This is a genomic window from Maribacter arcticus, from assembly GCF_900167935.1.
GTDB classification, from domain to species: Bacteria; Bacteroidota; Bacteroidia; order Flavobacteriales; family Flavobacteriaceae; genus Maribacter; species Maribacter arcticus.
Genome location: NZ_FUYL01000002.1, coordinates 533,999 through 591,669, shown reverse-complemented (window position 1 = coordinate 591,669; position 57,671 = coordinate 533,999). Strand labels below are relative to the sequence as shown.

The 57,671-nt window shown below is 34.6% G+C and carries 39 protein-coding genes (2 of these 39 running past the window's edge); 16 read left to right on the top strand and 23 right to left on the bottom strand.

The features are described 5' to 3' along the window. The 3 genes from B5X55_RS05440 to B5X55_RS05430 form a co-directional block, all read right to left on the bottom strand. On the bottom strand, positions 1-5,543 hold part of the coding region annotated (locus B5X55_RS05440) for a SprB repeat-containing protein (RefSeq protein WP_200811583.1) (this coding region is incomplete at its 3' end). Its footprint begins 25 nt before the window's first position; 5,543 of 5,568 annotated nt are visible. A gap of 1,696 nt (positions 5,544-7,239) precedes the next feature. Beyond that, entirely contained in the window at positions 7,240-9,408 is a 2,169-nt protein-coding gene (locus B5X55_RS05435) for a PorP/SprF family type IX secretion system membrane protein (protein ID WP_079511581.1), read from the bottom strand. Between the two features lie 13 nt (positions 9,409-9,421). Continuing rightward, on the bottom strand, positions 9,422-11,668 hold the full coding sequence (locus B5X55_RS05430) for a T9SS type B sorting domain-containing protein (RefSeq protein ID WP_079511580.1): 2,247 nt from the start codon (positions 11,666-11,668) through the stop codon (positions 9,422-9,424). Positions 11,669-11,893: 225 nt separating this feature from the next. Between B5X55_RS05430 and B5X55_RS05425 the strand changes: the two genes are divergently transcribed. After that, positions 11,894-13,576 (top strand): glutamine--tRNA ligase/YqeY domain fusion protein, encoded by a 1,683-nt coding sequence (locus B5X55_RS05425; protein ID WP_079511579.1) that lies wholly within the window; start codon positions 11,894-11,896, stop codon positions 13,574-13,576. A 282-nt stretch (positions 13,577-13,858) separates the two neighbouring features. Here B5X55_RS05425 and B5X55_RS05420 read toward each other — a convergent pair whose 3' ends face one another. Continuing rightward, on the bottom strand, positions 13,859-14,788 hold the full coding sequence (locus B5X55_RS05420) for an SPFH domain-containing protein (protein WP_079511578.1): 930 nt from the start codon (positions 14,786-14,788) through the stop codon (positions 13,859-13,861). 223 nt (positions 14,789-15,011) lie between these two features. On the opposite strand from B5X55_RS05420, the gene B5X55_RS05415 reads away from it, so the two are divergent. Continuing rightward, positions 15,012-15,371, top strand: a complete 360-nt coding sequence (locus B5X55_RS05415; RefSeq protein ID WP_079511577.1) for a bleomycin resistance protein — start codon at positions 15,012-15,014, stop codon at positions 15,369-15,371. A gap of 85 nt (positions 15,372-15,456) precedes the next feature. Here B5X55_RS05415 and katG read toward each other — a convergent pair whose 3' ends face one another. Then, the gene (gene katG, locus B5X55_RS05410) at positions 15,457-17,697 is read right to left on the bottom strand and encodes a catalase/peroxidase HPI (protein WP_079511576.1); all 2,241 of its coding nucleotides are present in this window, start codon (positions 17,695-17,697) and stop codon (positions 15,457-15,459) included. A gap of 350 nt (positions 17,698-18,047) precedes the next feature. On the opposite strand from katG, the gene B5X55_RS05405 reads away from it, so the two are divergent. From B5X55_RS05405 to B5X55_RS05395, 3 genes are all read left to right on the top strand, one after another. After that, the gene (locus B5X55_RS05405) at positions 18,048-18,626 is read left to right on the top strand and encodes a PepSY domain-containing protein (protein WP_079511575.1); all 579 of its coding nucleotides are present in this window, start codon (positions 18,048-18,050) and stop codon (positions 18,624-18,626) included. Positions 18,627-18,670: 44 nt separating this feature from the next. Further along, positions 18,671-19,642: a 23S rRNA (adenine(1618)-N(6))-methyltransferase RlmF gene (rlmF, locus tag B5X55_RS05400; protein ID WP_079511574.1), complete on the top strand. Its 972-nt coding sequence runs from the start codon at positions 18,671-18,673 to the stop codon at positions 19,640-19,642. 113 nt (positions 19,643-19,755) lie between these two features. After that, positions 19,756-20,151 (top strand): ACT domain-containing protein, encoded by a 396-nt coding sequence (locus B5X55_RS05395; protein WP_079511573.1) that lies wholly within the window; start codon positions 19,756-19,758, stop codon positions 20,149-20,151. A gap of 30 nt (positions 20,152-20,181) precedes the next feature. On the opposite strand, the gene gltX is transcribed toward B5X55_RS05395, so the two are convergent. Next, a complete protein-coding gene (gene gltX / locus B5X55_RS05390) occupies positions 20,182-21,690 on the bottom strand; it encodes a glutamate--tRNA ligase (RefSeq protein WP_079511572.1) in 1,509 nt (502 codons plus the stop codon). A gap of 192 nt (positions 21,691-21,882) precedes the next feature. Between gltX and B5X55_RS05385 the strand changes: the two genes are divergently transcribed. From B5X55_RS05385 to B5X55_RS05365, 5 genes are all read left to right on the top strand, one after another. Then, positions 21,883-25,350 (top strand): DUF4175 family protein, encoded by a 3,468-nt coding sequence (locus B5X55_RS05385; RefSeq protein ID WP_079511571.1) that lies wholly within the window; start codon positions 21,883-21,885, stop codon positions 25,348-25,350. After that, the gene (gene ybeY / locus B5X55_RS05380) at positions 25,343-25,762 is read left to right on the top strand and encodes an rRNA maturation RNase YbeY (protein WP_079511570.1); all 420 of its coding nucleotides are present in this window, start codon (positions 25,343-25,345) and stop codon (positions 25,760-25,762) included. Before B5X55_RS05385 ends, ybeY begins: the two co-directional genes overlap by 8 nt. Before the next feature lie 5 nt (positions 25,763-25,767). Then, entirely contained in the window at positions 25,768-27,636 is a 1,869-nt protein-coding gene (gene mnmG / locus B5X55_RS05375; RefSeq protein ID WP_079511569.1) for a tRNA uridine-5-carboxymethylaminomethyl(34) synthesis enzyme MnmG, read from the top strand. A 54-nt stretch (positions 27,637-27,690) separates the two neighbouring features. Next, entirely contained in the window at positions 27,691-28,545 is an 855-nt protein-coding gene (locus B5X55_RS05370; protein WP_079511568.1) for a class I SAM-dependent methyltransferase, read from the top strand. Positions 28,546-28,764: 219 nt separating this feature from the next. Beyond that, a complete protein-coding gene (locus B5X55_RS05365; RefSeq protein ID WP_079511567.1) occupies positions 28,765-29,271 on the top strand; it encodes an OmpH/Skp family outer membrane protein in 507 nt (168 codons plus the stop codon). A gap of 45 nt (positions 29,272-29,316) precedes the next feature. Here B5X55_RS05365 and B5X55_RS05360 read toward each other — a convergent pair whose 3' ends face one another. The 3 genes from B5X55_RS05360 to rnr form a co-directional block, all read right to left on the bottom strand. Then, the gene (locus B5X55_RS05360; protein WP_079511566.1) at positions 29,317-29,997 is read right to left on the bottom strand and encodes a LysE family translocator; all 681 of its coding nucleotides are present in this window, start codon (positions 29,995-29,997) and stop codon (positions 29,317-29,319) included. Positions 29,998-30,003: 6 nt separating this feature from the next. Next, the gene (locus B5X55_RS05355; protein WP_079511565.1) at positions 30,004-30,681 is read right to left on the bottom strand and encodes a head GIN domain-containing protein; all 678 of its coding nucleotides are present in this window, start codon (positions 30,679-30,681) and stop codon (positions 30,004-30,006) included. Positions 30,682-30,770: 89 nt separating this feature from the next. Beyond that, positions 30,771-32,963 (bottom strand): ribonuclease R, encoded by a 2,193-nt coding sequence (gene rnr / locus B5X55_RS05350; protein ID WP_079511564.1) that lies wholly within the window; start codon positions 32,961-32,963, stop codon positions 30,771-30,773. A 646-nt stretch (positions 32,964-33,609) separates the two neighbouring features. Here rnr and rpiB point away from each other — a divergent pair. Together rpiB and B5X55_RS05340 are read left to right on the top strand one after the other, a co-directional pair. Then, positions 33,610-34,041, top strand: coding sequence for a ribose 5-phosphate isomerase B (rpiB, locus tag B5X55_RS05345; protein WP_079511563.1), 432 nt, complete (start codon positions 33,610-33,612; stop codon positions 34,039-34,041). Between the two features lie 110 nt (positions 34,042-34,151). Further along, positions 34,152-34,595 (top strand): GNAT family N-acetyltransferase, encoded by a 444-nt coding sequence (locus tag B5X55_RS05340; RefSeq protein WP_079511562.1) that lies wholly within the window; start codon positions 34,152-34,154, stop codon positions 34,593-34,595. 51 nt (positions 34,596-34,646) lie between these two features. Here the strand turns inward: B5X55_RS05340 and B5X55_RS05335 are convergent, their stop codons facing one another. From B5X55_RS05335 to dcm, 4 genes are all read right to left on the bottom strand, one after another. Further along, a complete protein-coding gene (locus B5X55_RS05335; protein ID WP_079511561.1) occupies positions 34,647-35,021 on the bottom strand; it encodes a hypothetical protein in 375 nt (124 codons plus the stop codon). A gap of 104 nt (positions 35,022-35,125) precedes the next feature. Beyond that, complete coding sequence (locus B5X55_RS05330) at positions 35,126-36,550, bottom strand: PQQ-dependent sugar dehydrogenase (RefSeq protein ID WP_079511560.1); 1,425 nt, start codon at positions 36,548-36,550, stop codon at positions 35,126-35,128. Positions 36,551-36,604: 54 nt separating this feature from the next. Next, positions 36,605-37,213 (bottom strand): hypothetical protein, encoded by a 609-nt coding sequence (locus B5X55_RS05325; RefSeq protein WP_079511559.1) that lies wholly within the window; start codon positions 37,211-37,213, stop codon positions 36,605-36,607. Further along, complete coding sequence (dcm, locus tag B5X55_RS05320; protein WP_079511558.1) at positions 37,210-38,439, bottom strand: DNA (cytosine-5-)-methyltransferase; 1,230 nt, start codon at positions 38,437-38,439, stop codon at positions 37,210-37,212. The genes B5X55_RS05325 and dcm overlap by 4 nt, the downstream gene beginning before the upstream one ends. 56 nt (positions 38,440-38,495) lie before the next feature. Between dcm and B5X55_RS05315 the strand changes: the two genes are divergently transcribed. Beyond that, positions 38,496-39,689, top strand: coding sequence for a C40 family peptidase (locus B5X55_RS05315; protein ID WP_079511557.1), 1,194 nt, complete (start codon positions 38,496-38,498; stop codon positions 39,687-39,689). Here B5X55_RS05315 and B5X55_RS05310 read toward each other — a convergent pair. After that, positions 39,679-41,814 carry an outer membrane protein assembly factor BamB family protein gene (locus tag B5X55_RS05310; RefSeq protein WP_079511556.1) on the bottom strand — a complete coding sequence of 712 codons (2,136 nt, stop codon included), beginning with the start codon at positions 41,812-41,814 and terminating at the stop codon, positions 39,679-39,681. The two genes, B5X55_RS05315 and B5X55_RS05310, sit on opposite strands and share 11 nt — an antisense overlap. A gap of 19 nt (positions 41,815-41,833) precedes the next feature. After that, positions 41,834-43,339 carry a S10 family peptidase gene (locus B5X55_RS05305; RefSeq protein ID WP_079511555.1) on the bottom strand — a complete coding sequence of 502 codons (1,506 nt, stop codon included), beginning with the start codon at positions 43,337-43,339 and terminating at the stop codon, positions 41,834-41,836. Positions 43,340-43,465: 126 nt separating this feature from the next. On the opposite strand from B5X55_RS05305, the gene B5X55_RS05300 reads away from it, so the two are divergent. The 3 genes from B5X55_RS05300 (at position 43,466) to B5X55_RS05290 (ending at position 46,519) form a co-directional block, all read left to right on the top strand. After that, the gene (locus B5X55_RS05300; RefSeq protein ID WP_234999672.1) at positions 43,466-44,572 is read left to right on the top strand and encodes an acyltransferase family protein; all 1,107 of its coding nucleotides are present in this window, start codon (positions 43,466-43,468) and stop codon (positions 44,570-44,572) included. Positions 44,573-44,753: 181 nt separating this feature from the next. Continuing rightward, the gene (locus B5X55_RS05295; RefSeq protein WP_079511554.1) at positions 44,754-45,593 is read left to right on the top strand and encodes a PIG-L deacetylase family protein; all 840 of its coding nucleotides are present in this window, start codon (positions 44,754-44,756) and stop codon (positions 45,591-45,593) included. A gap of 50 nt (positions 45,594-45,643) precedes the next feature. Beyond that, on the top strand, positions 45,644-46,519 hold the full coding sequence (locus B5X55_RS05290; protein ID WP_079511553.1) for a 3-keto-disaccharide hydrolase: 876 nt from the start codon (positions 45,644-45,646) through the stop codon (positions 46,517-46,519). Positions 46,520-46,526: 7 nt separating this feature from the next. Here B5X55_RS05290 and B5X55_RS05285 read toward each other — a convergent pair whose 3' ends face one another. The 8 genes from B5X55_RS05285 to B5X55_RS05250 form a co-directional block, all read right to left on the bottom strand. After that, positions 46,527-48,155 carry a S41 family peptidase gene (locus B5X55_RS05285; protein WP_079511552.1) on the bottom strand — a complete coding sequence of 543 codons (1,629 nt, stop codon included), beginning with the start codon at positions 48,153-48,155 and terminating at the stop codon, positions 46,527-46,529. Then, entirely contained in the window at positions 48,136-48,519 is a 384-nt protein-coding gene (rnpA, locus tag B5X55_RS05280) for a ribonuclease P protein component (protein ID WP_079511551.1), read from the bottom strand. Before rnpA ends, B5X55_RS05285 begins: the two co-directional genes overlap by 20 nt. A gap of 74 nt (positions 48,520-48,593) precedes the next feature. After that, positions 48,594-50,447, bottom strand: coding sequence for a M1 family metallopeptidase (locus B5X55_RS05275; RefSeq protein WP_079511550.1), 1,854 nt, complete (start codon positions 50,445-50,447; stop codon positions 48,594-48,596). Between the two features lie 16 nt (positions 50,448-50,463). After that, on the bottom strand, positions 50,464-52,116 hold the full coding sequence (locus tag B5X55_RS05270) for a S8 family peptidase (protein WP_079511549.1): 1,653 nt from the start codon (positions 52,114-52,116) through the stop codon (positions 50,464-50,466). A 53-nt stretch (positions 52,117-52,169) separates the two neighbouring features. Next, positions 52,170-53,030, bottom strand: coding sequence for an MBL fold metallo-hydrolase (locus tag B5X55_RS05265; protein WP_079511548.1), 861 nt, complete (start codon positions 53,028-53,030; stop codon positions 52,170-52,172). A 136-nt stretch (positions 53,031-53,166) separates the two neighbouring features. After that, complete coding sequence (locus B5X55_RS05260) at positions 53,167-53,589, bottom strand: response regulator (RefSeq protein WP_079511547.1); 423 nt, start codon at positions 53,587-53,589, stop codon at positions 53,167-53,169. Then, positions 53,573-56,017, bottom strand: a complete 2,445-nt coding sequence (locus B5X55_RS05255) for a PAS domain-containing sensor histidine kinase (RefSeq protein WP_079511546.1) — start codon at positions 56,015-56,017, stop codon at positions 53,573-53,575. The genes B5X55_RS05260 and B5X55_RS05255 overlap by 17 nt, the downstream gene beginning before the upstream one ends. A gap of 41 nt (positions 56,018-56,058) precedes the next feature. Further along, positions 56,059-57,671, bottom strand: the 3' portion of a protein-coding gene (locus B5X55_RS05250) for a PAS domain S-box protein (protein WP_079511545.1). The gene runs 61 nt beyond the window's last position; 1,613 of the gene's 1,674 nt are visible here — the last part of the coding sequence; its start codon lies off the right edge, out of view — the gene reads right to left on this strand; its stop codon occupies positions 56,059-56,061.

Genomic DNA, 57,671 nt, shown 5'->3' with positions numbered 1-57,671 from the left:
TTACCATCGATACTATACGTATACGATGGGTCGTTCGGAAGTATCGTAATATTTCCAGAGCCATCACAATTGTAAGCAACACTGCTGCTCACAGCAGGTTCTATAGGTAAAGGCGCGATTATAATATTCGGGAGACTTATCGTACACCCAATATTATTAGCATCCCTTACTTGTACGGTATAGGTGCCGTCGGTCAAATTGGCGAAAACTGCTCCTGCGGCAGTCGCTGCAGTCCAAGTTCCTCCATTTAAACTATACTGATAACTATTTGAACCTCCTGTTGTAGGGGTTACGCCACCAACAGTGATTTCTCCTAGTTGATTACACGTATAATCTTCTGTTTGAACGCTCTCAGCGATTATTTGCGGTAATTCGTCAACAGGAACTGATAATATAAGTTCACAATTATTAACGTCCCGTACCCTAACATCATAAGTGCCAGCTGTCAGATTGTTGAACGTACTTACAGACCCAAAGGTTGTTCCTCCATCAATACTAAAAGTATATGGAGCTTCACCACCAGAAGGTGCTAAAGAAATACTACCGTTGGTGCCGCCGAAACAAGTTACATCTAAAACTGTAGATGTTGCCGCTACTGGAGCATCCTGTACAATTGTAATATCATACATTGCAGGACACGCATTAGCTCCTCCGTTGTTATCAAGCACATATACGTCATAGTCTCCTGCGCCTGTAACGCTTACCGGATTGGTCGTAGCATAATCGCCTGCCGTAGGTGTAGCACCATCGGCCACAACTGCATATACATAATTGCCGTCTCCACCAGCTGCCGTTATATCAATATCGGTATCCGTACCACAAGCCGTAATATTGCTTGCGCTTGCACTAACTGTTACTGCAGAGTTAATGGTAATACTTTCAGAATCTGTACAATCTTTACCATCTCTTACATCTATGGTATAAGTACCTGCTAAAAGTCCAGAAAAAACATTAGTTGTACTGAAAGGACCTCCATTTAAACTATATTCAAAATTACCGTCACCACCTGATGTGACATTGGCTGTCAACGTTAATAAAACAGCGTCATCAAAACAGTTTTGATTTGGAGTTATTTCTAAAACAGGAGCAGTTGCCAGATTTAAACTAAACGAAAACGGTATACTACAATTGTTAGCGTCAGTAATGGTACCATTATACGTTCCAGATTGTATTAATCCACTGAACGAACCTGTGGCATTATTGCCAAATGGAGATGCGTCTGGATTGTTCAATACATATGTATAGCTTCCCCATCCACCAGTTGCACTAATAGTAACACTACCATCTGTTAAACAACTTGGTTGTGTTTCTGTTAAATTTGAAATGGTCAAGGCAGAAGGTGGTCCTTCTAATTCATGTGATACTGTGTATGTACAATTTGTATCGGTATCTACAATATCCAACGTATAGTCACCCGCTACTAAACCATTAATATTGTCAATAACTGCTTCTGTACCACCTGTTCTAACAACTCCTGTTGGGCCTGTAACCGTGTAAGTGAAATTTTGACCTACTTGGAAGTTTACATTAAAACGAATGACCCCATCAGCAGCACCAAAACAGCTAATTGGCTGTGTAGTTGTACCGCTTGCTGACATAGGGTTGATAGCATTAATCGTATAGTTTTCATCATAAAAACAACCATCAACATCTGTAACCCTAACCCTATAAGTGTCAGGAGCAAGACCATTAAAAGCAGCTTCGTTTCCTGTAATACTTGTTGGAGCAATTATAGATGGCGCAATAATAGAATACGTATAAGGTGCTGTACCGTTAATTGCGTTTACGGTTAAATTTACTGTTTGTGCTGGACATGTAATTTGAGACTCCACAATTGTTAAATCCGTTGGTGGATTTGGTCTGTCAATTACAATTTGATTTGTTACAAAATTACAGTCGTTAGCATCTCTAATGGTAACGGTATATGTACCATCCGTTAAGTTTTCAAAACGATGTGCATTTGCAGTCGTATCAGGTATAAAGTTAATTCCATCAATACTATATTCATATGGTGCAGTACCGCCAGAAACATTTTGAGCTTCTATAATACCTTCTTGCAAGCAAGTATAGTCTTGAATTAAAATAGCCTCTGCCGATAGTCCAGAAGTTGGTGCTGTAATGGTATATTCTTCATTATAATCACAAGATGAACTGCCCTTACGTTGGTTTATACTTACTATATAGTCACCAGTTGGAAGATTTGGAAAGTTACCCGAAGTATTGGTTGCGATTTCAATATTATTTGAATCGTAAAGGGTAAAGGTTAAACTATACCCATTATTGTTAACTAAGTTATATTGAATTCGTCCACTAGATTCTCCAAAGCAAAGCACGTCTACCACCGTAGTGGCATTAAAATCGGCTGCCGGTTGAAATTCTATTGTAACGGTATTAGAAACGGAATAACAACCGTTTCTATCTAAAACCACAAAGGTATAATCACCTGGGTCAAATATGTCGAAAATTGCGCTCGTTTGAAAATTTGAGGCAGGTATATCTGCATACGTTGGATAAGAAGTGATTGAATTACCGCTAGCATCTGTTTGTTTCCAAACGGCATAAGTATGTGGTGTTCTTCCACCTCCAGAATCCATTAAAATATTTCCTTCCTTACATGTAATATGTTGAGATACCCTTGCAGATAGAAACAAATCATTTTCATCTAAAATTGTAACATTTTTACTTACCGAACATCCATCGGCAGTACGCCCTATGGCTATATAATCGCCAGCTATTAATCCGCTAAACGTGAAATTATTATCGGTTTGACCATTTTCGCTGTCAACTAATGTACCTAGACCGCCATTTGTACCGTCATCTCTTCTTATCTCATATTCATAAGCAGGATCTGCGTTATTAATTTGAATATTTATAGCGCCTTGAGAAAAACACGATTCTGCTGTTACCGTAACCGTAGTAGTAAGAACCCGGTCTAGAACACCTATTACCGGCGTCGTAAATACACACGCATTATCAATTTGATCTCCGTTGATATCCAATTGCGTTACCTCAACTCGATATGAACCATTTTCACCTGTAGTAAAATCAAAGCTAGGTCCGTTATTTGCGCTAAACGGGATAATAATATTATTGGTAAGGTCGTCTACCAATTGATAACCATATCCATTACCAAGATTGGTAATCGAAATATTACCAGGGGTTTCACAAACTATATCTCTATTAGTATATTGTAAATCTAAATCATTTTGAAATCCATTGAAATAGAATCTACTTGTACAACCATTTTGATAGGTAACTGAAATTCTGTACTGTCCCTCAGAATTCAATCTATAGCTACTACCTGTTCCAACCTCGGCCCAAGTACATGTCAGCGCTTTATTGGCACAATCATCCCCAGACGCAGAACAACTTGCTTCATCTAATTTTTCCCAAGTAACATTTTGAGCATCAACCAAATAAACTTGTAATAAGTGAGAGTCATTTATACCACATAAAAATATTTTAGGCAATAAGGAGCTATCTACACTACAGGAAACAATTTCTCCTGGTATATCGTTAGATGGGTCTGTATCACTATTTACTTCATTAAAATATTCTATAATTGGGTTAGGAATAGAACCAGAACCAAAAGGCACCACAGTTATTATTTCTTTAAAGCCTTTACAGGGATCCGCTACTATTTTATCTACAATATATGTGCCTACAACTGTAACAACTAGTGTGCTTGGATCATTATCTGGGTCACCATCGTTAACTTCAATATCGGTAACATCTATTTCTCCATTATTGTTCGTATCAAGATACCATATATAAGAATCAAAACCATCACCAGCATTTAATACCGCGCTTGATCCACAAAGCTCTACGGTTCTTGCAAAAGTACAGTCGGCCAAATCATCCAGCAAAAAATTAGTAGCACCTGGCACTGTAAAGCCACACGCATTAAAATCGGTCACAGAAGGATCATCCGTTACCAAGGCGCTATTATCTTTACCACGATAGGTGCTATAAGCAAGATTTTCAATTAAATCGGAGCACGCATTTATGAAATCAAAACAATTTTCAGCAACCTGTACTCTCATTCTAATAGAATAAGAATCTCTTATCGTTTCAACCAAAATATCTGGAATAGTAAAAACTACCTCCCTTGAAGAAGGGTCATAGATATATGAAACACCAGGTGGTAATATAAAGTCGGTATCGTTAAAAAAGCTACGGCCATCTGGTGGCGACACATTTACAGGTAACACATCTCTAATAGTATATGCTGAACCATCATCATTTCCAATATTATCGAACGTTAAGACATAATCTAAAACTTGACCTAGATTTACTCCCTGACTTGTAATATCTATTCCACCAGGTGTATTCACGCGTTTTTCTAAGACAATGTTCGGCGCAATGATATCAACATCAAATGAAGCAAAGAATATATCATATTTATCTTGAGAAGAGCTTGCTCTTAATATAGCACTAGTGGCATCATTAGGGATTATACTATTGCTAACACCACCATTAGGTATTTCAAACAAATCGACATCCCAGCCCAATGTATTAATACTATTAGGGTTGCGCGCAGTAAACTGGGTGTCATAGATAGAAATGCTGGAGTTGAAAAAGTTGTTAGCTGGGTTTTCACCGTTTGATAATGTATTAAATGTTCCGTTCGCATTAATCTGTAATGCATCTCCACTAATTATATTATCCCCCTCTAAGGCAGCTACGCCCATGTTCGCATAAACAGGAAAAGGAGCTGGTAAGGTAGTAAAGCCATTAATTGGAATATCAACGCTCTGACCAGATTTAATACCTGCATACCCGTCAAAAGTGGTAATAAATTTATCGCCTGGTAAGTTCGGGTCTTCGTAAACAACAACCATTTGCCAACCACCGGAAATTCCACCAGAAACATTACTACCTGAACTAGCTCTAACGTTGGCAACAAAATAATCTCCATTCGGGTTTGTCATACCCGCCACTATAGCGGTTACATCCTTGTACGCAGCATAAGGACTGTAATAACCAAAGTCCGCATCGCCATTTCCATCAAAAATAATCTCATCAGCAGTAATATCTTGATATGCCCCGCCAGGAGTCCTAAATTTAATGTCGTCTATATTACTTCTATCGTTATTTACATAAACAGCAGACCAATATAGCCCCGCATATCGTACCAATGCGCAATCGATGTCGGGTATGTTCAAAGTGGCGCTACTAGAACTAAAGGTTGAACTGTCTCCGTCAATATCAATGTATTGCATATCAAGATTATCATTGTAATCTGATGCAGTACCGGTAAAGTTATATGGATCGTTCGGAGTTCGGTCAGGATAACAGATCCTGTTCTTACCCTTTCCTTCACAATAAGCATCAATACTTGGTGCCACAATGCTATTTGCGATGAAGGTTAATTCACCACGAATATCGGCCTCGTAACGTACTTGAAAAGGCTCTTTAACCTGTGACAAGACAGTTTTTGAACCTAAAACGATGAAGAGTATGAATAATAAAAATTTAGCGTAGGGTTTTCCCATTTGAGAAATGTATTTGGTAAAATCTAAAAAACTAGTCAGTTTGGTCATGTTCTTTACTTATTGAAGAAAATCATTCAATCGATTAAAAATTCAAATCGTTCTAGACGTATCTCTCCTATAACAAATATTCACTATAGTGGCAAAGTGAAGAATTTATTGTTGTGGTATGATCAGTTTCTGTTGTGAAACAGCAATTCGAATGGGTTTGATTTCTTATAAAATGCCTTTTTTAAAGCCTTCAACCACTTTTCAGAGGAATTATAATTTCTTCTTTTGGGCTAAAATCGTTCCATTAATATAAACAGGCCGTAGTTGATTTAAGAGGTGAAAACACAATTTTAACAACGAAAATATTAATAAAAATGAAACCAAAACCTTCCAAGAAAAGGATGGAAATTTCATTAAAATTTTAAAAAATACCCGTCAAAAAATGCTAAAATTCTAACAGGCTATTCTCAAATTAATATTCAAAATACTAACTGAATTTTATATATTTAAAAGAAGGGGGTTTAGCTACTAATTTAATATTTCACCCATAGGTATTATTCATAAAAAACGCCTGCTTTTGGAGTGCTTTTCTAAAAATAAAACATCAAAATCAATAGGTTTATTTAACCTTAAAAGGAGCACTATTTATTGATTTGTCATCTTTTAACTTACTTGATTTAAACAATGTCTATTAAGTTTTCATTTTATAAAAAACTTGTCGTATCATTTCTATAGAAAATTTATTTGGGTTAAATAATAGACTTTTTTCACGTCAAGATTCATTTAATTTATTAGAATTAATACGTTGAATAGAAGGTTGTTTTTAATTACTTGTTAAGAGAAAAGATGTAACAAAAGAGCATTGCGAAACTTGACACTCTGTATAAAAAGGCACTGGTTAAATTTGAATCTTCTGAATTAACGATTTAAAAATGTCATAAGGTTTGGAGTTAGCAATTTTAAAAGTAGAACCCTTATTATCATTACTGTATTTAGCTTTTTGCCTCTAATTACAGAACTCAAAATTGATTCTGTCCATATAGGAAAAGATAAATCATCTTGTAAATCTTAATTTGTCAAAGTCAGCGTTTATAATGGTTATTTGAAAAAATGATATCCGAAAAAACATCCTAAAAATGAGCTTCTACAAGGTGCTCTAAGCGCAATTAAACGCTTTTAAGAACTCCCCAAACAGGTATTATTGAATTAGGCACCACCGCTCTGTTTCAAAGCTTGAGACATTAAAAGAAAACGGTCCTTGCCTATTACTCTACCTCGATTAACAATCAGGTTATAACGAACCTTAAGTAAGTGATATGCGAGCACAATAAACCCGAATTAAACATCTAATAACAAGTTTGGTTGTTTTCGGTTGTATGAAGTTTAAGAAGCTCAAACACCCTCCTAATTTCATACTATTTATAGCATGATTAGTCTTTAAGAATATTTCAATTAGAATTAATAATTAAGCATCAGAATAATGAAGGCCTATAAAAATCAATCAACCTGAAGTAAGTCATTTCATCCACACTAATTAATAGCGACTCTAAAATGCTAATATGAAGAAATTGGAAACGGTATTCTCGAAATCTACTTTAGAAATAAAGTATTAGGTTTTTTAAAGAAAGCAAAATAGAAGAACAAGATGTATTCAACTTCAAGTATAGATTAATACCCTTTTACTTTATAAAACACTTGCCTTAATGTCCGATTAAAACTACATGGTAAGTATTGCCTTAGTTGGTTTTAAGCTCCTCTAAGCCATCTGTTCTTGGTTCACACGCATTATCCACATCTTGTCATTATACGCGTCATTTAGTTTTGAATAATACGATATAAGAGCGTTTGTCCAAGAGTCATGCTTTTTAAGATATACATACCTATAGTTATTCTTTGGGTTGATAAAATAACTAGCGCTTAAGCCAAAAGAATTTAGAAGTTTTACAAATTTCTTTGCGTTATTAGGGTTTGCAAATACATTAGCAATTAAATAATATCCAGATCCGGTGCCTTCAATAACATATGATTTGGGATCAGCATCTTTAGACCCTACATTGTCTTTCACAACCACATTTGTGGTAAGTACATCAGAATCATATTTAGAAGATTTATTTTTTATTTTATTTACATTACTTGCGTAGGCTTCATTGGTATATTTATTGTCAACATTCATAATCCACATAGCACCATCGTACTTACCATTTAATTTAGAATCATACGCAGCTACTGCATCATTAAAGGTTTCATATCGTTGTAGGTAAACATATTTAAGTCCGTTATCTGGATTATCAATGTAATCTGCTTTTATGCCTTTGTTATTTAATGTGGTCAAAAATTTGTCCATGTACTTACCCCCTTTATATACATTCGCAACTACATAATAGCCATCAGTTACATTGGGTAAGTTCTTGAATTTTCTACTTTTTACTCCGTCTTGAACAACTTCGGATTTAGCAACAGGCTTAACTACTTTTCTTGGTCTATTTGCCACAACCGCATCTTTTGGTTGTACGAGGTCATTTGCTTTTGTATCGATTATTTGATTACGCGTAGTGTTCGACTCGGCTACATTTTTCCTTCCAACTGCAGTATTACTACTATTATCTGTAACGGCTACCCTATCTTGTTGCTTCTGATTATTTAAAATGTCTACCGTTGAAGGTTCTTCTATTTTACTTAGGTTTTGAGCCGAGGCAACTCCGGTTTTAGTGTCATCATCCATAAAAAGCTCTTTCGCTCTTTTTTCTAAATCTGGTCTATCGCCGTTTGTTTCATTTCTCACCATTCGCATAACCATTTCAAAACGACGTTCTAAATCAGTTTGGCGAGTGGCTTCCAATGAATCTTGGCGAAACATCAACTCTTCTATAATGGCATCATTTTCCGCCAATTTTTGTTTTAGCTCTTCTATTACTTCATTTGTTGCCATATTTTCAGGCTCTAAATCATTCTGTACTAAATCGTCTTCGTAATCATCTTCTAACATGACCCTATCTTCAGTAAGATTAGGTGAGAAAGAATATGCAAAAGAGATTTCATGAGTAAGTCCGAAATTGTCAAAATTATTAGACAACCCTTTTTCCATGGTATACCCCAAAGATATTCTACGGTTAAGGTTGAACCCTACACCAGCTGCAGCACCATAAAAGCTATCATACCCTGCTTGAATCCACCCTAATTTTGGAAGGTCTAATATTAAACTCCCACCTAAGGTTACATCCTCTACTCCAACTTTTCTAACTCTTGCCAATGGCATAAGTCGTCCTTCCTCAAATATGCCGGCTTGATTTTCAAACTGATGGGTATATTGTAAATGTCCTGAAAAGGTTTTATCCTTAAATTCAGTTAAAGACGCACTAGTTTTAAGATTATAGTCAAATAAGTTTTCTGCGAAAACACCAACATCAAACTTACCGTAAGAAAGGTTTAGCCCAGGTTGAAATGATAATAAGTTTTGATCTTGTAGTCCCGCTAAAAAAGGATCAATTTCTACTGTTGAGGCTCTGCTTTGGTCGAACCCACTATTATAGTAAGATACATTTGCGCCAAAAGTTAAATTACTTTTATCATTAAGCTTTACTCCATAGGCATAATTTGCCAACACCCCAAAGTTACTAAGCGTTCCTGATTGTTGAGAATATAAACTTAATCCAAGACCCGTTCTATCACTAATACGACCACTATAACTTAAGAAATAGTTTTGATTGTTATCGTCAAATTGTACCGATTGGTTTCGGTGAAGCAAGTTGATATACGATTTATCTTCCCTAACCGTTGAAAAGGTAGGATTTATTAAAAATCGGTTATACTTTAAAAGGTTTTGGGCAGGAACATCATACGCAACAAACGGATTCTCCTGTTGCCCGCTAACCTTCATGATAGCAAACACAAATAACAATAGATATAAAACACTTTTCTTTAGCATGGTGAGCTTTAGCTTATCGTATTACGGTGATAGTACCCTGTTTGAGTACCTCACTGGCGTTCCTTATTTTGTAATAGAACACCATATTTTGTTTAGTGAAAGCAGTCGTAGACTGCGGCCAATTATTTTTATAATTGAATTCATTTATAATTTCTTGACCTTGTTCATTGTAGATAATCACATTAACTTCTACTTTGTTTGAATATGAATTTGGAATTACCCATTGGTCATTAATGCCATCTCCATTTACGGTAATTACATTAGGAACTTTAAACGTGTCTAAAAAGGTTACATCTAATTGCTTAATAATCTCACAATTATCTATAGAAGCAATTAACGTATACGTACCTGCTTCAGAGAAAGTAATACTATCAGAGTTACTAATTTCTGATGAATTAGAATCTACCCATCGGTATGCTGTACCTCCAGTCGCAGTTACTATTTTAGTAGTTCCTTCTGGAATAACGATTTCATTACCTGCATCTAGTGTTATCAGGTTCTGGTCTAAAGGTGTAATTGTAATCTCATTTGAAATTAAAGAACAACCATCTCTATCTAACACTAATGTATAGGTGCCAGGAGTTGATACGGTCACTATAGCATCCGTTGTGTTTATTGACGAACCATTTAATTGCCAATCGAAAGATGATGAGCTTAAATCGGTTAATGTGCTTATTGTTATTGTTTCCCCTCCACTACAAAAAACAGTTCCAGAACCTGTAATATTTACAGTTTCACTAGTTAGTAATTGAGCAGATAAGGTATTTGAGTTGATATCAAAAGTTTCAATAGTTGCATTTAAAAGGTAATTACCATTTTCTAAATTTGATGCCAGACTAATATTTTTACTAGTAGCCCCAGTAACATCTGCACCATCTTTTTGCCATTGATATGTAAAAGCATCAATTAATGAACTAGTTACATCTGTTTTAGCACCGTTGTCAGCAACAGCGTTAATTAATTCAATACCTATTGTAATACTTGTAGTTTCACATGCAGTATACGAGCCAGTATAGTTTGTAGTAATCTCGAATGACGCTGGGGATACTACTGTAGTAATCTCTGAATTTTTAGAAGAAACAGAACAAGCGCCACCCGTTTGGGTAACCTCTGCATAATATTCCCCATCTTCAGAAATAGTTAAAGAACTATTCGTTTCACCAATTACTTCGATAGTATTTCTAAACCATTTATAACTTGGTGTATTTGCAGTTGTACTAACGGTTAACACATGATTTTGTGTAGGCAAAAGAACCAAGTTCAATTCATTGTCAACAGTTACGGTATACAACTCGGCATTCGTTATAGTGACAACTTCTGATAGTTCGTTACATATTCCTGTACCAGCAATTTCAACAGCATAATCAGCTTCAAATCCTGCAATTGCAGCATTTACCGTATAACTTGTTCCTGTAGCGCCCAAAATTTCAGTTCCATTCTTATACCATTGATAGTTCCAAGAAGTATTTGTTTGATTTATACTTAATACTTCTGTGTCGGTACTACAAAGAGATGTTTTCGTTGGGGTATTAATAGCAATTCCTGCTCCAGTGCCCCCAATGTTAACATCAACAATATTTGAATCGGTATTTCCTGAACCGGTACATATTGGGCCATAATCAACATACACATTATACATACCCGTTTGGGTTACATTCAATGTATGTCCTTTTTCTCCAGTAAGTTCAGTACCACTTCTAAACCAAATATACTGATAGGTTTCAGGATTTGCGATATTGTCAACTTGAAGAGTTATGGCACTAGTACTACAAACACTCCCAGGAGGAACACCATCACCTAATTCGCTAATATTTAAATTAGACGTCACATCCATATAATACATATTATATGCCGATGATGCTGAACCAATCTTTACAGGATCAGTGCTTCGTACACGCATTTTATATCCTTGACCACGAGTATCGGTAGGGACAGGAAAGCTTGTGTCGAAATCTTTTACCGTATTCTTATCAGTAATTGTCTTGAGTGTTTGTGCGTTAGCGAAACTTCCATTAGCATCAGACAGTTCAAGAATAAACTCGTTACCGACATTTGCGGTTCCTATCCAACTGATGTTAACATAGTATTCATTGAATCCACCGTTACCAGCACAAATGGCGGACCAAGGAGTGCTTCCTGACAAATTTGGATTGTCAGCCGGTTCGGGTGCATTGATTACTATTGCTTGTGCCGATAATTGAATGACACTGAAAAGCACTACTAATGCGCTAAAAATTGATTTTTTGGTCAAGGTTTTCATAAGTATTTGTAGTTATGGGGCCACTACGGTTGAAAAGATGGTTAATAAAAAATTTCACTATTCCATCAATCCATAGACAAATATGTTATTTAATCCGACAAACTGGAATTTAATGTTGTCGGAAGGAAGATTTCTGTTGTGAAACTCATTTTATATAAGGTGTGTTTAATTTAAACCCTTCATTTAAGGCAATTTTGCTACTTTTGTAGACTGAAATATAATGACATGAGCGAGACACCAAAGTCTTTAAATTTTATTGAGCAAATTGTGGAGGAAGACTTGGTAAATGGGTATACCAAAGAAGAACTTCGTTTTCGATTTCCCCCTGAACCTAATGGCTATTTACACATTGGTCATGCCAGTTCTATATGCCTAAACTTCGGATTAGGTCTACGATATAATGCCCCTGTTAATCTTAGATTTGATGACACCAACCCTGCAAAAGAGGAGCAAGAATTCGTAGACGCCATCAAAAAAGATGTGGAATGGCTAGGGTTTAAGTGGAATACCGAACGGTATGCTTCTGATTACTTCCAACAACTTTACGATTGGGCAGTACTTTTAATTAAAGCTGATAAGGCTTATGTAGATAATCAGTCTTCTGAAGAAATGGCTTCCCAAAAAGGGTCACCTACAGAACCAGGAGTGAATGGCCCAAACAGAAATAGGTCGATAAAAGAAAATCTTGAGCTTTTTGAAAAGATGAAAAACGGAGAGTTTCAAGAAGGAACTCATGTTTTAAGAGCAAAGATAGACATGGCCTCTTCCAATATGTTAATGCGAGATCCTATAATGTATCGTATACTACATAAAGCCCATCATCGAACAAATACCGATTGGTGTATTTATCCAATGTATGATTGGACACATGGTGAAAGCGATTATATTGAGCAAGTTTCTCATTCATTCTGTACATTAGAATTTGCAATGCACCGTGAATTGTACAATTGGTTTTTAGACCAAGTATATGACCCTAAAAGAATGCGACCGAAGCAAAGAGAGTTTGCTCGTCGTAACCTAAGTCATACTGTAGTCAGTAAACGTAAACTGTTACAATTAGTTGAACAAGGCTTGGTTACCGGATGGGATGATCCTAGAATGCCAACCATATCTGGTTTGCGCAGGAGAGGGTATACGCCAGAGTCAATTCGTAATTTTGTTGATACTATAGGTATTGCAAAACGAGATAACCTTATCGATGTTTCGCTACTTGAATTTAATATTAGAGAGCATTTAAATAAAACTACTCATAGAGTAATGGGTGTTTTAAATCCTTTAAAACTCGTAATCACTAATTATCCTGAAGGTGAGATCGAATGGTTAGAAGCTGAAAATTCGCCTGAAGATGATACTGCCGGAACACGCCAAGTGCCATTTTCTAGAGAAATATATATAGAACAAGAAGATTTTAAAGAAGCGGCAAATAAAAAATTCTTCCGCCTAAAATTAGGCAGTGAGGTTCGATTAAAGAATGGGTATATCATTAAAGCAGAGAGTTGCACAAAAGATACCGATGGGAATGTTACTGAAGTACAATGTACTTATGATACTAAAAGTAAGAGTGGTAGCGGTACAGAAGAAAGTTTACGTAAGGTAAAAGGAACATTGCATTGGGTTTCAATAGCTCATGCTGTACCAACAGAGATTCGATTATACGATCGTCTTTTTACAGATGAAAGTCCTGATACGCATAAAGACAAAGATTTTCTAGATTTTATTAATCCAGATTCTTTGAGTGTAATTACCGGATATGTAGAGCCTGCTCTTAAAAATGCACAACCAGGCGAGCGTTTTCAATTTCAACGAATTGGATATTTCTGTGTAGATCCAGATACTACCAGTGAAAATCTAGTGTTTAATAGAACTGTAGGTTTACGTGATTCTTGGGCAAAAATTCAAGATAAATAAATAGTATAGGTATTGCTTATCATATAAGTCAAATACTATTGAAGATGGTGATATAAAAAAGCCCTTAGACATGCTGTCTAAGGGCTTTTTTTATGCATTAGACCTTTGGGTGTAATTAATTTGACAGGATTGACTTATAGCCATAAATGTGCGTTTTTCGGCTGTTAAAAAAGAAAGTGATGGTTATTGAGTTTAGTTTTTTAGAACTCCATATAAATCCATTAAAAAACCCAAAAACATCTAGGTTTTTGGGTTTTATCAACTTTTATAATTTTGTAAATATTACTTTTTAATAGTTGGTTTGTTGGTTTTTTTCATGCTTTCGCCAATCATATTACTCGCGGTAAAACTAGCCACCATATTATTCAACATATCACTACCCGCTTGTGGTGAATTAGGTAATAGAATTAGATTTGTATTTGTCGCCTCACCAATACTTTGTAACGTATCATAATGTTGGGTTACAACTATTAAAGCTGAAGCTTCTTGAGAATTTATACCAACTTTATTCAACACTTCAACAGACTCTTCTAATCCACGTGCTATCTCTCTTCTCTGATCTGCGATACCTTGCCCCTGTAGTCTTTTGCTCTCTGCCTCAGCTTTGGCCTTCTCTACTATTAAAATACGAGCAGCATCTCCCTCAAATTGGGCAGCAGTTTTTTGTCGTTCAGACGCATTAATACGGTTCATGGCTTCTTTAACCTGAGCGTCTGGGTCAATATCAGTAACCAATGTCTTTATGATATCAAATCCATAATCTAACATGGCCTCTTGCAATTCTGATTTTACCGCTATTGCAATATCATCTTTCTTAACAAAAACGTCGTCCAATTTCATTTTAGGCACTTCAGCCCTAACAACATCAAATACATAAGAAGTAATCTGCTCATGTGGATATTCCAATTTGTAAAATGCATCATACACTTTCTCTTTAATCACTACATATTGCACCGATACTTTTAGCTTAACAAAAACATCGTCAAGGGTTTTTGTTTCAATAATTACATCAAGCTGCTGAATTCTTAAACCGATTCGAGCAGAAATACGTTGTACGAATGGAATTTTAAATTGTATACCAGATTGTCTTACACTGGTAAATCTTCCAAAGGTTTCAATTAAAACTGCCGTCTGTTGTTTCACAATAAATACGCCCGATAGAATAGTGAAAATCGTCAAAATCACAATCGGAATCCAAATAAATGAGCCCATAATTTTTAAGTTTATAGTTAATACTGATAAGATACTAAATACCTTCTTGTTATTAGTAGTATTTCATAGGCAATTGTTACACTAATACTCGTAAATAATATCATAAAAACAACCATAGTCAACTATTAAAAATTGTTCAAAAGTGCTAATTGTGATATTAGCTTCATAATTCTAGTATAAAGGCTATCTTTAAATCAGAGTATTAATAAAATTAATCAAAGTAATGTTAGTTTCTATACAGCCAAAATTACCCATGCGAAACAAGGCGAAAACAAAGAAATACTACATCGATTTCTTAGGATTCACAGCATATGGAAGTAATGAATATCCAGAGTATTTAATGCTAGAAAAAGATAAAATACAAATACATTTTTTTCTTTTTGAAGCCCTTAATCCAAAAGAAAATTATGGTCAAGTTTATATTCGAACTAACGATATTGATACAATATACCAAGTGTTATTAAATAATAACGTGCCTATTCATCCCAACGGTAAGTTAGGGGTGCGGCCATGGGGGCAAAGGGAATTTTCTTTACTAGATCCTGACCACAACTTATTGACATTTGGTCAACCTACTAATTAAGTAGCTGTAATTTCTAAACTATTTTAAACAAAAAGGCAGCTCTAAAGAGCTGCCTTTTATATTCGGGGTTAAGTTTACTTTAAAATTAAATATCAAAACGATCTAGATTCATAACCTTGGTCCACGTCTTCACAAAGTCACGTACAAATTTTTGTTTTGCGTCTTCAGTTGCGTAAACCTCTGCTAATGCACGCAATTCAGAATTAGAACCAAATATTAAATCTACTCGTGTACCTCTCCATTTTACATTACCTGTTTTACGGTTGCTGCCTTCAAATACAGTATCGTCTGCAGAACTAGCTTTCCACGTTGTTGACATATCTAATAGATTAACAAAGAAATCGTTGGTTAACATCCCAGGTTTATCGGTAAATACACCATTAGCAGATCCATCATAATTTGCGCCCAATACACGTAGGCCTCCAACCAAAACAGTCATTTCAGGAGCGGTTAATGTTAATAGGTTTGCTCTATCAACTAAAAGTTCTTCCGCATTAACTGAAAATTTTTGTTTTGTAAAGTTTCTGAATCCATCTGCTACAGGTTCTAAAGCGTCAAAAGCTCCGATATCAGTCATTTTTTGAGTTGCATCGGTACGACCTGCATTAAAACCAACTTTTGCCGAATAACCTGCAACTTTCGCTGCATTTTCAACAGCGGCAGAACCAGCCAAAACTATCAAATCTGCAAAAGAAACTTTCTTATTGCCAGTTTGCTTATCGTTGAACTCTTTCTGAATTTTTTCCAATGTAGCAGTAACCTTAGCTAATTGAACAGGATTATTGACCTTCCAATCTTTCTGAGGCGCTAAACGAACACGACCACCATTTGCGCCGCCACGTTTATCAGAACCTCTAAATGTTGAAGCAGATGCCCATGCAGCAGATACTAATTCTGAAGTTGATAATCCAGAAGATAAAATGCTTTTCTTTAATTCTTGAATATCGCTATCGTTGACCAATTCAAAATCTACACTAGGTACAGGATCTTGCCATAATAATTCTTCTTTTGGCACTTCTGGCCCTAAGTAACGATCTACAGGTCCCATATCACGGTGTGTTAACTTAAACCAAGCACGTGCATATGCATCCTTAAACTCATCAGGATTTTCTAAAAACTTTCTAGAAATTTTTTCATAAGCTGGATCCATACGTAAAGAAAGGTCTGTCACCAACATAAAAGGCTGATGGGTCTTTCCTTTAATATGTGCATCGGGTACAGTACCTGACCCGGCATCCCCAACTGGTTTAAATTGCCAAGCTCCAGCAGGGCTCTTTGTCAACTCCCATTCAAAACCAAATAGGTTTTCGAAGTATTTATGACTCCATTTAGTGGGAGTCTGCGTCCATGCGCCTTCTAATCCACTAGTAATAGTATCTGCACCAGCACCTGAGCCAAAATTATTTTTCCATCCTAAACCTTGTGCAGTTATATCGGCAGCAGCTGGTTCAACCTCCACATAATCATCAGGGCTCGAAGCACCATGAGTTTTACCAAATGTATGTCCCCCTGCTATTAAAGCAACGGTTTCATAATCGTTCATGGCCATACGTTTGAACGTTTGTCTAATATAGTGAGCTGCTTCTAAAGGATCTGGATTTGCATTATGCCCTTCAGGATTTACATAGATTAATCCCATGTGCGCAGCACCTAAAGGCTTCTCCAGTTCATTTCCACCTTCGTCATAACGAGACTTATTTCCTAACCACTCTGTTTCAGAACCCCAATAAATATCTTCTTCTGGTTGCCAAATATCTTCACGACCGCCTGCAAAACCAAACATAGGTAAACCCATACATTCATGAGCCACATTCCCTGTCAATATCAATAAATCTGCCCATGAAATCTTTCTACCATACTTTTGTTTAATTGGCCAAAGTAATAAACGAGCCTTATCTAAATTAGCATTATCAGGCCAGCTATTCAATGGCGCGAATCTTTGATTTCCTGAACTAGCACCACCTCTACCATCTGCAATTCTATACGTACCTGCACTATGCCATGCCATACGAATAAAAAACGGTCCGTAATTTCCATAATCAGCAGGCCACCAATCTTGACTATTTGTCATTAAATCAGTCAAGTCCTTTTTAACGGCAGCTAGGTCTAAAGACTTAAATTCTTCTGCATAGTTAAAATCATCATCCATTGGATCCGCCTTTTTCGAATGCAGTCTAAGAATATTTAAATTCAACATGTTTGGCCACCAATCTTTATTAGTTGTGCCACCGCCTGCTGCTTGATTTAATTCACCGTTCAAAAATGGGCAATCTGCTTCTGAGGATTCGTTCACATCCCAAGCTTCACCTTTTCCGTTACTACTCATGATTATATTAGTTTTTATGTTGTTTTTTTCTATTCTAGTAAAATTATAAATATTTTGCTTATTAAATTTATGGTTTTCATAGATAAAAACTATCGTTGGATTTTAATCATTTACTACATCATTCTCCTTTAAAAAACACACTTAAATATACGCATTTTGAAATTAACAATTTCCACCTACGCCTTGTAAATGTGACCATGGTATGCATAAACTACATGTTAATTTAATTTTAGGGTTTGAAAGCATACAATAGCTCTCTTAAAATTAGTGAATGGTCCATTTCTTTTAACAATTCCTTCTAATATGTCCTTTTAAAAACTGACTATCTTGCACGATAACTAAACCAAAGAATGCGTAAGGAAACCAAAAGACAGCGACAGGCGAAATTGTTACGCATATTTAGAAAAATACATAGAATTACTGGGGCTGCATTATTTATATTTTTCTTTTTTATCGCAATTACTGGACTACTACTTGGCTGGAAAAAACACAGTGGTGGTATAATTTTATCTAAATCATACAAAGGTATTTCAACTGACCTAAAAGATTGGCTTCCCATAGATAGCCTGAATACTTTAGCTAACTATTATCTGCTAAAAACAATTTCACCAGAACTTTCAACCGATATTGATCGTATCGATATTCGAAAAGACAAAGGGATGGTTAAATTTATATATACCGAGCATCTTTGGGGACTTCAACTTGATGGAGCTACTGGAAAATTACTTCATGTAGACCGGCGTTATTCTGATCTTATTGAAAACATACATGATGGTTCAATATTAGATAAGTATTTAGGTACAAGTGACAATCAAGTCAAAGTTTTTTACACCACGGTTATGGGTGTTGCTCTTTTAATTTTTACGATTACTGGCTTCTGGCTTTGGTATGGTCCTAAACGCATGCGAAGAAATAATAGCACTGCATAGAAATTAGCTTTAGCTTTGGGCCCTATAGTATTCACTTCCACATTATGCCAGACCCTAAGAAAAAGGAAAATTCAGAAAAACCTAGTTTACATTCTCGCAACAAACATGCAGGACGTTATGATTTAAAAGCGCTTCGCTTAGTGCATCCTGAACTTAAAGAATTCGTTGCCAAAAATAAGTATGGTAATCTTTCCATTGATTTTTTTAATCCTAAAGCAGTTAAGGCCCTGAATAAAGCCCTATTAATCTCAAATTATGGTTTAGATTATTGGGATATACCAGATGGTTTTTTATGCCCCCCGATACCTGGACGAGCAGATTATATTCATCACATTGCAGATATTTTAGCCGCGAGTAATGACGGAGCTTTCGTTAAAGGAGAGCAGATTATTTGCTTGGATATCGGCGTTGGCGCCAATTGTGTTTACCCGATAATTGGAAATAGCGCCTATGGATGGTCATTTATTGGAACAGATATCGACCCAAAAGGAATTGAAGCTGCACAAAAAATTGTGACCTCAAACCCTTCACTTCATGGTAAAGTAGAATTTAGACTACAGCCAAAACCTGAGCATATTTTCTCGGGAATATTAAACACCAATGAAAAAGTAGATTTAACTATTTGTAATCCGCCTTTTCATGCGACCCAAGCAGAAGCAGAAGCAGGGACTTTAAGAAAGTTGAGTAATCTTAAGAAAAAAAGAGTCAAGAAAGCTGAACTAAATTTCAGCGGACAAGGTGGTGAACTATGGACAGATGGTGGCGAAAAGCGTTTTGTTTTAAATATGATCAATGAAAGCGCACAATTTCCAAAAAATTCCGCTTGGTTTTCTACATTGGTCTCTAAACAATCGAATTTACGTTCTTTTTATGACAGATTGGAAAAAGTGAGCGTTGTAGAACACAAGACTACACCAATGGGTCAAGGAAATAAAATGAGTAGAATAATTGCCTGGACATTTTTATCTGCACCAGAGATGAAAGCTTGGGCAGATGAACGATGGGAAAGTAAATAAAATCCTTCCTTAAAGCTTATTTCGAATTAATATAGACCTGTTTTAAGCCGTTCTAATTAAATCTTATACCCGAAGGGTCGAATTTTATTTTTAAAATCAATTAAAACGCTCTTATGGCAGGAGAAACTGATCTTAATATATTGTTAGAGAGTTTAGAACCGAGTTTAAACCTGGGTAGTTATGTTTTTATATCTCTCAAAGATATCAACGAAATCTTAAGAGAAGATATTCTGTTTGAATTCAAAGAAGCAGAAGGTATTACAATTCTCTTATCCAAAGATAAAGCAGATAAATATAATTTAGATTACGAGTTCGTTGCTTCTTGGATAACCTTAAAAGTTCATTCCGCATTAGATGCCGTTGGTCTTACAGCCGCTGTATCTTCAGCATTAACAAAACATAATATTAGTTGCAATGTGGTTGCAGCTTATTATCATGACCATATTTTTGTTAGTAAAAAAGACACCAAAAAAGCTATGGAAGTTCTGAGTGAATTTTCAAGAAAATAAACTAAGCCATATTTTCCTGAGAATTTAGATTTAACCCAATTTATTTAAGGCAGTTTCAATACGAGCTATGCTTTCCTCTTTACCGATCATAGACATAATATCAAAAATATGTGGTCCTTTCATATCACCCACTAAAAACAAACGAAGTGGGGGCATAACCTTACCAAAAGATAATTCCTTTTCGGCAATCCATGCTTTTACTAGTGTTTCGGTGTTTTCTGATGAAAAATCTTCTATAGGTTTTATCGTAGCTATTAAGTCATTCATGATGTCAGCAGTATCTTCTTTCCACTGCTTTTTAACTGCCTTTTCATTATACTTTTTAGGAGCAATAAAGAAATAGTCGCTTAGTTCCCAAAAATCAGAAACAAATACTGCCCGTTCTTTTATAAGCGTAACAACTTGGGTTACATATTCTAAACTCGAATATAATTCGTTTGTGGTTTGCTTTTTTACCGTAGGCAAAAAGCTTTTCGCTAAATCAACATCTACAGCTTGTTGTAAATAATGCTGATTGTACCATTTGGTTTTTTCAGGATCAAAACGAGCACCTGATTTGTTTACGCGCTCCAAACTAAAGGCCGCAACCAATTCATCTAAAGAAAATAATTCTTGTTCCGTTCCAGGATTCCATCCTAAGAGCGCTAAGAAATTAATAACAGCTTCTGGGAAATATCCTTCCTCTTTATATCCTGCTGACTCATTCCAAGAAAGTGGAAAAACAGGAAAACCTAATTTTTCGCCGTCTCGCTTACTTAATTTTCCTTTTCCAACGGGTTTCATAATCAGTGGAAGATGAGCAAACTCCGGTAAATCCCATCCAAAAGCATCATAAAGTTGTTTGTGTAAGGCCAAAGAAGGGAGCCATTCTTCTCCACGAATAACATGTGTAATTTCCATTAAATGATCATCAACAATATTAGCTAAGTGATAGGTTGGCATACCATCACTTTTAAACAAAACTTTATCATCAAGAACATTGGTGTCAATTTGCATTGAACCGCGAATAATATCATTTAATTCCAATTTTTCATCAGGTGGGGTTAAAAAACGAATAACAAATTCAACGCCATTATCCAGCCTTTGCTGAACCTCTTCTGGCATTAAAGACAACGAATTGTCTAGTTTAAGGCGATTATGCCAATTATAAATAAACGTTTTCCCATTTTCCTCATGGTTTTTTCGATGCCCATCAAGACTTTCAGCGGTATCGAAGGCATAATATGCCTTCCCGTTTTTAATAAGCTCATCGGCATACTTTTTATATAAAGATTTTCGCTCGCTCTGTCTATACGGGCCGTAACCACCATCTTTGCCAATACCTTCATCAAAAGGAATTCCGCACCAATTCAAAGAATCAATAATATACTGTTCTGCACCTTCAACATATCTATTTTGGTCGGTATCTTCTATACGAAGTATAAAATCACCACCATGTTTTTTAGCAAATAAATAATTAAATAGAGCGGTACGAACACCACCGATATGTAAAGGCCCCGTAGGACTAGGAGCAAAACGAACGCGTACTTTTTTCGACATATTCTTTTTATAAAGTCGCAAAGATACACAACCAACCGTTTTTAAAAGGAAAATCTGAAACGCGAATTTGTATCTTTTACTGTAATAATTAACTGATTGTAGCGGTTATATCAAATGAATACAGTTTTGTTTTAACAAATTATTCCCATTAATCATTCGTCATAACCGTTATCTTGGTATAAAAATCGATAATTGCAAGACTTCAACCACATTTTAGACCGATTGAATAAGTTTATTCAAAAACATTACTCTCAAGTTTTACTTAAGGGTGTTTTGTTGTTTTTTGCTTTCGGATTTTTATTTTTTTTAATTGTATTAGGTGTAGAATACTTTTTATGGCTAAATACCCTGGGCAGAATGATTCTGTTCGGTGTATTTATAGTTACTGAACTTTATTTACTTTTCCGCTATATCATGGTTCCGATTTTCTATCTCTTAAAACTCAAAACAGGGATAGGTACTAAGGATGCGGCTTCAATGATTGGAAAACATTTTCCCGAAGTAGGTGATAAACTAATCAATCTGTTAGATTTGGCTGAAGACCCAAAACAATCTGAGCTTTTACTGGCCAGTATTTCACAGCGTTCAAAGCAAATGGAGCCTATACCATTTTCAAATGCAATTAATTATAAAGACGCAGCCAAATATATTAAATACTCACTCATACCCTTACTCCTAATTACTACACTTTACATTACTGGTAACTGGGATTCCTTCTTTGGAACCTATGAGCGTGTAGTTAATTATGAAATGGCTTTTGAGAAACCAGCCCCTTTTCGTTTTGAATTATTGTCTTCAAATCTCAATATTCTTCAAGATGAATCATTCACCATTCAGGTAGCTACGAAAGGAGCTATTAAACCGGAAAATGTATTCATAGAAATAAATGGTCAAACCATTTTACTTCAACTTGAAAATGGTTTTTATGTTCACACATTTGCGCCTCCTATAAAAACAACACAATTTAGTTTTAGCGCAAACGAAGTCAATTCTCGTGAATATACCTTAGTCGCTCTAGAAACTCCATCCATAGTAGATTTCACTATGAATTTAAGTTATCCCACCTACTTAAATAAACAAAATGAAACTATAAAAAGCACGGGGAACGCTGTAATACCCGAAGGAACGAAAGTAACTTGGAAAATAGAAGGAAAACATACCGATAAGATTAATCTCATTCAAAAAGATACTTCAATACCATTTTTAAAAGTAAATAATGCTTTTAGGCTAGAGAAGAGGATCTATAATGATTTGAGCTATCAACTAACTACTACAAATAAAAATATTGCCAATTATGAACGATTATCCTTTGATTTTAAAATTATAAAAGATGCGTATCCTACAGTTAAAGTAAATCAAATACTTGATACTATTAATCCTAACATTTCCTATTTCAGTGGCAGTGCTACAGATGATTACGGCCTACGTAAAATAGAGGTCGTCTATTTTGAAATAACAAACGAGAAAGAAGAGAGTCTAGTTTCATTGGTAAAGCCTTCATCAAATTACGAACAGTTCTATTATACATTTCCTTCTGGTTTAGACATTGAGACAGGTAAAGATTATGGCTTTTATTTTAAAATAACCGACAATGATGCTATACACAATGGTAAATCTGTAAAAAGTCAGGTATTTCAACAAACAATCCTTGACGAAAATCAATTAAAAAATAAAGATTTAGAATTCCAACAATCTTTGATTAAAGATTTAGATAAGTCTTTGGAAAGAGCCAAAGAACAGAAAGAATCATTAGAAGAATTAAATCAAAATCAAAAAGAAAAAAGTAGCTTAAATTTTAATGATCAAAATCAGATAAAAGACTTTCTACAGAAGCAAGAACGACAAGAGCAGTTTATGCAAAAATTTAGCAAAGAGCTTAAAGAAAATTTAGCAAAGGAAGACAGTGATAACAAATTAAACCAATTGTTACAAGAACGATTAGAGCGACAAGAAATAGAGGCTAAGAAAAACGAAAAACTACTTGAAGAACTGAACAAAATAGCAGATAAAATAAACAAAGAACATTTGGCTAAACGCCTAGAAGAATTGGGGAAAAAGCAACAAAACAGTGAGCGAAGTTTAGAACAATTATTAGAATTGACCAAACGGTATTATGTGACGGAAAAAGCTTCTCAATTATCTAGAGATTTAGAAGAATTATCAAAAAAACAAGAAAGTCTATCCACGAAAGGCAAGACTGAAAATAGGCCAGAAAAACAAAAAGAATTGAATGAAAAATTCAATGAGCTTTCTAACGAACTAGATGCTTTAAATAAGGATAATGAAAAGCTAAAAAAACCAATTGATTTAAAAATTGATAACACTAAAAAAGAAGGTGTAAAGGATGATCAAAAAGCAGCTTTAGAAGAACTACAAAAAAAAGAACAAGGTAATGAACAACCTGAGTCAAACGACAAGGCAAACAAAAAACAAAAATCTGCAGCAGATAAAATGAAAGAAATGAGCGAACAATTAGGTGAATCATCTTCAAGTAGTGGTGGTGGCTCTTCGGTTGCGGAAGATGCAGAAATGCTAAGACAAATATTAGACAATCTTATCATATTCTCTTTTAAACAAGAATCACTTTTTGATAAACTAGCACAAAAAGAAGACCAAGATGCTACTCAATACTCTGAAACAGTTCGTGATCAAAATGAATTAAGAGGTCTTTTTGAACATGTAGACGATAGTCTATTTGCATTATCATTAAGACAGGCTGAACTATCTGAATTTGTTAATGAGCAAATAACAGAAGTTTATTATAATATTGACAAATCATTGGAAACTATGGCCGACGGTCAAATTTACCAAGGCATTTCACATCAAAAATATGTACTTACGGCCGCAAATAATTTAGCAGATTTTCTAGCTGAAGTTATGGACAATATGCAGCAAAGTATGCAAATGGGTAAAGGTTCTGGACAAAGCGAAGGCGGTTTTCAATTACCTGATATCATCAAGGGACAACAACAGTTAGGTGAAAAAATGGGTAGCCAAGGAAAATCGGGCAAAGAAGGACAAGAGGGAGAGAGCGGTCAAGGAAAAAAAGGTGAAAAAGGAGAAGGTGGTGAGCAAGGGGAAGGTGGAAAACAAGGTTCTGAAGGGAAAAATGGCCAAAATGGTGAGAACGGAGAAGGTGGTCAGGGTACAGGCGGAAAAAATGGCAAAAACGGTGAATCCGGCACTAGTGGAGAAGGGCAAGGAGGTACAAACGGACAGGGACAAGGGAAAATGAGTGAAGCTGAACTAAAAGAAATTTACGAAATCTACCAAAGCCAACAGAAAATTAGACAAGAACTAGAAAATCAGCTTCAAAACATGATTAATTCAGGTGACCAAAAACTTGGTCAAAAGTTAATTAGGCAGATGGAAGATTTTCAAAACGACCTGTTGGAAAACGGAATTACACAACGTACCATCAACAAAGCCAACACTATACAATACGAATTACTGAAATTAGAGAACGCAGCTTTGAAACAAGGCAAGAAATCTGAAAGAGAAAGCAAGGCAAATCAAAAGGATTTTTCCAATCCAATTACTACTAAACCCTCATTATTAGATAATTATCGTAATGAAATTGAAATTTTAAATAGGCAAAGCTTACCTTTGCGCCAAAATTTTCAAAACAAGGTTAAAGAGTATTTTAAAGCTAATGATTAACTACAATTACCTAATTGATTTCAAATTACCCGCAGAAACCACCTATGATTTGTGGATAACAGAAACCTGTAAAACAGAAGGTTTTTTAATACATGAATTAAATTACATTTTCTGTGATGATGCTTACTTGCTAAAAATCAACCAAGATTATCTTCAACATGATTATTTAACTGATATCATAACATTTGACTATGTGTCAGGAAAAAATATATCTGGAGACTTATACATTTCAATTGACCGTGTAAAAGAGAATGCAGAGGAATTTAATGTTTCCTTTGACAATGAATTAAAACGCGTAATGGTTCATGGGGTTTTACATCTTATGGGTTATTCGGATAAATCGGAAGCAGCTACTGCCGAAATGCGCGCTAAAGAAGAAGAAAAAATAAAGCTGTTCCACGTGGAACAATAGAAGATATGTTTGGAGAAGAATATGATGTTATCGTAGTTGGTGGAGGTCACGCCGGTGCAGAAGCTGCAGCAGCAGCAGCAAATTTGGGATCAAAAACACTTTTGATTACCATGAATTTACAAACTATTGGGCAAATGTCTTGCAACCCTGCAATGGGTGGAATTGCAAAGGGACAGATTGTACGAGAGATTGATGCCCTTGGTGGATATAGTGGTATAGTGTCAGATAAGTCAGCAATACAATTTAAAATGCTGAACAAATCTAAAGGACCAGCAATGTGGAGTCCAAGAACTCAAAATGACAGAATGCGTTTTGCAGAAGAATGGAGGTTGATGCTAGAACGCACACCAAACGTTGATTTCTATCAAGAAATGGTCTCGGGACTTTTAGTTGAGAACAACAAAATTGTTGGTGTAAAAACATCTTTAGGAATTGATATAAAATCAAAAGCAGTAGTCCTAACGAACGGTACATTTTTAAATGGTTTGATTCATATTGGGGAGAAGCAATTTGGTGGAGGTAGAGCTGGCGAAAAAGCTGCAACCGGAATTACTGAACAATTACTAGGCTTTGGTTTTCAAAGTGGAAGAATGAAAACAGGTACACCACCAAGAGTAGATGGTAGATCATTAGACTATTCTAAAATGATAATTCAACCAGGTGATACTATTCCTGAAAAATTTTCATACACCAATACTAAACCTTTAGCACATCAACGTGATTGTCACATGACCCATACAAGTGCTTTAGTTCATGATTTATTAAGAGAAGGTTTCGACAGGTCACCTATGTTCAACGGTAGAATAAAAAGTACAGGACCGAGATATTGCCCATCAATAGAAGACAAAATAAATAGATTCGCTGATAAGGACAGTCACCAAATGTTTATTGAACCTGAAGGATGGGAAACTGTCGAGGTTTATGTAAACGGATTCTCAACCTCGTTGCCTGAAGACATACAATTTAAAGCACTTCGGTCTGTTGTAGGTTTCGAAAAAGTAAAATTCTTTAGACCAGGCTATGCTATAGAATACGACTATTTTCCGCCAACACAATTGAAACACACCTTAGAAACAAAACTAATACAAAATCTATACTTCGCTGGACAAATAAATGGAACCACAGGATATGAAGAAGCAGCATCACAAGGTTTAATGGCAGGTATAAATGCTCACTTAAAATTAAACGAAAAAGACCCGTTAATTTTAAAAAGAGATGAAGCATATATTGGAGTATTAATAGACGACCTTATTACAAAAGGAACTGAAGAACCGTATAGAATGTTCACCTCAAGGGCAGAATATAGAACACTATTAAGACAAGATAATGCGGATTTAAGATTAACACCACTTAGTTATTCTATAGGTCTAGCTAGTGAAAATCGTATGAAAAGAATGGAAGAGAAACAAGAACAATCAGATTCTCTAATAAATTTCTTTAAGGAAACAAGTGTATTACCAAATGAAATAAACCCAATTTTAAAAAGTGTAGACTCCGCCTTAGTGAAACAATCTGACAAAATGTATAAAGCATTTTCTAGACCTAATGTAACCATGGACCACATGTTACAACTAGATAAAGTTTCTAGTTTTATTAACGGAAATAAATTTGACAGCGAAGTTCTAGAGCAAGCTGAAGTTCAAATTAAATATTCAGGCTATATAGCAAAAGAAAAGGTAAATGCTGATAAACTTCATAGGCTAGAATCTGTAAAAATTCCAGCAAATTTTGAATACACAAAACTTAAATCACTTTCATTCGAAGCTAGAGAAAAACTTACCAAAATACAACCAGTAACCATTTCACAAGCATCAAGAATTAGTGGAGTTACCCCAAGCGATATTAGTGTGCTTTTAGTTTTCCTTGGTCGGTAGGAGAAATTGTTCCACGTGGAACATTAAAAAATAAGTTATAATAAACACCAAAGCATGTCACAAAACAAAATTCTTTTAACAACGAAAGATCATCTAATAACAAAAGAAAAATTTTCTCTAGAAATAGATAATGAATATGACATGCTAGTAACAATACCTCAGCCAAAAAAAACAGAGAAATACTACCAAACAACAAATTACATTTCACATTCAGATACTGCAAAAAATTTATTTGAAAAGGTTTATCAAATAATTAAAAAACATACGCTCCGAAAAAAAACAAAATTGATAAATCAATTTTCAAATAACGGAAAGTCATTATTAGATATTGGATGCGGAACAGGAGAGTTTTTGGCAATGGCAAAAAATGATCACTGGTCAACATTCGGTGTAGAACCTAACCTAAAAGCTCGAGAAAAAGCGACATTAAAAAACATAAATGTAGTGGCTGCTTTAGACAATATAGGCAATCTAAAATTTAATGTTATTTCGTTATGGCATGTATTGGAACATCTACCAGATTTACAAAACCAAATTAAAAAAATTACTGAACTACTAACAGAAGAAGGTACCTTAATAATTGCAGTTCCCAACTTTAAGTCAAATGATGCGAAACACTATAAAGAAAATTGGGCCGCTTACGACACCCCAAGACACTTATGGCACTTTTCTCAACAAGCAATTTCTAGATTATTTAAAGAACATCAATTTAGAGTGATTCAAACATTACCGATGAAATTTGACTCATACTATGTTTCACTATTGTCAGAGAAATATAAAAACGGAAAACAAAATTATATTAAAGCCTTTTACCAAGGATGGTTATCAAACTATAAAGCTAAGAGTACAAGTGAGTATTCTTCGCTTATTTATGTGCTAAAAAGAGAACAAAAAGCAAATAAAGCTTAATTAAGAGATTTTATTAAAGCCTACAGTGTACAGTGTTGTTTAATTAAAAATACTTCTTTAGAAGAGCTTTAAATAGGTCTTTAAAATAGGGGTTATCTATATAATTACGCTTAAATATAAAAAAAACCAATACTAAGCTTTATCCCATTTATATTACCCCAGAAAAATAATTTCAATTTAAAAAGCTTTACTACTTTTGCACAACTTAAAAATGAACAAATGAAAAATATTATAGTATTATTAGTTGTAGCATTATTGGCTTCATGTCAACAAGAAAAAATTGGATATGTAGATAATGTAAAGTTGATGGATGAGTATCAACAAAAAATTGATGTTGAGTCAAAATTTAAAGTTAAAGCTGACGCATTAGCTTCAAAAAGAGATAGTATTTCTCAGGTCTTTCAAATGGAAGCACAAGCATTTCAAGCTAAAGCACAATCCATGTCTCAAACTAAAGCTCAAGAAGAGTATGCAGCTATGCAACAAAAAGGTCAAATCATTGGTCAACAATTACAACAGCAAGATCAACAACTTCAATTAGCTGGACAAACAGAAATGGATAGTATTGTTTCAAAAGTTAAAGAAGAAATAAAATCATACGGTAAAGCCAAAGGCTATTCTTACATATTAGGTGGGGGTGATGGTGGCAGTGTACTTTATGGTACTGATGCTAATAATTTAACAGAAGAGATTGTTAAGTTACTTAATGATAAGTATAAAAAATAAAACTTAAAATAAAACTTAAAAAAGCCGGTTAATAACCGGCTTTTTTTATTCTACAATATTATGTTCAAATCGCTCTAACTCATGTTCTATGTTAAATTGATTCTTAGGAAGAAAACCTTTAACAGTAAGTACTATACCGCAAATAATAAGTATAACACCAATAACCTTTTTCACTAAAAATATTCTCTTAGCAGTAAGTTTTCTCTTTAACTGTTTCGCTAATAAAATTTTTAAAATATCTGTTACAAAATAGGAGAGTAGTACTGTTGCAAAAAAAGTAAAAAAACGATTCGGTTGATTGTCCAAACTAGGTCCAACAATAATTATAATTCCTAACCAAAAAACCAATACTCCAATATTTATAAAGTTCAATAAGAAGCCTTTTATAAATAAACCTAAAAAATCTGATTTTCTAATTTTTTTAGATTCATCAGGAATTACATTTTTATCAATTTTAAAAAAAGTAACAAGACCATAAATCAACAGAATAACTCCTCCAAAAACATACAAACCTGGTTGATTACTTAAATTTTCAAGGAGTTGAAAACTACTAAAATAAGCAAGGAGAATAAATAATATATCTGCTAACAAAACCCCTAAATCAAATGTAATAGCAGCCCTAAAACCCTTGACTGCACTAGTTTGCAGAAGAACAAAAAAAACAGGTCCTACCATAAAACTTAAAAAAAAGCCTAAAGGAATTGCTGCCTGTATATCTTCTAACATAAAATTTTACATTCTTTTTATTGTGCCGCCAAAGACAGTTTTTTCTTCTAATTTCTTAGGATTACCATAAACTAAAACCTCACCACCAGCTTTAACTGTAGCTTTTACATAATCCTTAGCATTAATTTCAGCCCTAGATCCAGCATTTACATTAATAGTAGAAAAATTAGTTATAAAAGTTTTACCTTCATAAACACCACCCGTATTAATTTGAACATCCTGTAAATTAGAAGAACCTGTTGTTTTAATGACCCCGCCTGAAACAGACTTGATTAGCATTTGTTCCACTTCTGCATTAACAATAAGCTCACCACCTTCTTGTGCTTTCAATTCTAAAACATCTTGTCTAATAATCTCTTCAGTAACTATACGAGCATCTTCATTAACATCAATAACTAAAATTTTATCTGAATAATATAAATTCACAAAAGTTTTATAACCACTAAAAATCTTACCTATTTGCATGCGTATTTTTAATACACCATCAACATTAACAATAGCAACACTGTTAGTATTTTCACCTGATATTATAGCCTTGTTCTCAGTAGATTTTATAAGATTAATAGATAGGCCATCAAAACCCTTTAATTCCTTAAAGGGTTCCAATTTATGAGTAACCTTACTATCCTGGCCAGTAACCAAAATACATCCGAAGAGAAACATTAAAATTAGCACTTGTTTCATTCTTTACGTATAAATTTGTTTTTAAGAAAAGCAACATTTAAGAGATTGCTTTTCTAATACAGCCACCATATACCAAATTTCGTTCCAAATTATTTTTTCTCATCCGGAATCAAAGCAAAATCTAGATGTCTTTTAATCAGATCGGTACTTTTAACCATAACGGTTATCTCATCACCAAGTGTATATTTCTTCTTGGTACGTTCACCAACAATAGCATATTGCTTTTCATCAAAGATATAATAATCTCCTTTTATGTCTCGAATACGAATCATACCCTCGCACTTATTATCAATAATTTCAACATAAATACCCCACTCGGTAACGCCACTTATAACACCGCGAAACTCCTCATCTTTATGATCTTGCATAAATTTGATTTGCATATACTTAATTGAATCACGTTCTGCGCTAGAAGCTAAATATTCCATATCGGAAGAATGCTTACATTTCTTCTGAAATTCTTCTTCCTTAGCTGAGCTACCACCATCAAGATAGTGCTGTAATAATCTATGCACCATTACATCAGGATATCTACGGATAGGTGAAGTAAAATGTGTATAATAATCAAAAGCTAAACCATAATGACCAATATTATCAATAGTATAAATAGCTTTACTCATACTACGAATGGTAAGAGTATCGACCATGTTTTGCTCTTTTTTACCCTTAACATCTTGCAGTAATTGATTTAAAGAAGAACTAATAGATTTCTTATCCTTAAAATCTAATTTATGTCCAAATTTAGATACAATTCCGTTTAAAGCCATTAGTTTATCTGGATCAGGATCATCATGAACTCTATATACAAAAGTCTTCTTCGGTTTTTGCTTTCCAATAAATTCTGCAACTTTTCTATTTGCTAAAAGCATAAACTCTTCTATAAGCTTATTAGCATCTTTAGATTCTTTAAAATAAACTCCAATTGGTTCACTATTCTCGTCAAGATTAAAACGTACTTCAACTTTATCGAAAGACAATGCACCTTGATCCATACGTTTATCACGCATTATCTTTGCCAATCTGTCCATTATCAATGTTGCTTCTACTACTTCATTAGAAACAGTATAAAACGTATCTCTAATAGATATATCTTGAGGAATAAGACCATTACCTGTTTCTATTATATGTTGGGCCTCTTCGTATGCAAAACGTTCGTTAGAATTAATTACAGTTCTTCCAAACCATTGATTTCTTATCATAGTAGAATCGTCAAGCTCGAAAATTGCAGAAAATGTATACTTTTCTTCATTAGGTCTTAACGAACAAGCATTATTAGATAACACTTCAGGCAACATCGGTACTACACGATCAACCAAATAAACAGAAGTAGCTCTTTCATATGCTTCATCATCTAAAATCGTTTCTTTTTCTAAATAATGAGATACATCGGCAATATGAATACCAATTTCATAATTTCCATTATCTAATTTTTGAAAGGATAATGCATCATCAAAATCTTTAGCATCCTTAGGATCAATAGTAAATGTCAAAACATCTCTAACATCTCTACGTTTTAAAATTTCTTCTTTCTTAATGCTAGTATCTAATCCATCGGCAAAACGTTGGACTTCTGCTGGAAAAGAATAAGGTAATCCATATTCAGCAAGTATAGAATGTATTTCAGTATCATGCTCACCAGGTATACCCAATACCTCGGTCACTCTACCAAATGGTGAATCTACATTATCTGGCCAATCAGTAATTTCAACCAAAACCTTCTCACCATCTTTTGCGTCGCCTAATTTATCCTTTGAAACAAAAATATCGGTATACATTCTAAAATCTGTAGGTCTTACAAAAGCAAATGTTTTTTGCATATCTACAATACCTACAAATGTTGTTTTGTATCGTTCAAGAACCCTTACTATTTCGCCCTCTAACTTTTTACTTTTACTTCTAGGGTAGATATAAACTTCTACTTTGTCTTTATGAAAAGCCTTATTTATTTTATTTGATGGTATAAATATATCATCATCCATGCCTTCAACAACGATATATGCATTTCCTTTTCCTGTAATATCTACAGTACCTTCATGGTACGACTTCGTATTTTCTAATACTTTATATTGACCGCGGTCAACTTCTTCTATACGCTTCTTTTCCTTTAGCTCAGTTAACCTTTTTATTAGGATATTTCTATCTTGAGCATCGGTTATATCTATCTTTGCGGCAATCTGCTTGTAATTAAAACTTTTACTAGGTTCCTTTTCAAGAACAGTAAAAATTCCTTTTGTAATTTCATTCTTTCTATGATTATTCGCCTTCTTATTTCTTTTTGACATTAAACTTTTTATTTGTTGGAAAATTACGAATTATAATCCACTACCTATTAGTCAACCTTTTATTGAAAAGATAAGCTAATGAGTTGTTATTAACATATATATCATAATTCACATTTTTTCTTTTAAATTAAATTAAATTTTGATGATTATTATAGTCTGTTAATAACAGGTATAACTTATTTCATTTTTGCTTGACTTTATGAGATACTAAAAGTTGTTGACAGAACTTTAACCTAATGGTATATTGGAAATCAGTATTTTGAGAAGTTATCAGAAACGGTTTATAACCTCTATTAACATGAAATTATTAATAACTAAATGTAATTTTAATGTTAACGAGAGGAGTTTATTTGATGAAAATCAACTAATACTTTCTAATATTTTAATTATTCTTTAGAAGATTAAAAGTGTAAGCAGATGTCAACTTTAAAAAGCAAATTTTTAAGCATGTTTTTTTAAACAATTTATGCATGAAGTAAACTAGCTTATAACATAGTAATTAACAACTATTATATTTTATACGATAACAATTGTTGTCAACTGCTTAAATTTTGTTGTGAATGCTTGATTATTGTACCTTTAGCCTCCAATTTATCGATCCCCCGCACGATAAATAATGAACAATTAACCTATTAAGAATACGCTTATGAAGATAGCTATTGGTAATGACCATGCTGGGACGGAATATAAACTAGCTATTGTTGGTTTATTAAAATCTATGCAAGTTGAAATAACCAATCACGGTACTGATGGAACAGATAGTGTTGATTATCCAGATTTTGCGCATCCTGTTGCACAAGATGTTGAGAAAGGTAAAGTTGATTTTGGTATTTTAATTTGTGGTAGCGGTAATGGGGCTTGTATGACAGCAAATAAACAGCAAAATGTGAGAGCTGCCTTATGTTGGACCAAAGAAATAACACAACTAGCAAGAGAGCATAATGATGCTAATATAATAAGCTTACCTGCAAGGTATATAGCTTTACCCCAAGCTCTTGAAATTATATCCACATTTTTGAATACTCCCTTTTCTGGTGGAAGACATGAGCGCAGAGTTGAAAAAATTCCTCTTCAATAAAGAGTTATTATTTATCTGTTCATAACCTTTAAAAGGTTTACGTAACTCATTAAAATTTAAACAATTAGTGTATTATAGATATAAACATAACCAGTTAATTACACCAATTTATGTTAGATATTAAAGTAAAAAAATTTAACGAATTAACTATTCAAGAATTGTATAGCTTATTGAAATTACGAAGTGAAATTTTCGTGGTTGAACAAGATTGTGTATACCAAGATTTAGATGGTAAGGATACTAAGTCACTCCATGTTATCGGATTAAAGAATAACGAGGTTGTTGCATATACTCGGATTTTTAAACCGGGCGATTATTTTGATATAGCTAGTATAGGTAGGGTTGCCGTACATAAAGACCATAGAAAGTATGGTTATGGAAAAGATATCATGCACGCCTCAATTAATGCGGTTAATGATAAATTTAAGGAGCAAAAGATTAAAATTTCTGCACAAACGTATCTTAATAAATTTTATACAGAACTCGGTTTTGAAGCTATAGGTGAAGGTTATTTAGAAGATGGAATTCCCCATATTGCAATGGTAAAAGAGTAAAAATGCCCGCTAATAGTGGGCATTTTTATATACATAGATGAATTTGTACGTTTATATTTTAATAGGAGTTTTATTGCTCAAATTTATATCCTCTAACATACTATCTGTAAATTTATAATGCCCCTTTGTTGTAATAATTCTAAAACGGTTAGAATTCATCCGACTTAATGTATCTAAAAACAACCATTTAGATTTTAGCAACCTAGTTTTTGGGGATTTAAGGCTAATATCGAAATAGTATTTTCTACCATCCTTAATAGCAACAATATCTGGGGTTATATGATCTTCTTTACCTTTTCTAGAATATGACTTAGGAGTTTCATAGCCCTCCATATCAGCTTTTATATTCTCGAAACCTGTTGCCTCTAAATGTTGAATTGATTTTTCTAAAAACGCTGTATTATCTAACTTTTCTAACTTTACCATACCTAGTAAAATAATAAAAAAAATGACAATTCCAAATTTTATACGCTGATTAACAATATGTTGAGATTAATTAATACTATTAAAAACGAACAATAGATTTAAGCCTAATTCATATTTAATAAGTCATTTTCTTTATTTGGAGTCTTAATATAACTTCTTGTTTTTCTTTTTTCCATTTCTAAAAGGTTGGTTTTGTTAAACGAAAGTTTATCACCTTCAAATAGAATTCTCCATATCTTTCCCTGTTTTGATTCTGAAATATATAAAGAACCATCAGGGCCTTCTGCAAGACCCATAGGCCTATATTTTGCATCTTGCATATCAACAACTATATCAGTTCCGGTAAATCCATCAGCAAAAACTTCTAATTCACCGGTTGGAGTTCCATTTTCAAAAGGTAAAAATGCAACAATATAACCTGCTTGCGGATAAGGACTTCTATTGGTAGAGCCGTGAAAAGCCACAAAAGCCCCATTTTTATATCTATTTGGAAACATTGAACCTTTGTAAAACAAAAGGTCATTGGGAGCCCAATGTGCAGGTAAACCCATTAATGGATTTTTGTAATCTTCCGTAATTGTTTTTCCATCTCCGCCGTATTCTGGGGCAATTAATCTTTTTTCTTTAAAAGGGTCATAATAAGAATAAGGCCAACCAAAATTATCTCCTTTTTCAATTTTCATAAACTCTTCAGCAGGCAAAACGGCATTCTCCCATTTAGAATAAATATTAGGAGCATGATTATGTAAATAGTCCCTTCCATGTTGAACAGCGTAGAGAGAATTGTCTATACTATTCCAAGAAATACCAACAATACTTCTTATACCAGTAGCATAGTTTTCTCCGTCATATTGAGTTTGGTTAAGTTTATTTTCGTCGAATCGCCAAATACTTCCTAATACATCTAACATAGGGCATGGATTGAGCCCATTTATTTTACCTACAGAATTTGGGTCCTCGCATGCATTTGTTGGAGCACTAAAGGTAACGTACATACCACCCTTACCATCAAATGCTAAAGATTTTGCATTATGCCAACGAATAGGGTATTGATCTGTTAATATAACCTCTAATTTGCCGTCTGGAACTAATTTTTTTTCACTCAGTTTTTGACGATAAATTACCAGTTCTGAACTAAAATATAGATAACCATTGTGTATTCGCATTTCAGTCCCAAAAGCTCCGTCATATGGATAATTACCAAATCGCTTTTTAATATCCACTTTTCCATTATTAGTGGTATCCCTTAAGGCAATATTACCTAATGGACCCTTTGGGTCTTTTAACTTAACATATATATCCCCATTATCATTTACGGCTAAATGTCTTGAAGACCCAATACTATCAACAACCACCAATGCTCCAAATCCTTTTGGGATAAATAGCCCACCATTATTTTTATCAGAAATAGGCTTGCTTAATATTTTTGTGGTCACAACTGTTTCTACATTTGGAACCACCTCTTTTTTTTCTTTACAGGATAAAAGAATGAGGTTTATTGATATTAAAAAATATAAACTTTTCTTCATTTGTGTTTAATAAGATTAAAAGTACATAAATCTACAATTTAGTTTAACTATACCTTAAACCAAACGCTTGGCAATCCCTAGGTCAATTAAAAATTCTAATTTTAGAATTAGATTTATTGGTTTTTCAGATTTATTGGTTTTTGAAAAATAGAGATATCCTTCATATTTAGTATTTAATTCCTTTATTTTTAATTTACCGTGGTGCTCTATATTGGAATCACAATAGTCTGTCAAAACTTTTTTGGATATAGCTTTTTTATTTAGAAAAGAAAGCAACATTTTTCGGTTAACCAATGTTACTTTACATGAAGTAAATATGTTGGGTTCATCTTCATATATGGCAGTTGCTAAAGAGTAGAAATCGGTCTTCTTATATGGATTAAAAAGCCAACCTTCTTTATACTTATCTTCTTTATAGTAGCCTAATTCAAAAGCGAATGTGGGTAAATCTTCATTTATATAATCTAATTGCGCTTTTTCGTCAATATTAAAAATAACTTTTGTTTTCTTATGGGTAAACATAATATCAATACCTGCCATTTGACTTTTCATATCATGAACTCGGCATGTATCATAATAGACTAAACTTTTTTCATAATACACATCTAAAAGACGAGAGAGTTGTTTCTCTTTTCTTAAATCAGATGTGAAATTACTTTTCACGTCGAACTAATTTTATTAGCAAGAACATTTGCTATTTTTTGAACAACCCCCACAACTAAGGCATTACCCATAAAGAATGCTCTTTTGGTATTAGAAATTCCTTCAAGGGCAGTATGGTCATCGGGGAACATGTTTAAACGCTCTAGTTCTAAAGGAGTTAATCTTCTCAGCCCTTTTTTGGTTTGAACCACATGTTTAAAACGAGAAGGACTTTTACCACCTTCACCGGTAATTATTGTTCTTGAAGCATTGTCTAAAGCATCTGGAAAAATCATGCTTCCTTCGCTATACTTATATGAAAACCCTGTCTTGGCTGTTCGTATTTCTTTTTTTGAACCTTTTAAATATTCCCATTTTTCAAACTGATCTTCAGCAATATAAAATTCATCGGGTATTATTCCTTTTTCTAGAATATCACTTAAAACAGTTTTCTTTCCACCAAAATAAGGTAGCGTTTTAGTAGTATGAACTTTTCCTTTTATAAACACACCTGTATTTTGAAAAGGGGATAAATTTCCATCCACATTAAAATTTTCTGATAGCGCGACCAAATCTTCATTAATGGTAAATGAATCTATTTTTGTTGAAGTATCGGTAATAGGAAAAGAAGATGAAATTGTTCCAGAATCAAAAATCCATTCTTTTGGGGGTATATTTTTAAATTGATTGTAAAGTGGCGTTGACTTGTGATAGCCTAAGAAGAAAATACGTCTGCGACGCTGGGGCATACCATAATCTGCAGCATTAATTACCCTCCATTCTACAGCATATCCTAAATCGTCAAGACTTTTAAGCATTATGGCAAAATCTCGTCCTCGTTGGTTTGATGGAGATTTGAGTAAGCGGTCTACATTTTCTAAAAAAAGATACTTGGGCGGATTCTTCTTTTCCGAAAGAATTCTATGAATACTCCACCATAAAACCCCTTTTTTTCCAATTAAACCCTTAGAATTTTGCAAGGTAGTAGCTACAGAATAATCTTGACAGGGAAAACCACCTACTAGAATATCTGCATCTGGTATTACTTTCGTTTCTACTTCAGAAATATCCATATTGCTATGGTTCTGTTTTCCAAACCGGGCTTCGTAAACTAATGATGCATGCTGTGTTTTTGTACTAGGTTCCCATTGGTTGCTCCAGACCACCCTATAGTTGTCTGAGTCTTCTAATCCTAAGCGAAATCCACCAACACCAGCAAAAAGTTCTATGACCTTAAGTTTCTTCATTTGCGATAAATTTACATAAATTCACAAGGCTAATACTATTTGAAATTTTTTTAGGTATGAAGAAAACGCTGTTCCATAAAGCTTTTGTATTGATTTTGATAGCATTGAATATATCATGCGACACCAATTTAGAAGAAAAGAAAATTTCTAACGATGAGATTGATAGCATAAAAGATTTTTTTGCTCCTGATAAGCGTACTGCACTTTTCAATGTAGAAGTTTTAGAAGACCCTTCTGGTTTAAAATTGGTAGGCGAAAGTAATCTACCAAAGGCAGTAGATTCTTTAAAAGCAACTTTAAAGGAGATAGGAATTCAGGTTGTAGACGAAATCAAGATACTTCCTTCATCAGATTTAAAAGGCAAAACGATGGCAGTGATTAATATTTCAGCGGCCAATCTAAGAAGTACCCCAAAACACTCTGCAGAATTAGCAACCCAAGCGATTCTTGGTACAGAAGTTAATGTCTTAAAAAAAGAGGAAGATTGGTATTTGATACAAACACCAGATGAATATTTGGCATGGGTAGATGCTGGGGGTATTCAATTAATGGATGAGAATAGTTTATCGCAGTGGGCAACTTCAAACAAGATTATATATACGAATACTTACGGCCATGCATATGATTTAACTGACACAACCATTCGAGTATCTGACCTTGTTGCCGGCAGTCTTTTGAAGGTCTTAGAGGAAGGAGAAAGGTATTATAAAGTTCAATTTCCAGATGGCAGACAAGCTTTGGTATCTAAAGAAGAAGCAAGTGATTATACAAATTGGCTTTCAGGTTTAACCTATGATGCTAATGCGCTAATTGAAACTTCAAAATCATTAATGGGGGTACCTTATTTGTGGGGAGGGACATCAACGAAGGGAGTTGATTGTAGCGGATTCACCAAAACCATTTATTATATGAATGGTATGGTTATTCCACGAGATGCATCACAGCAGGTACATACAGGTAAACCTATAGATTCCATTGCAGATTTCAGTAAATTAGACAAAGGTGATTTGTTGTTTTTTGGCAGAAAAGCGACTGATTCGACTTCAGAAAAAGTTGTTCATGTGGGTATGTGGATTGGCGATAATCAATTTATTCATTCTTCAAATATGGTGCGGATAAGTAGTGTAGATAAGAACGCCTCTAATTATGATGAATACAATGTTAACCGTTATTTACGAACCAAAAGATTACTTAAAGAGGAAGATAAAAACATCATCAATTTAAAGAAAGCATTACAGATTAAGGGTTAGCCAAAGCAAAGGCAATAATCTGATTTCCTTTTTTGGTTCCTAATTTTTCGCCTCCACATGCAAGAACGATATACTGTTTGCCCTTGTATTCATATGTGCTCGGTGTAGCAAACGAAGCTGCAGGCAGCTCATATTCCCATAGAAGCTCACCAGTTGTTTTATTAAATGCCCTAAAAAAACCATCTTTTGTGGCGGCAATAAGTAATAGTCCGTTTTGGGTAATGATAGGTCCGCCATAATTTTCGGTTCCCGTTGTGGGGAACCCTTTTTCTTTAAGCGACCACGTTTCCCCAAAAGGAATAGACCAAAGAAAATCACCTGTATTTAAATCTATAGCGTTTAGTGTTCCCCAAGGTGGCGAAATACCAGGTAATCCATTACCATCTAAAAACTTAGTATAGCCATCATGTAAGTATGGGTTCTCTTCTGAGGTGTTGGCAATTTCCATTTTTTCTTGATGGGCTGAAGTTTGCTCCTCATTGAACAGAAATTCAATCAAAGCATTTTTTTCTGAATCCGACAATGTCGGAAAACCGGTCATCATACCTTTGCCTTTCGTAACAATAGAAACCACCTCTTCTTTGCTTTTCTTAAGATTAATATCTACTAGAGAAGGAAAACCACTAGCTACTAAACCTTTTCTATCTGACTGATGACAAGTAGCACATTTACCACTATAAATACGTTTACCTAAGGGCATTTCTTGAGCATTAGCTTCATTGACCTTCATCTTTAGATTCCAAGCCATTTCATTAGAATTCACATATAAAATTCCATCTTCAGGATCAACACCTGCACCACCCCATTCAGCAGCACCATCATAACCAGGAAACAACAATGTAGGCTCAAGACTAGGAGGACTATAAACTTCTTTTTCTGCGGACTCAAAAAATTCTAAAAGCTCCTCTTTATTTTTGGCATAAGGGCTAATATCTTCTTTTGTTAGCTCATTCGATTGTCGTGCAAAAGGTTTCGGTTTTGTGGGAATAGGTTGTGTTGGCCAAGCAACTTCACCAGCTAATGTTGATTGTTTAACAGGTACTTCTTCAACATCAAATAGAGGCTCTCCTGTTATTCGGTCAAAAACAAAAACATAGCCCTGTTTGGTGATTTGTGCCACTGCTTTTATCTTTTCTCCATTATGTTCTACAGTTAAAAGGTTTGGTGGGGCAGGAGGATCACGGTCCCAAATATCATGATGTGTAAATTGAAAGTGCCATATATACTCGCCTGTATTTGCATTTAAAGCCACTAATGAATTAGCGTAGAGGTTGCTTCCCAAACGGTCACCACCATAAAAATCAGGAGCAGCAGAACCTGTTGGCACATAAATTATTTCTGCTTCTTCGTCTAATGCCATACCTGCCCAATTATTGGCAGCACCTACCATTGGACTTTTGTAGGCGTTGGGGTCTTCCCAAGTTTCATACCCTAATTCTCCTGGGTGAGGTATGGTGTGAAACACCCATTCTGGTTTACCGGTAATTACATTAAAGGCCATAATATCACCAGGTGCTGCATCAGAACCTTCAGATATTCTTAAAGGCATTACAATAATGTCTTTAAAAACAGAGCCAGGAGTATTAGAAATAACGAACTTTTCTTTTGCAGACTCTGGCATTCCCGAACGCATGTCTATTTTTCCATCTATACCAAAAGAGGGAATAGGTATTCCAGTGAGAGCATCAAGAGCATAAAGATCAGCACCACGTGTGCATAGAATACGCTTGTCATTTCCATTTTCCCAGTAAGACACACCTCTACTTGTAGAATGCCATACTTGAACCGAATCGCCGAATTGCCATAGTTCATTACCTGTTTCAGCATGAAGCGCTACTACGCGTAATGCTGCAGTTACCCCATAGACAAGGCTATCAACAACCAAAGGATTCATTTGCATTTGTCCCCAATCGGGCGCTTCGTATCGCCAAACAACTTCTAATTGCGAAACATTTTGAGGTGTAATTTGGTTAAGGGTCGTAAAATGACTTCTACCAGAATCACCTAAATAAGCGGACCATGTGGTATACCTCTTATCACCTTTTATTGAAGTCTCTTCTTTGCAACTGATAAGAACGAAAAGCGATAGAATACTATATGTAATTATATAGGAGTTGACCCTCATAGGTTACTGTTTCTAATACTTAATTAGTACTTATAAATTCGCGAATATCTTTACTTAACTGAATTAAATCTGGTTCGTGGGTATACATCATATGACCCGCTTCGTAGTACTTCATTTGAACACGTTCTTTCACAATTCCGTTTCTATCAAAAGTGTATTCCGCATCAAAAAAAGGAGTAATTAAATCATAATAACCACTTGCCACCATTACTTTCATTGCGGTATTTCTACGCATAGTTTCACCTAAATCTGGAGCTGTATTTACCGGCATTGGCTCCCAATATTGAGTATCCGGCACAGTTCTCCAGCGCCAATTTGAACCACCACCAGAGGTGATATAAGGTCTGTCCATTTTTATTTTTAATTCTGAAGCAAAGTAATGGTTAAGACTTGCGGTATAGGCAGCACTAATTTGGTAGCTGGCAGCATCACCTAAATGAGGCTTTTCAGACACCTTATCTTCTTCGTCTCCCATAAATCGTCCGTCAAGACGACCAATAGCCAATCCTTTATCCAACAATAATTGTTTTTGAAAGCGACCCATTAGTATTCTTAGGTTTGAACGAAGTATATAGGTTTTGTCAAGCCCAGTAAAATAGGCTAGCTTTTCAGCGATTGCATTTTTTTCTTCATCAGTAAGTAAATTGCCTTTATAAAGTGCAGGAACATAAGTGTTATAAGTAAAATCGCGACATTCTTGAGTGAAGTTTTCCAGTGTTTTACCTTGTCCGGCTTTTTTGTGATACCATGCTGTGGCAGCCATACTTGGTAAATAGGTAATAAATGAAGTAATGTTATTTGGTTCTGATGTAGAGCCGGCATAATCGAGTGCTTGAGAAATTAATATCATTCCGTTCAAAGCCATATTTTGTCCGGATCCTTCCAAAGCTTTGCCAAGAGCTGCGGCACGTGTAGTTCCATAACTTTCACCTGCCAAATATTTAGGAGAAAACCAGCGCTCGTTTTCTGTTACCCATTTACGAATAAATTGGGCGAACGAATCTACATCCTCTTTAAGTCCGTAGAAATCTTTCCCCTCACCTTTTCCAACTAATCTACTATATCCTGTACCTACAGGGTCAATGAAGACCAAATCGGTTAGGTCTAATAAACCATTTTCATTATTTACTAGGTTATATGGTGCTGCACCATCATCATTTTTAGCGTCAGAATCTACTTTTACGATTTTAGGTCCAAAAAACCCCATATGCAACCACATTGAAGCAGAGCCTGGGCCACCATTAAAAACGAAAGTTACAGGTCGTTTAGTAACATCACCCATCGCTGTTTTGGTGTATGCAACCGACCAAAAAGAGGCTATTGAATCACCATCTTTATTCGTTAGAAAAGTTTCTTTCGCAGTAGTAGTATAATCAATGGTTTTACCACCAAAGACTCCTTGATGTTTTGTGACAAAAGATTTGGCTTCAGGTATAGGTTTTGGAGAAGTATCTTTTTTAGTCTCTTGTGCCTGAGAGAATAGGCACAAAAACAAGATTGTAGTTATTAAAAAATGGTTGCGCATAATCTGATTTATTGAATGGTAGAGGTTTTAGTTTGTCAATTTAAAAGTAGGTATAAAATACGAACAGTAACTTTTTTCCATTTAAATCTATTACATTTAAGAGGAAGTTCAAACAAGTAAAATTTAATGGCTCAATTGTCTGCTCCAATTTCTGAACGACTTTATTCCCTAGATGTATTTAGAGGAGTGATTATGTTTTTATTAATTGCGGAAGCAGCAGGATTTCATCATCATTTTTTCGAACTTACCCAAGGCACATTTTTAGAACCTTTAGCATTACAGTTACATCATCATCCATGGAACGGATTGCGATTTTGGGACTTAATTCAGCCTTTTTTTATGTTTATTGTGGGGGTTGCTATGCCTTTTTCGCTGCGAAAACGTCTTGCAATAGGTAATAGAAAAAATATAACTAAGCATATTTTAAAACGATGCTTTCTTTTGTTCAGCTTTGGTGTCTTATTGCATTGTGTTTATAACCATGCCTTGGTTTGGGAATTATGGAATGTTTTAGTGCAATTGGCTTTTACCATTTTAATAGCCTACGCCATTATGGGCATGTCACACAAAAATCAAATAATTATATCTGCCACACTTTTGATATTGACAGAGTTGTTATATAGAGGCTATAACACCGAAGCACCTTATGTAGAAGGGCATGATAGTTTCGGCTCTTATGTTGATATGTTGGTTATGGGAAAGGTAAATAGTGGGTATTGGGTTTTTGTAAACTTTATTCCTACAGCTGCTCACACTATATGGGGCGTACTATGTGGACAACTATTATTACAGAATAAATCGACAGCCTATAAACTAAAAACTTTTCTAATTTGGGGAATTTCGATATTGATTATTGGGTTTGCCTTAGATATTTTAAATATCACACCTATTATCAAACGCATTGCCACCTCCTCTTTTACCCTAGTTTCAGGTGGTTTGGCCATCTTAACCTTAACCTTTTTCTACTGGGTTATAGATGTAAGGGCCAACCATAAAAAATGGGGTGCTGTATTTTCGGTAGTGGGCACTAATGCTATATTTATTTATCTTTTTGCCGAAACAGTAGGAGTACAATGGTTTAGGGATTTTGGTTTAATTTGGACGGAAGGGCTATTAGCACCATTTGGAGTATCTGAATTATTTATTCTGGTATTGAACTCACTGCTGGTATTATTTATTTTTTGGTTCATCACCTACTTTTTAGACAAGAAAAAAATCTATTTCAAAATCTGAAGTATTACGTACTAGAAAACACAATACTTCAATTCTGTTTCTAATTTATAGTTAAGTCATTAACATTACAGATTTGTTATACTACAATATAAAAAGGCGTAAATCAAGCAACATGTATTATATTTAAATGTGAACTTTTAGGAAGGTCTTTTTAAAATATTCAAAAGTAAAACGAGGTATTATGAATCATAAAAAAGCTGCATTATTAATTCTCATGAGGCGCCACTCTTTAGTTCTCATTTTCCTTACATCACTAATTCTTTTTAATACAGTTGAGGTACGTGGTCAAAAACCTTACGAAGGAAAAACAATTTTGGCGGTGTTTGCACACCCAGATGATGAAAGTACAGTAGCACCAATTTTAGCAAAATACACACGGGAAGGTGCCAAAGTGCATTTGGTCATTGTTACAGACGGTAGATATGGTACTAATGATTTTCATGACCATATAGCAGGAGAAACATTGGTCGCTACCCGTAGAGAAGAAATGAAGTGTGCTGCTAATCAATTAGGGGCAGAATTGACACATTTAGAATACCACGACCAGTTAAAAGCTGATGAAGGCTATGATGGTCATGTACCACATGCTAGGGCTATTGTTTTAGAGTTAAAAGATATTATTGAAATGGTTCGGCCAGATGTTCTAATTACTTGGGGACCGGATGGAGGTTCAACCCATATGGATCACAGGTTGGTAGGCGCTTCGGTAACACAGGTATATTTGAGTAAGCAATGGGAGAAACCAATGTCCTTATTCTATTATGGCACACCTTCTGAATCAATAGATGACGCTGACACCAAAATCTTGAGAGGGCAGGATATGAAATACTTAAGAACCAAAATATCATATTCAACGGAAGATCTAAGTAGGGCATTTGATTCATACAAATGTCATTATAGTCAAATTGACCCGAAGCTAACAAAAGAAGAATTTATCAATAGAAGAAATAAAAATGAACGAATCATTTATTTGAGAAAGTTCGAAGCACCTTCTAAAGACTCTGATTCTCTATTTGATTAAATTAGATTTTAGACTTTAAAAAATATCCGATTAAACAAAAAACCAAAAAAATGAAAGTACAATTTCTAAAGACCAGCTTAACTTTTACGGCACTATTATTCTTATTAGGATGTGGTGTATTAATATCTCAACAGACAGAAGATGGTTGGGAAACGATGTTTAATGGAAGTGATTTAAGTGGATGGACAACAAAAATTCATCACTATGAAGTTGGTGATAATTATGGGGAAACATTTAGGGCAGAAGATGGTATGGTAAAAGTACGCTATGATCAGTATGAAGGGGAGTTCAACTACCGTTTTTCTCATTTATATTATAATCAACCTTTCTCTGATTTTCATTTGACTATGCAATATAGATTTGTTGGTGAACTTTATCAAGGTGCACCAGAGTATACCATGAAAAACAGTGGGATAATGTTCCACTCGCAAGACCCCAAAACGATGCTTAAAGAGCAAGACTGGCCAATTTCTGTAGAAATGCAATTTTTGGCAGGAATAGAAGAGGGTATAGAGCGACCTACGGGCAACATGTGCTCTCCGGGTACAGATGTGGTTTATGAGGGTAAGATAGACCCTAGGCACTGTATTAATTCGAGTTCAGACACCTATTTTGGTGATCAATGGGTAACAGCAGAATTAATTGTATTGCATGATTCTTTAATTACGCACATCATAAATGGAAAAACCGTATTGCAATACACAAAGCCACAAATTGGCGGAGAAGTAGCGAATGGTTATGACCCTAAAATTAAGCAAGATGGTAAGCCTTTAAAAGAAGGGTTAATAGCATTACAAAGCGAAGGTCAACCTATCGATTTCAGGGATATTAAAATCAAGAATTTAAAAGGGTGTACAGACCCTAAGGCTAAAAACTATAAAGAGTATTTCGTTGTTTCAGATGCTAAATCGTGTTCTTATGAATAGACGACTTCTATTTTAAAATACCGTTATACTTAGAATTATTTCCTAATAATTCTGTTGCCGCTAAAATAGCTTCATCGTTATTTAAATAATACTGGTATAACCCATCTCTGTAGAAGTATCGTTTTACGATTTCATCTTCTAGATTTTTTTGAATCTCGCTTTGGTATTTGTCAAGAGCATTAATTTTGCCTTTTTCTATATTAGCCAAAAGTGTTTTATAACTATCCTTAACATCGCTTCCCAAGAAGTCATTTTCATCTCCTGAGAGTGCATTTTTAATGGCCTTCTCTGCTTTAGTCTCAAAAGAGAAACTACTTTTCTTTACATCATTTTTAAAAGAACTAAAATCAGCATCTGTAAATTTAAAATCGGTAACCGAGTTATATTTATGCGCATAAAAGTAATTGGTAGCATAATCAAAAATTACATTGTTTTGAAGTAAGGCCAATGTAAGGTCATTGGTTTTAGAGGTAGCCACTTCAATGTCTGGTAAAATTCCACCTCCATCTTGTACTTTTCTGCCATTTCGGGTAGTGAAATCATTATATGCTGTGTTTCTTACGGCATTGCCACTTTCATCCCTATTCCAATAATCTAATGCTTGAATACAGCGGCCAGAAGCAGTGTAGTATCTTGAAATGGTTACTTTTAACTGGGTTCCGTACGTTAATTTTAAGGGGCGTTGAACTAGGCCTTTTCCAAAACTTCTTGCGCCCATGATTACCGCCCTATCTAAATCTTGTAAGCTGCCCGATACAATTTCACTTGCCGAAGCGCTGCTGCCATTTACTAAAACCACTAAAGGAATCTCTTCATCTACAGGTTGATTGTTGGTATGGTATTCTCGATTAAATTTTTTGACTTTAGATTTAGTTGTTACCACTAATTCCCCTTTGGGCACGAAAAGGTTAGTCACATTAATTGCTTCAGAAAGCAACCCACCAGGGTTATCTCTAAGGTCTAGTATTATTTTTTCGGCACCTTTTCCTTTTAAGTCCAGCAAGGCGGCCTTTGTTTGTTCGGTAGCTTTTGCATTGAATTTTGCCAATACAATATAACCAGTTTTATCATCAATCATTTTAAAGTAAGGAACCGCATCAACCTCTATACCTTCACGAGTAATAGTAGTTGTATTCGTTTTACCCTGCCTTTTATAAGTTACGGTCACTGTTGATCCGTTTGCGCCTTTTAAGAGCTCACTGGCGTTTTCTTCAAAATCAGCTACTTTTATGTCTCCTATCTGTATAATCTCATCTCCTGCTTTTAAACCAGCCTTATCTGCAGGGTACCCTTGGTGTGGCTCAATAATTAACAACTTATCTTTAAATGAGCGAACCATAGCGCCTATGCCAGAATATTCGCCAGCATTATTTATGCGATAGGTTTCAACATCTTGTTCGTTTAAAAATTTGGTATAAGGATCCAATTCCTCTAACATGTTTTTAATGGCGGTATCCATTAATTCTGCAGGGTTGGTTTCATCCACATAATTCATGTTCAATTCTTTGAACAGGGTAGTGAAAATTTCTATTTGCTTCGCTATTTCAAAAAAGTCACTTTTATAACTACTCCCTACAAAGAGAAAGACAATCGCTATAATGGGTACAAGTACTTTTTTACTGAGTATTTTTTTCATTAATCTGGAGCTTAAACTTGTTCAATACGAGCTTCATTTTCTGGTCTAATAGCTCAAAGGAAGGCATATCCTTACCAAGGTATAAAAATAGAAACGCAAAGTTTGCATCTGTATTGTTAAAAATCAATGCTTTATTAAGTCTGTAAGACTCTCGTAATAGGCGCTTTATTCTATTTCTTTTAACGGCACTTTTGAAATTTCTCTTTGATACAGTTACTCCTGTTTGAATAGGGGCTTCCTTCTTTTCGGTACAGATATAAATTAACTTCAACGGATATACGGAAACACCCTTACCTTCTTCAAACAATTGGGTGAAGAGTTTTTTACTTTTAAGTTTTTCCTTTTTACCGAAGGATACATCCATTATGAAATAATTATTATGAAGATTTGCCCCCCTTAAAAAGGAGGCGTTGTTATCTTAAATAGTACAATATCCAATTACTCCGCTTGCCAAACATTGTTCTCCAAATTAATGTCAGCCATTAATTGTGATGGATCGATAACAACAGCTTTTATGGTCGACAAAGGTTTATTGATTACAAAATCATAGGTTGGGTAAGCCCAAGGCCAATCTTCTAAAACAGTTCTTTCAATACCAGCATAAGGATTTTCTTTTTCCCCACGCATCATTCGTAAAGGTGCGTAGAATGTTTCTCTTGTGTCGTCTTTATACACCACCAAAACATCTATAGGCATTGGCATTAACCCGATACGTTCTAAGGTTACTTTAGTAGAATTATCTGAAGCTATAACATCTTTAATACCATAATCAATGGTGTTTGTTGTTTGGGTCCAATCAGTTAAATACCAATCTAGTTCAAAACCAGAGACTTTTTCTGCAACTCGTTTAATATCATTAGGAACCGGATGTTTAAACTTAAAATCAGCATAGTATTTACGAATGGTCTCCATTAATTTATCTTGACCAATCACATACCCTAATTGAGATAAGAAAATAGAGCCTTTACTATATGCTGAGATACCGTAAGCAAAATTAAGGTCATAACGATCTGCGTGAGTAGTCTGTGGTTGTTCTTTACCAGATAGCGCTAGATTTCTATACCCTTTGTAAGTACCTTCAAAAGGATTGTCCTTATCCAAGTCCATTATTTCGCTCATACAAAGTTTAGAGATAAAAGAAGTAAACCCTTCATCCATCCACTCGTGTTTTGCTTCATTGGTCGCCAATATGTGCTGAAACCAAGAATGCGCCATTTCATGTGCCATTACACCAACTAAGCTACCAAATTTACGGTCACCAGTTATTAGGGTAGACATGGCATATTCCATTCCGCCATCACCACCTTGTATAACAGAATATTGATCGTAAGGATATTCACCGATATTCTTATTGAAAAATTCCATAGCCTCAACTGTTTTTGGTTGAAGATTTTTCCAGTTTTCTAATATTTTAGGGTTGTTCTTATATAGGAAATGTAATACCGGACCATTTGGCACTTGTTGTATATCGTGAATGTATTCAGGATCTGCCGCCCACATAAAATCATGAACCATGGGTGCTTTAAAATGCCAGGTTAATGTTTTCCCTTTTTGCTTTTTAATTTTTGTTCCAGGGGTTTCGTACCCGTGCCCTATTTCATTTGGGTTTTGAAGATAACCGGTACCGCCAACAGTATACTTTTTATCTAAGGTTAATTTCACATCAAAATCTCCCCAAACCCCTTGAAATTCTCGAGCTATGTATGGGTCTGCGTGCCATCCTTCAAAATCATATTCTGCAAGTTTTGGGTACCATTGGCTCATAGACAAGGCAACACCTTCCTCATTATTTCTACCAGTACGCCTTATCTGTAAAGGAACTTGACCATTAAAAGACATGTTAAAAGTAGACTTACTACCCGGTGCTATTGGTGAATCTAAGTCAACGACTAATACAGTGCCTTCTTCAGAATACATCACTTTCTTACCATTCTGCGTTAAGGAAGTAGCGTGTAGATAACCAATTTCACTTTCTGAGAGGGTAGAAATTCTACTTTTCTTCTCTTTGGATATCATACGACCATCAGGATCAGCAATAGTTTGCAAACGAATATCCATTTCACTACCTGGTTGAAAGGCATTAAAATATAAATGGAAGTAAACCCTTTTCAATTCATCTGGCGAATTATTGGTGTAGACCAAAGTTTGGGTTCCGGTGTAATGAAAACTATCAACATCCATATCCACTTCCATGGTATAGTCTACATGTTGTTGCCAATAGTCAGTTTTGTTCTGAGCTATTAAACCAATAGTGAATAATGCGATAAAAAAACTTAAGATTGATTTAGTCATGTGTATTTTATAAATATTATAATTGAATCTGTCCTGCAGCTACTTTGCTTGCCAATACTAATGCATTGTAGGCATTCACGATTTTTCCAGAAGTTGAAATTTGGTCTAATGAAGCACTTTTAGCATTATCTCCACCTAATATCACTTTAGTTTTAATTGGAAGACCAGATTGCAACAGAATATTTTTTACCTGTGCTGCTGTAAGTGATGGATATTGTGACATTACCAAGGCTGCTACTCCCGCTACGGCAGGTGCTGCCATTGACGTGCCTGGTGAATACTCATATTCATTGTTTGGGAAGGTAGAATAGATATCGGTACCAGGAGCAAAAACATCAACATTTACTTTACCGTAATTAGAATAGCTTGCTACCAATTCTGAACCATATTTCGGATTCAAAGCACCAACGGTTATTACATTATCTGCAATTTCAGGACCGTTGTTCACTTGGTCATTTGGGTAATTACCATTAGTTGGGTCGTCTAGATTTGCACCATCATTACCTGCTGCATGTACAAAAAGCACATTTTTTTCAGCGGCATATTTAATCGCTTCATATACCCATTCTGATTTTGGTGAAAATGATTTTCCAAAACTTCCATTTATAACTCGGGCACCATTATCAACAGCATAGCGAATACCTAGCGCGATATCTTTATCATATTCATCACCATTTGGTACGGCTCTGATACTCATAATTGCAACGTTGTTGGCAACTCCATTTACTCCTTTACCATTATTACGTTCAGCAGCTATAATACCAGCAACATGTGTACCATGGCTTTCATCGTCAACCCTGTTTTTAGGGTTACCGTTACCATAATTTACATCACTTATATCATATGCGTCATCACCTACAGGTAATCTACCGTTGAAGTCTTTATTTAAGTTGTAGTTGAGTTGCTCGGTATAATATTTAACGCCCTCATTTAATTCCTTTAATACCTTAGGGATAGAGTCTTGAATGCTGAACATTTGATTAAGAACAGCAATGTTTCGTTGCATAGCTTCATCAGTTGTCTTTATGCCCGCCAAATCTTCTTTAGTGTACGTATCTTTTTTCAAATATTCTTTAACACCTGCGCCTGCATTTTTAACAGCTTGTAATATTTGCTCGTATTGCTGTTTACCCTGTAGAGCCTCGTTATATTTTGCATCTAGTTTTGTTTTTGCCTTCGAAAGCGTTGCTGCGTCACCAATGTTTAAGCGCAACATACGAACGTACTCTAGTTGTTCATTGTAAGATTCGCCTAAGAAATTGTATCCATGAATATCATCTATGTAGCCATTGCCATCATCGTCGATATTGTTGCCTGCTTTTTCTTTGGTATTTGTCCATAGAACTCCATCAAGATCTTCATGGTTTAAATCAATACCCGAGTCAAGAACTGCTACAATGGTTTTAGTTCCTTTTCTGTTTTTTATAATTTCAGCGTATGCTTTATCAACACTCATTCCTGGTATAGTGTCTGCTACTAAATCTAAATGTCCCCAATTATTCTTTTCACTTGTGGTGAGGTCTGCTATTTTTAAAGGGGTTGTATCAATATTCTCAACGGGAGTGAGAATTAGTCCGCCCCCGCCTGTTGCCGAACTCGTACTACCACAACTGGTTAGTAATGCAACAATTGAAAGAGCAAATAATGATTTTAAATATGTATTTGTCATAAATGGGAACTTTAATATAAATGATTTATTAGTTAATGTATAGTAGTGTAAAGTTAATTGAAGATTTCATCAAAAGAATAAACTTGATTCAATCGAACACCTTTTTCGGTATGTTTTAAGGTACATAGTTGATTATGTGCGTCATGTTCAAAAAATAGATAATAGTTATTTTCCACTGCATCATTTAAGAATAATTCTTTTTCTGTCATGGTAATTAAAGGTCTTGTGTCATAACTGATTACGTAGGGTAATGGAATATGCCCAACAGTTGGTATAAGGTCTGCCACATATGCTATAGTCTTTCCTTTATAAGAAAATTGAGGCAACATTTGTTTTTCGGTATGACCGTCTACGAAACGGATGTCAAAACCTAATGGACTATTATGAAGGAAATTTTCGCTTGTATGGTTAATAAAAGTTAATTGACCACTTTCTTGCATGGGGATGAGGTTTTCCTTTAAAAAAGAAGCTTTTTCTCGTGGATTGGGTTCCGTTGCCCATTTCCAGTGGTTTTCATTGGTCCAGAAACGTGCATTTTTAAAAGCGGGCTCATAACCAGTTCTATCTTTGTTCCACTGTATGGCACCACCACAGTGGTCAAAGTGTAGATGTGTTAAAAAAACATCAGTGATATCATCTCTATGGAATCCAAGTTCTTTTAAAGAAGTATCAATAGAATAGTCTCCCCAGCGATAATAATAACCAAAAAATTTATCAGATTGCTTATCCCCCATACCTGTATCTATTAATATCAGGCGGTCACCGTCTTCTATCAAAAGACTTCTAGCCGCAATATCAATAAGATTATTTGAATCTGCAGGATTTGTTTTCTGCCAAATAGTTTTTGGAACCACACCGAACATGGCACCACCGTCCAATTTAAAATTACCAGTTTCAACAGGATAAATTTTCATAAGGGGCAAAATAATAAAAGCGTATGAAACCGTAGGTTTATTAAGAATATATTATCATTTTAACCATTGAAATAAAAACTCTTATAGAGTTAAAACAGGATAATTTAAAAGACCAAAATAAATATAAACAGGGTGTTTAAGAATCTGCTAATAATAAATCAGTAAGGTTGTGATGTGCGAGGGGTTTGGTTAAGTGTCCTTTAACAACGCTATAGTTTGCACCTTTTTCATTATCTAAAGGATCCATTGAAGAACTTAAGATATATATTTTTGGATGATTTGTTATGGCCTCTGGTAACTTCATATATTCCTCTAAGAATTCAAAGCCAGACATGCCAGGCATTCTTATGTCTAGAAAAATAAAATCTGGATAAGATTCTGGCTGATCCACAATGATGTTTAAAAACACAAGAGCATCTAAGCCAGAATTTTTGACGATAATCTGGGAAACATACTCTTCTTTTGAAACTATAGCCTTATTTATAAAATTGTCAACATCCGAATCGTCTATTAACAGCACTATAATTTCCTCATTCATGTTATTATTTATCTGATCCATTCGGTATTTTTAATGTAAACGTTGAACCTTCTCCTAATGCAGATTTCACCGCTATTGTGCCATTCAATTTTCCTAACACTTCTTTAACGATGAATAAACCAATACCAGAACCCATTATTTGGGAAGATATTCTGTAGAACATATCAAATATTTTATCTAATTGTTCTTCTGCCATTCCTAGACCATTGTCTTTTATCGTTATTATTGCTTCTTTTTTAGAAGTCTTTATAGAAATCCATATTGTTGGTGTCCTTTTGCTAACATCGTGGTATTTAATCGCATTTGAAATAAAGTTATTTAATAGAATTGAGATTCTTTTTTTATCTGAAGCAAAATCAATTTTATCATCGACATTAATCTTCATCTTTATTTTGTTCATGTTTTCTAAATACCAAAAACTTTCTATTGAACTCTCTATTAAATTAGTAAAATTTATGGTTTCTACGTTTACTTTAAGGTGTTTATTTCGAGAATACTCGATAATATCCTTAATAAAATCGTCTAATCTTTTAACAGATTTTTCCATCATATTAAGACTGGCAACTAAACCAGGCTTATTCTCCTCTGTTAAAATAAGGTTTATAAGACCTAAAACTGAAGCTAAAGGAGCTCTTAGTTCATGAGACGCACTGTACACAAAACTATCAAGTTCAGAGTTGGTTTTCTTAAGTTGTATGTTTTGCAGTTCTAAAGCCTCTTCAGCCTCTTTTCTCGTAGTCTCATCAATTAAATTGACCAAATAATGTTCCTTGTCATTAAAAAATAATGACTCTATAGATACTGAAAGAGATATTTTTTGACCGCTTTTTAAGTTTATTTTAAATTTTTGATTTATTACTTTACCATGTTTGAGAAAGTATTTCCAAAATTTTTCTCTTTCATTGTCATCATAGTTTTCCATTACAGCGATGGCAGATTCCATAATTGTTTTTCCGATCAACCCTTCTCGATTAACCTCTAATAGTTTATAAACAACATCATTGGCTTCTATTACTTTTCTTTCGCTATTAAGCATAATTATGCCCATTAAATTGGTTTGAAATGCTTTTGTAAATTTCTCTTTGTTTTCTTTAAGTGCTTCTTCTGCTAAAACACTCTTAGTGATGTCAATAGCAGTACCATGTAATTTTATGGGTTTGCCTTGATTATTATAAACATTCTCGCTGAAACTTAAAATATGTTTAACGGTTTTATCTTTAAGGCAGATTTTATAAACCGCTGGGGTCGTCTGGTCCTCGTCTTGTTTTCTGCTCAAAACCTCTGCTAATACATTAGAGTCGTCTGGATGAATAAATTCGATTGCTTCTTCTATAGTTATGTTATTCTTATTAGGAATACCGTATATTTCAAACATCTCATTAGACCATTCTACGAGATTATTCTCCAAATCCCAGCCCCAATACCCAATCTTTCCTATTCGAATGGCAGCGTCCATCTTATTTTGCAGTTCAAGAATTTTGTTGTTCGCTTCCTTTTGTTCTGTAATATAAACAACGGTACCTCTTAATTTAACAGGTAAATCCTCCTCATTAAAATCAGCTTCCATTTCTATATGCAAGTATTTAATTGAGCCATTGTTGTCAAATATTCTATATGTATATGAATGCGTGCCATTTTCAACAATTGTTTCCTTCAAAACTTTACGGTGAAGATCCACGTCATCTGGATGAATTAAATTTTCAAGCAATGGAATGGTAATAGTGGTGCCTGGCTTAACATTGTAAATTTCATACAATCTAGGAGACCAATTGGCATTTTCTGTTTCAATATCATAGTCCCAATACCCAATTTTACCAATGCGTATTGCAGCATCCATTTTTGTTTGTAGGTCAAGAATTTCATGCTGTGACCTTTTATGCTCAGTTAAATCAAAGGCGATACAACCAATACCAATGGGTTCATTTGATGTTTTGTCACGAATTATAAAACCTGAAAATTCGGCAGGTACTATTTTGTTCGTTTTAAAATTCTTAAAAGGAACTTCCATATTCCACACCCCAGTTTTATGTAAATATGTAAGATGTTTGTTGATTATGTCATCACCATATTCTTCTGGAAAAAAGTCAGCAATAGTAGTCTCAGTAATATCCTTCTCTGCAGAAAAACCAACTAATTTTTTGCCGGCTTCATTTAAGTAAAGTGAATTACCCTCCAAAGATGTTAACCCAATAAAGCCAGGGCTATTTTCAATAATGGCAATCAATTTTTGATTCTCTTGGTCTGCCTTTTTCTTTTTGGTAATGTCCCTAAAGTATACGGTAACTCCTTCTGGGGAAGGATAAAGTTTATTTTCTATCCAAGAATTAAATTGTGGATGATATTGTTCAAATTTAGTATAGGTTTGATTTTTCATGGCATCATGAAAAAATGAATAAGCCTCCGTTTTCGCGAAATCCGGATATTCTTCCCAGACATTTTTGCCAATCAATATTTTTGGATCAATGTTTAATATTTTTGCAGCCCGGGCATTTATGTAAGTATAATTCCAATGACGGTCAATTCACGAAATTTAGCTTCACTCTGTCTAATTTCTAGGCTCGCCTTTTTTGCCTCTGTTTGATCCACAAAGGAAGTCAAGGAGAATTTTTCATTTTCAAAGTCAAACGATTCTTTAGATGCTAATAAATATAAAACCTTGCCAGATTTTGTTTTGAATACCACGTCCAATTTGCCTATCTTGTCTATGGTAGCAAAGTCCGCTAATGACGGGTTAATTTTTAGATTCGCCTCAAAATCAAAAATGCCTAATTCTTGAATTGCTTTTCCTTTTATTTCTTCTAGGGTGTAGCCAATTAAATCTAGAAAATAGCAATTGGCATCCACAAAACGTTTGTTTTGGTCTCTTATCGCCATGCCAATGGTACTATTATTAAATGCCTTGCTGAATTTTTGTAAATTATTTTGAGCAGTTTGTTCTAGTTCTCTTCTTTCGGTTGTATCCCTTATGATGCCTTGTATGGTGTTATCGGGTAACATTTTGGAACTGATTTCCCCATAAAAAACACTACCATCTTTTCGGATTAACTTTCGTTCAGATAGAAAAGGTTTTTCTTTCGTGATTTTAGAAAATCTTAAAGGGGTTTTTGCCAAATCATCTGGGGCGATTATATCGGCAATGTTTTTTTGTGTCAATTCATGTTTTGCATATCCGATCATTTCTGCACCCAAGATATTGATATCTATAATGTCACCAGAATTATTGAAAACGAGTATGCCATCAGAGGCTTGTTCTATTAATGTTTGGTACTTCTCTTGACTTTCCTTTAACAACCCTGTTTTTTCTTGAACCAATTGATTTAGTTTAATGGGTTGTCGTAGAAAAAACATAGTAAAAACCCCGCAAACAAGGGCGAGTAATAGTCCTAAAATGAAAAAGAAAAGAATGGTTGAATAGGACTGTGATCGATTTGAAATCACGTAAAGTTTCATTTCCCCATGGCTGGTCGTTATGGGAACTTTAATAGCTCCTTCCGTTGAAGTTTTAGTATTGTTGTAAAATATTTCTTCCGATTGATCAGCATTGATTTTTGCCAATTGATAGGAAAAATTAGTGTTTTCCAAAGAATCTAGCTGTGCTACAGTTACAACGGTAGACAATTTTACGAGGGTAGCTACAAAGCCAGCAAAACCATTTTCGTTAAACAACGGTCTTCTACTCACAAAACCTGTACCCCCTTGTTTTAAGCTAATTGGACCCGCTGTAAAGTAATCTCTTCTTTTAAGGGTTGTAAGCGCTCCGTCTTGCCCTATAGAATCTTCTAGAATATTAAATCCCAAAATATCATTGCCCTTTAAAGGATATACATGTGTTATAACCCCTTGGTCATCGACAAGTTCTAGGGCGTCAATATGCTTATTACTATTTAAAAGTAACTGTGTAATACTATCAAAATTATTGGGTATACCATAGTTTTCAACTATAAATGACAAGGTTTGGGTTGCGTCAAAACTTTGATCAAAAATGTCCTGTAAGTCTTCTTTTAATTTTAGTACTCTTTCATTCACTTCATGCTGCTGTGCTTCTTGAAGTATTTGAAATTTCTGATAAGTAATTGTTTGAGAAATTATGAGCACTAACAGAA

Bases quoted from the DNA above. Each gene is read 5' to 3' on its own strand.
- B5X55_RS05435 (WP_079511581.1), bottom strand. From the start codon at position 9,408: ATGCTAAAGAAAAGTGTTTTATATCTATTGTTATTTGTGTTTGCTATC.
- B5X55_RS05430 (WP_079511580.1), bottom strand. From the start codon at position 11,668: ATGAAAACCTTGACCAAAAAATCAATTTTTAGCGCATTAGTAGTGCTT.
- B5X55_RS05425 (WP_079511579.1), top strand. From the start codon at position 11,894: ATGAGCGAGACACCAAAGTCTTTAAATTTTATTGAGCAAATTGTGGAG.
- B5X55_RS05420 (WP_079511578.1), bottom strand. From the start codon at position 14,788: ATGGGCTCATTTATTTGGATTCCGATTGTGATTTTGACGATTTTCACT.
- B5X55_RS05415 (WP_079511577.1), top strand. From the start codon at position 15,012: ATGTTAGTTTCTATACAGCCAAAATTACCCATGCGAAACAAGGCGAAA.
- katG (WP_079511576.1), bottom strand. From the start codon at position 17,697: ATGAGTAGTAACGGAAAAGGTGAAGCTTGGGATGTGAACGAATCCTCA.
- B5X55_RS05405 (WP_079511575.1), top strand. From the start codon at position 18,048: ATGCGTAAGGAAACCAAAAGACAGCGACAGGCGAAATTGTTACGCATA.
- rlmF (WP_079511574.1), top strand. From the start codon at position 18,671: ATGCCAGACCCTAAGAAAAAGGAAAATTCAGAAAAACCTAGTTTACAT.
- B5X55_RS05395 (WP_079511573.1), top strand. From the start codon at position 19,756: ATGGCAGGAGAAACTGATCTTAATATATTGTTAGAGAGTTTAGAACCG.
- gltX (WP_079511572.1), bottom strand. From the start codon at position 21,690: ATGTCGAAAAAAGTACGCGTTCGTTTTGCTCCTAGTCCTACGGGGCCT.
- ybeY (WP_079511570.1), top strand. From the start codon at position 25,343: ATGATTAACTACAATTACCTAATTGATTTCAAATTACCCGCAGAAACC.
- mnmG (WP_079511569.1), top strand. From the start codon at position 25,768: ATGTTTGGAGAAGAATATGATGTTATCGTAGTTGGTGGAGGTCACGCC.
- B5X55_RS05370 (WP_079511568.1), top strand. From the start codon at position 27,691: ATGTCACAAAACAAAATTCTTTTAACAACGAAAGATCATCTAATAACA.
- B5X55_RS05365 (WP_079511567.1), top strand. From the start codon at position 28,765: ATGAAAAATATTATAGTATTATTAGTTGTAGCATTATTGGCTTCATGT.
- B5X55_RS05360 (WP_079511566.1), bottom strand. From the start codon at position 29,997: ATGTTAGAAGATATACAGGCAGCAATTCCTTTAGGCTTTTTTTTAAGT.
- B5X55_RS05355 (WP_079511565.1), bottom strand. From the start codon at position 30,681: ATGAAACAAGTGCTAATTTTAATGTTTCTCTTCGGATGTATTTTGGTT.
- rnr (WP_079511564.1), bottom strand. From the start codon at position 32,963: ATGTCAAAAAGAAATAAGAAGGCGAATAATCATAGAAAGAATGAAATT.
- rpiB (WP_079511563.1), top strand. From the start codon at position 33,610: ATGAAGATAGCTATTGGTAATGACCATGCTGGGACGGAATATAAACTA.
- B5X55_RS05340 (WP_079511562.1), top strand. From the start codon at position 34,152: ATGTTAGATATTAAAGTAAAAAAATTTAACGAATTAACTATTCAAGAA.
- B5X55_RS05335 (WP_079511561.1), bottom strand. From the start codon at position 35,021: ATGGTAAAGTTAGAAAAGTTAGATAATACAGCGTTTTTAGAAAAATCA.
- B5X55_RS05330 (WP_079511560.1), bottom strand. From the start codon at position 36,550: ATGAAGAAAAGTTTATATTTTTTAATATCAATAAACCTCATTCTTTTA.
- dcm (WP_079511558.1), bottom strand. From the start codon at position 38,439: ATGAAGAAACTTAAGGTCATAGAACTTTTTGCTGGTGTTGGTGGATTT.
- B5X55_RS05315 (WP_079511557.1), top strand. From the start codon at position 38,496: ATGAAGAAAACGCTGTTCCATAAAGCTTTTGTATTGATTTTGATAGCA.
- B5X55_RS05310 (WP_079511556.1), bottom strand. From the start codon at position 41,814: ATGAGGGTCAACTCCTATATAATTACATATAGTATTCTATCGCTTTTC.
- B5X55_RS05305 (WP_079511555.1), bottom strand. From the start codon at position 43,339: ATGCGCAACCATTTTTTAATAACTACAATCTTGTTTTTGTGCCTATTC.
- B5X55_RS05300 (WP_234999672.1), top strand. From the start codon at position 43,466: ATGGCTCAATTGTCTGCTCCAATTTCTGAACGACTTTATTCCCTAGAT.
- B5X55_RS05295 (WP_079511554.1), top strand. From the start codon at position 44,754: ATGAATCATAAAAAAGCTGCATTATTAATTCTCATGAGGCGCCACTCT.
- B5X55_RS05290 (WP_079511553.1), top strand. From the start codon at position 45,644: ATGAAAGTACAATTTCTAAAGACCAGCTTAACTTTTACGGCACTATTA.
- B5X55_RS05285 (WP_079511552.1), bottom strand. From the start codon at position 48,155: ATGAAAAAAATACTCAGTAAAAAAGTACTTGTACCCATTATAGCGATT.
- rnpA (WP_079511551.1), bottom strand. From the start codon at position 48,519: ATGGATGTATCCTTCGGTAAAAAGGAAAAACTTAAAAGTAAAAAACTC.
- B5X55_RS05275 (WP_079511550.1), bottom strand. From the start codon at position 50,447: ATGACTAAATCAATCTTAAGTTTTTTTATCGCATTATTCACTATTGGT.
- B5X55_RS05270 (WP_079511549.1), bottom strand. From the start codon at position 52,116: ATGACAAATACATATTTAAAATCATTATTTGCTCTTTCAATTGTTGCA.
- B5X55_RS05265 (WP_079511548.1), bottom strand. From the start codon at position 53,030: ATGAAAATTTATCCTGTTGAAACTGGTAATTTTAAATTGGACGGTGGT.
- B5X55_RS05260 (WP_079511547.1), bottom strand. From the start codon at position 53,589: ATGGATCAGATAAATAATAACATGAATGAGGAAATTATAGTGCTGTTA.